The 57,671-nt window shown below is 35.3% G+C and carries 52 protein-coding genes (1 of these 52 running past the window's edge); 26 read left to right on the top strand and 26 right to left on the bottom strand.

Going from position 1 to position 57,671, the window contains the following annotated elements:
* Positions 1-55, bottom strand: partial view of an NYN domain-containing protein gene (locus tag B0A80_RS17505; protein WP_089078127.1) — the beginning only. The gene continues 728 nt to the left of window position 1, outside the view; 55 of the gene's 783 nt are visible here — the first part of the coding sequence; its start codon is at positions 53-55; the stop codon falls past the left edge of the window.
* Positions 56-343: 288 nt separating this feature from the next.
* On the opposite strand from B0A80_RS17505, the gene B0A80_RS17500 reads away from it, so the two are divergent.
* Both B0A80_RS17500 and B0A80_RS17495 read left to right on the top strand, forming a co-directional pair.
* A complete protein-coding gene (locus B0A80_RS17500) occupies positions 344-1,603 on the top strand; it encodes an aminotransferase class I/II-fold pyridoxal phosphate-dependent enzyme (RefSeq protein ID WP_070906804.1) in 1,260 nt (419 codons plus the stop codon).
* Positions 1,604-1,720: 117 nt separating this feature from the next.
* Positions 1,721-2,203 carry a hypothetical protein gene (locus B0A80_RS17495; protein ID WP_165769278.1) on the top strand — a complete coding sequence of 161 codons (483 nt, stop codon included), beginning with the start codon at positions 1,721-1,723 and terminating at the stop codon, positions 2,201-2,203.
* A 97-nt stretch (positions 2,204-2,300) separates the two neighbouring features.
* On the opposite strand, the gene B0A80_RS17490 is transcribed toward B0A80_RS17495, so the two are convergent.
* The 3 genes from B0A80_RS17490 to B0A80_RS17480 all read right to left on the bottom strand — a co-directional run bounded on the left by B0A80_RS17490 (position 2,301) and on the right by B0A80_RS17480 (position 5,160).
* Positions 2,301-3,419, bottom strand: coding sequence for a GTP cyclohydrolase (locus B0A80_RS17490; RefSeq protein WP_070906802.1), 1,119 nt, complete (start codon positions 3,417-3,419; stop codon positions 2,301-2,303).
* 126 nt (positions 3,420-3,545) lie between these two features.
* Entirely contained in the window at positions 3,546-4,094 is a 549-nt protein-coding gene (locus B0A80_RS17485) for a hypothetical protein (RefSeq protein ID WP_089078126.1), read from the bottom strand.
* An 88-nt stretch (positions 4,095-4,182) separates the two neighbouring features.
* The gene (locus B0A80_RS17480) at positions 4,183-5,160 is read right to left on the bottom strand and encodes a transporter (protein ID WP_070906800.1); all 978 of its coding nucleotides are present in this window, start codon (positions 5,158-5,160) and stop codon (positions 4,183-4,185) included.
* 89 nt (positions 5,161-5,249) lie between these two features.
* Here B0A80_RS17480 and B0A80_RS17475 point away from each other — a divergent pair, with 89 nt between their 5' ends.
* The 6 genes from B0A80_RS17475 to B0A80_RS17450 all read left to right on the top strand — a co-directional run bounded on the left by B0A80_RS17475 (position 5,250) and on the right by B0A80_RS17450 (position 13,224).
* Positions 5,250-5,570: a DUF4834 family protein gene (locus tag B0A80_RS17475; protein WP_017498738.1), complete on the top strand. Its 321-nt coding sequence runs from the start codon at positions 5,250-5,252 to the stop codon at positions 5,568-5,570.
* A 50-nt stretch (positions 5,571-5,620) separates the two neighbouring features.
* Positions 5,621-8,080 (top strand): YfhO family protein, encoded by a 2,460-nt coding sequence (locus tag B0A80_RS17470; RefSeq protein WP_089078125.1) that lies wholly within the window; start codon positions 5,621-5,623, stop codon positions 8,078-8,080.
* A 63-nt stretch (positions 8,081-8,143) separates the two neighbouring features.
* Positions 8,144-9,427: a glycosyltransferase family 4 protein gene (locus B0A80_RS17465; RefSeq protein ID WP_089078124.1), complete on the top strand. Its 1,284-nt coding sequence runs from the start codon at positions 8,144-8,146 to the stop codon at positions 9,425-9,427.
* A gap of 40 nt (positions 9,428-9,467) precedes the next feature.
* Positions 9,468-10,937, top strand: a complete 1,470-nt coding sequence (locus B0A80_RS17460; protein ID WP_089078123.1) for a lipopolysaccharide biosynthesis protein — start codon at positions 9,468-9,470, stop codon at positions 10,935-10,937.
* Positions 10,938-11,031: 94 nt separating this feature from the next.
* The gene (locus tag B0A80_RS17455; protein WP_089078122.1) at positions 11,032-12,684 is read left to right on the top strand and encodes a mechanosensitive ion channel family protein; all 1,653 of its coding nucleotides are present in this window, start codon (positions 11,032-11,034) and stop codon (positions 12,682-12,684) included.
* A 240-nt stretch (positions 12,685-12,924) separates the two neighbouring features.
* Positions 12,925-13,224, top strand: coding sequence for a hypothetical protein (locus tag B0A80_RS17450; RefSeq protein WP_017498743.1), 300 nt, complete (start codon positions 12,925-12,927; stop codon positions 13,222-13,224).
* A gap of 80 nt (positions 13,225-13,304) precedes the next feature.
* On the opposite strand, the gene uvrA is transcribed toward B0A80_RS17450, so the two are convergent.
* Complete coding sequence (gene uvrA, locus B0A80_RS17445; RefSeq protein WP_089078121.1) at positions 13,305-16,100, bottom strand: excinuclease ABC subunit UvrA; 2,796 nt, start codon at positions 16,098-16,100, stop codon at positions 13,305-13,307.
* A gap of 503 nt (positions 16,101-16,603) precedes the next feature.
* Between uvrA and B0A80_RS17440 the strand changes: the two genes are divergently transcribed.
* The 3 genes from B0A80_RS17440 (at position 16,604) to B0A80_RS17435 (ending at position 19,119) form a co-directional block, all read left to right on the top strand.
* A complete protein-coding gene (locus B0A80_RS17440; protein WP_017498745.1) occupies positions 16,604-17,188 on the top strand; it encodes an RNA polymerase sigma factor in 585 nt (194 codons plus the stop codon).
* A 50-nt stretch (positions 17,189-17,238) separates the two neighbouring features.
* Positions 17,239-17,382 (top strand): hypothetical protein, encoded by a 144-nt coding sequence (locus tag B0A80_RS20840; RefSeq protein ID WP_017498746.1) that lies wholly within the window; start codon positions 17,239-17,241, stop codon positions 17,380-17,382.
* A gap of 672 nt (positions 17,383-18,054) precedes the next feature.
* Positions 18,055-19,119 carry a tetratricopeptide repeat protein gene (locus B0A80_RS17435; protein WP_017498747.1) on the top strand — a complete coding sequence of 355 codons (1,065 nt, stop codon included), beginning with the start codon at positions 18,055-18,057 and terminating at the stop codon, positions 19,117-19,119.
* A 17-nt stretch (positions 19,120-19,136) separates the two neighbouring features.
* On the opposite strand, the gene B0A80_RS17430 is transcribed toward B0A80_RS17435, so the two are convergent.
* Positions 19,137-19,793, bottom strand: a complete 657-nt coding sequence (locus B0A80_RS17430) for an endonuclease III domain-containing protein (RefSeq protein WP_070906791.1) — start codon at positions 19,791-19,793, stop codon at positions 19,137-19,139.
* 170 nt (positions 19,794-19,963) lie between these two features.
* On the opposite strand from B0A80_RS17430, the gene bcp reads away from it, so the two are divergent.
* A complete protein-coding gene (gene bcp / locus B0A80_RS17425) occupies positions 19,964-20,416 on the top strand; it encodes a thioredoxin-dependent thiol peroxidase (protein ID WP_070906789.1) in 453 nt (150 codons plus the stop codon).
* A gap of 282 nt (positions 20,417-20,698) precedes the next feature.
* Here bcp and B0A80_RS17420 read toward each other — a convergent pair whose 3' ends face one another.
* Positions 20,699-22,159, bottom strand: coding sequence for a TonB-dependent receptor (locus tag B0A80_RS17420; protein WP_017498819.1), 1,461 nt, complete (start codon positions 22,157-22,159; stop codon positions 20,699-20,701).
* 90 nt (positions 22,160-22,249) lie between these two features.
* Here B0A80_RS17420 and B0A80_RS17415 point away from each other — a divergent pair, with 90 nt between their 5' ends.
* From B0A80_RS17415 to B0A80_RS17405, 3 genes are read left to right on the top strand one after another with little or no spacing between them, the layout of a single operon-like run.
* Positions 22,250-23,014 (top strand): MBL fold metallo-hydrolase, encoded by a 765-nt coding sequence (locus B0A80_RS17415; RefSeq protein WP_089078120.1) that lies wholly within the window; start codon positions 22,250-22,252, stop codon positions 23,012-23,014.
* Between the two features lie 13 nt (positions 23,015-23,027).
* On the top strand, positions 23,028-23,531 hold the full coding sequence (locus tag B0A80_RS17410; RefSeq protein ID WP_035747178.1) for a hypothetical protein: 504 nt from the start codon (positions 23,028-23,030) through the stop codon (positions 23,529-23,531).
* Between the two features lie 47 nt (positions 23,532-23,578).
* Positions 23,579-24,010, top strand: a complete 432-nt coding sequence (locus B0A80_RS17405) for a hypothetical protein (RefSeq protein ID WP_089078119.1) — start codon at positions 23,579-23,581, stop codon at positions 24,008-24,010.
* A 94-nt stretch (positions 24,011-24,104) separates the two neighbouring features.
* Here B0A80_RS17405 and B0A80_RS17400 read toward each other — a convergent pair whose 3' ends face one another.
* The 4 genes from B0A80_RS17400 to B0A80_RS17385 all read right to left on the bottom strand — a co-directional run bounded on the left by B0A80_RS17400 (position 24,105) and on the right by B0A80_RS17385 (position 28,600).
* A complete protein-coding gene (locus B0A80_RS17400) occupies positions 24,105-24,749 on the bottom strand; it encodes an alpha/beta hydrolase (protein WP_089078118.1) in 645 nt (214 codons plus the stop codon).
* A gap of 190 nt (positions 24,750-24,939) precedes the next feature.
* On the bottom strand, positions 24,940-25,266 hold the full coding sequence (locus B0A80_RS17395) for a membrane protein (RefSeq protein ID WP_017498824.1): 327 nt from the start codon (positions 25,264-25,266) through the stop codon (positions 24,940-24,942).
* 5 nt (positions 25,267-25,271) lie between these two features.
* A complete protein-coding gene (locus B0A80_RS17390) occupies positions 25,272-26,528 on the bottom strand; it encodes a dihydroorotase (RefSeq protein ID WP_089078117.1) in 1,257 nt (418 codons plus the stop codon).
* Positions 26,529-26,671: 143 nt separating this feature from the next.
* On the bottom strand, positions 26,672-28,600 hold the full coding sequence (locus B0A80_RS17385) for a BatA domain-containing protein (protein WP_089078116.1): 1,929 nt from the start codon (positions 28,598-28,600) through the stop codon (positions 26,672-26,674).
* 269 nt (positions 28,601-28,869) lie between these two features.
* Between B0A80_RS17385 and B0A80_RS17380 the strand changes: the two genes are divergently transcribed.
* Positions 28,870-29,982: a lactonase family protein gene (locus tag B0A80_RS17380; protein WP_089078115.1), complete on the top strand. Its 1,113-nt coding sequence runs from the start codon at positions 28,870-28,872 to the stop codon at positions 29,980-29,982.
* Between the two features lie 155 nt (positions 29,983-30,137).
* On the opposite strand, the gene B0A80_RS17375 is transcribed toward B0A80_RS17380, so the two are convergent.
* From B0A80_RS17375 to B0A80_RS17340, 8 genes are all read right to left on the bottom strand, one after another.
* The gene (locus tag B0A80_RS17375; RefSeq protein ID WP_017498426.1) at positions 30,138-31,490 is read right to left on the bottom strand and encodes a DEAD/DEAH box helicase; all 1,353 of its coding nucleotides are present in this window, start codon (positions 31,488-31,490) and stop codon (positions 30,138-30,140) included.
* 109 nt (positions 31,491-31,599) lie between these two features.
* The gene (locus tag B0A80_RS17370) at positions 31,600-31,968 is read right to left on the bottom strand and encodes a response regulator transcription factor (RefSeq protein WP_070906771.1); all 369 of its coding nucleotides are present in this window, start codon (positions 31,966-31,968) and stop codon (positions 31,600-31,602) included.
* 8 nt (positions 31,969-31,976) lie between these two features.
* Positions 31,977-34,190 (bottom strand): DUF4838 domain-containing protein, encoded by a 2,214-nt coding sequence (locus B0A80_RS17365; RefSeq protein ID WP_233430766.1) that lies wholly within the window; start codon positions 34,188-34,190, stop codon positions 31,977-31,979.
* A 5-nt stretch (positions 34,191-34,195) separates the two neighbouring features.
* A complete protein-coding gene (locus B0A80_RS17360; RefSeq protein ID WP_165769277.1) occupies positions 34,196-35,461 on the bottom strand; it encodes a YaiO family outer membrane beta-barrel protein in 1,266 nt (421 codons plus the stop codon).
* A gap of 7 nt (positions 35,462-35,468) precedes the next feature.
* Positions 35,469-36,905 carry a glycosyltransferase family 2 protein gene (locus tag B0A80_RS17355; RefSeq protein ID WP_089078112.1) on the bottom strand — a complete coding sequence of 479 codons (1,437 nt, stop codon included), beginning with the start codon at positions 36,903-36,905 and terminating at the stop codon, positions 35,469-35,471.
* Positions 36,902-37,963 carry a HEAT repeat domain-containing protein gene (locus B0A80_RS17350; RefSeq protein WP_089078111.1) on the bottom strand — a complete coding sequence of 354 codons (1,062 nt, stop codon included), beginning with the start codon at positions 37,961-37,963 and terminating at the stop codon, positions 36,902-36,904. The genes B0A80_RS17355 and B0A80_RS17350 overlap by 4 nt, the downstream gene beginning before the upstream one ends.
* A 71-nt stretch (positions 37,964-38,034) precedes the next feature.
* Complete coding sequence (locus B0A80_RS17345) at positions 38,035-38,799, bottom strand: TIGR02757 family protein (RefSeq protein WP_089078110.1); 765 nt, start codon at positions 38,797-38,799, stop codon at positions 38,035-38,037.
* Positions 38,800-38,837: 38 nt separating this feature from the next.
* Positions 38,838-39,503, bottom strand: coding sequence for an ABC transporter ATP-binding protein (locus tag B0A80_RS17340; protein ID WP_089078109.1), 666 nt, complete (start codon positions 39,501-39,503; stop codon positions 38,838-38,840).
* A gap of 327 nt (positions 39,504-39,830) precedes the next feature.
* Here B0A80_RS17340 and B0A80_RS17335 point away from each other — a divergent pair, with 327 nt between their 5' ends.
* Positions 39,831-40,124: a hypothetical protein gene (locus B0A80_RS17335; RefSeq protein WP_017498418.1), complete on the top strand. Its 294-nt coding sequence runs from the start codon at positions 39,831-39,833 to the stop codon at positions 40,122-40,124.
* A gap of 90 nt (positions 40,125-40,214) precedes the next feature.
* On the opposite strand, the gene B0A80_RS17330 is transcribed toward B0A80_RS17335, so the two are convergent.
* The 6 genes from B0A80_RS17330 to B0A80_RS17305 form a co-directional block, all read right to left on the bottom strand.
* Positions 40,215-40,532, bottom strand: coding sequence for a DUF6787 family protein (locus B0A80_RS17330; protein WP_089078108.1), 318 nt, complete (start codon positions 40,530-40,532; stop codon positions 40,215-40,217).
* Positions 40,533-40,565: 33 nt separating this feature from the next.
* Entirely contained in the window at positions 40,566-41,006 is a 441-nt protein-coding gene (locus B0A80_RS17325; protein ID WP_089078107.1) for a DUF6146 family protein, read from the bottom strand.
* 271 nt (positions 41,007-41,277) lie between these two features.
* Positions 41,278-41,835, bottom strand: coding sequence for a hypothetical protein (locus B0A80_RS17320; RefSeq protein WP_089078106.1), 558 nt, complete (start codon positions 41,833-41,835; stop codon positions 41,278-41,280).
* A 108-nt stretch (positions 41,836-41,943) separates the two neighbouring features.
* Positions 41,944-42,894, bottom strand: a complete 951-nt coding sequence (locus B0A80_RS17315) for a D-2-hydroxyacid dehydrogenase (protein ID WP_017498414.1) — start codon at positions 42,892-42,894, stop codon at positions 41,944-41,946.
* 226 nt (positions 42,895-43,120) lie between these two features.
* Positions 43,121-44,191 (bottom strand): 3-phosphoserine/phosphohydroxythreonine transaminase, encoded by a 1,071-nt coding sequence (gene serC, locus B0A80_RS17310; protein WP_089078105.1) that lies wholly within the window; start codon positions 44,189-44,191, stop codon positions 43,121-43,123.
* A 93-nt stretch (positions 44,192-44,284) separates the two neighbouring features.
* Entirely contained in the window at positions 44,285-45,358 is a 1,074-nt protein-coding gene (locus B0A80_RS17305; protein ID WP_089078147.1) for an acyl-CoA reductase, read from the bottom strand.
* Positions 45,359-45,510: 152 nt separating this feature from the next.
* On the opposite strand from B0A80_RS17305, the gene B0A80_RS17300 reads away from it, so the two are divergent.
* A complete protein-coding gene (locus tag B0A80_RS17300) occupies positions 45,511-45,861 on the top strand; it encodes a 4Fe-4S dicluster domain-containing protein (RefSeq protein WP_089078104.1) in 351 nt (116 codons plus the stop codon).
* Positions 45,862-45,984: 123 nt separating this feature from the next.
* On the opposite strand, the gene B0A80_RS17295 is transcribed toward B0A80_RS17300, so the two are convergent.
* A complete protein-coding gene (locus B0A80_RS17295; RefSeq protein WP_089078103.1) occupies positions 45,985-48,651 on the bottom strand; it encodes a TonB-dependent receptor in 2,667 nt (888 codons plus the stop codon).
* Between the two features lie 317 nt (positions 48,652-48,968).
* Between B0A80_RS17295 and ychF the strand changes: the two genes are divergently transcribed.
* From ychF to B0A80_RS17255, 8 genes are all read left to right on the top strand, one after another.
* Complete coding sequence (gene ychF / locus B0A80_RS17290; RefSeq protein ID WP_017498408.1) at positions 48,969-50,063, top strand: redox-regulated ATPase YchF; 1,095 nt, start codon at positions 48,969-48,971, stop codon at positions 50,061-50,063.
* 435 nt (positions 50,064-50,498) lie between these two features.
* Positions 50,499-51,176 (top strand): TIGR02117 family protein, encoded by a 678-nt coding sequence (locus B0A80_RS17285; protein WP_017498407.1) that lies wholly within the window; start codon positions 50,499-50,501, stop codon positions 51,174-51,176.
* A gap of 387 nt (positions 51,177-51,563) precedes the next feature.
* Positions 51,564-52,493 carry a YihY/virulence factor BrkB family protein gene (locus tag B0A80_RS17280; protein ID WP_070907135.1) on the top strand — a complete coding sequence of 310 codons (930 nt, stop codon included), beginning with the start codon at positions 51,564-51,566 and terminating at the stop codon, positions 52,491-52,493.
* 96 nt (positions 52,494-52,589) lie between these two features.
* Positions 52,590-53,114 (top strand): NADPH-dependent FMN reductase, encoded by a 525-nt coding sequence (locus tag B0A80_RS17275; RefSeq protein WP_017498405.1) that lies wholly within the window; start codon positions 52,590-52,592, stop codon positions 53,112-53,114.
* A gap of 3 nt (positions 53,115-53,117) precedes the next feature.
* Positions 53,118-54,095: a transglutaminase domain-containing protein gene (locus tag B0A80_RS17270; RefSeq protein ID WP_089078102.1), complete on the top strand. Its 978-nt coding sequence runs from the start codon at positions 53,118-53,120 to the stop codon at positions 54,093-54,095.
* Positions 54,096-54,190: 95 nt separating this feature from the next.
* Positions 54,191-55,366, top strand: coding sequence for a nicotinate phosphoribosyltransferase (gene pncB / locus B0A80_RS17265; protein ID WP_070906753.1), 1,176 nt, complete (start codon positions 54,191-54,193; stop codon positions 55,364-55,366).
* A gap of 161 nt (positions 55,367-55,527) precedes the next feature.
* Positions 55,528-57,399 (top strand): DNA topoisomerase IV subunit B, encoded by a 1,872-nt coding sequence (locus B0A80_RS17260; protein ID WP_070906752.1) that lies wholly within the window; start codon positions 55,528-55,530, stop codon positions 57,397-57,399.
* Positions 57,400-57,433: 34 nt separating this feature from the next.
* On the top strand, positions 57,434-57,671 hold a 238-nt coding region (locus B0A80_RS17255), incomplete at its 3' end, for a hypothetical protein (RefSeq protein ID WP_133063721.1).

Here is a 57,671-nt window from a genome sequence, read left to right as displayed (position 1 = left end):
TGTCGGCATCAATAAGAACAGCGAGTTTTAGATCTTTTGAAGTGCTTAAAGCCATCATTTTGGTTTTAGTATTTGTAATTCATTTTTTTAAATGCCCTTTAAAATTAATAAAAATAAAATGATTGAGGTATTTTTGGTTATATTTATAACTGGTATAAATTGCAGTTTTTTGAAGATGTACTATTTTTTGTTAAGAAAAGTAGTGTTTAATTAATGGTTTTGTGGTGAAATTTTATCAAAGAACAATTTTGGTCAGAATCATTTTTAAATTATTATGATAGCACAGAATAAATATTTATTTTTGCACCCTGTATAAAATAAAAATATTACTACACAATATATTATGGTAAAAGATTTATTCGAAAGAATTCAGGACAATAAAGGACCATTAGGAAAATGGGCTTCTCAGGCAGAAGGTTATTATGTTTTCCCAAAGTTAGAAGGAGAGTTGGGTCCTAGAATGACATTTCACGGAAAAAATATTCTAAACTGGAGTTTAAATGATTATTTAGGTTTGGCTAATCATCCTGAGGTTCGTAAGGCAGATACTGATGCAGCAGCTCAATATGGAGCAGCATATCCTATGGGAGCTCGTATGATGTCAGGACACACTACTTATCATGAGCAATTAGAAAATGAATTGGCTTCTTTTGTAATGAAAGAATCGGCTTACTTATTGAACTTCGGATATCAGGGGATGGTTTCGATCATAGATGCTTTAGTTACTAAAAATGATATTATTGTATACGATGTAGATTCGCACGCTTGTATTATTGATGGTGTTCGTTTACACATGGGAAAACGTTTTACTTACAAGCACAATGATCTTGAAAGTATGGAGAAAAATCTTCAGCGTGCTACAAAAATGGCTCAGGAAACGGGTGGAGGTATTTTATTCATTACCGAAGGTGTTTTTGGAATGCGTGGACAACAAGGAAAATTGAAAGAAATTGTTGCTATGAAACAAAAATACAATTTCCGTTTGTTAGTGGATGATGCGCATGGTTTTGGTACACTTGGTAAAACAGGAGCCGGAGCGGGTGAGGAGCAGGGAGTTCAGGATGAAATTGATGTTTATTTCTCTACTTTTGCAAAATCTATGGCTAATATCGGAGCTTTTGTAGCAGCAGATAAAACCGTAATTGATTACTTAAAATATAACTTACGTTCACAAATGTTTGCTAAAGCATTGCCAATGATCCAGACAATTGGTTCATTAAAACGTTTGGAGTTGTTGCGTAATTCATCTGAAATTAAAGACAAACTTTGGGAGAATGTAAATGCATTACAAAATGGTTTAAGAGAAAAAGGATTTAATATTGGAGATACGAATACTTGTATTACTCCGGTTTATCTGGAAGGAAGTATTCCTGAAGCAATGGTAATGGTAAACGATTTAAGAGAAAATTATGGTATTTTCCTTTCTATCGTGGTATATCCGGTAATTCCAAAAGGGATTATTTTGTTAAGAATGATTCCAACAGCTTCTCATACATTGGCTGATATTGATGAAACGTTAACTGCTTTTGAAGCCATTCGTGAAAAATTAGTAAACGGAACTTATAAAGAAATCGCTGAACGTACTACTGTTGACGTTTCGTAAAATTTTAAAGAAATAAATTCCTGATATGGGAATTATATAAAAGAATCCATTCGTTATACGAGTGGATTTTTTTTATTTGGGGTACTTTTATCATTCAAAATCAGTAAAATGTCAATTATGAAAAAAGTAATAGTAATATCCATGATAATGCTCACTGTTTTTATTTCCTGTAAAAAAACGACTGATACCGATCCGGTGCAGATAGCGCCAAGTCCACCAAAAGAAGCTGAGATCGTTGAACCGGCAGGAGATCAATGTTATGCATCAAGAACTCGTAATAGCGTGACTGAGATGAGTCTTAATGTCAATTTTCATCAGGAAGTAAACGGGAAACTAAGTTATAACATATCAGGAAAGGATAAAAACGAAGGAACTTTGATTGGTAATATGAAAGGTGATACGTTAATTGCCGATTATACTTTCATGTCTGAAGGCGTTTCCTCTGTCAGAGAAGTTGTGTTTTTGAAAAAAGACGGAGCTTTTATTGAAGGCTATGGCGATGTAGTAGAAGCAAACGGGAAGTTCTCTTTTAAAGATAAAAAGCAGTTGAAATTTGACCAGAAAAATGTTCTGACTAAAGTAGATTGCAAAGTAGAGTAAGCTCTGATTGTATTAAAAAGTAAAAAAATCCATTCGTGTAACGAATGGATTTTTTTTATGGGTAAAATTGTTAACTGCGACTGATGCTGAAAACTATTTACAAGTATTTTAAATACGTTTTTCTCTGGCAATGCACTTTTGGATCGAAATTTTTCCAAAGTAAATGAATGGCTGTATTGTCAGCTAATTCAGGAGTTCTGATACAATTCTGAATTCCTTTTTCGGAAAAAGTTTTATAGTATTCATCAAAAATAATAGCGGTAACTCCTTTGTTTTGATACTCGGGGTGTACCCCAATCAGGTAAAAAACAACATCTTTACTCTTTTTACGGGCTCTTAGTAAATGAATAAACCCAAACGGGAATAATTTTCCTTTTGCTTTCTGTAAAGCTTCAGAAAAGCTAGGCATTACAATGCTAAAGGCCACCAGATTATCGTCTTTGTCAACCACAAACTTGATGTATTCCGGATTGATAAAGCTGATGTATTTCTTTTTGAAGTATTCTTTCTGAACATCCGAAATGGCAACAAACGAAGCTAATTTAGCGTATGAATCATTAAACAAATCAAACATTTTGTCTACGTGAGGCATGATGTCTTTTGTTTTGGTAAAAGTCAATGAGCGTAAGCCATACCTTTTTTTGATGAGTTCTTGTGCTTTAAGGAAAAATTCAGGTTTGACGTTTGAAAAAGGGAAGATGCTTTCGAGGTACTCTTTTTCAACCTGAAAACCCAATTGCTCAAAATGTGTGACATAATAGGGGTGGTTGTACCATGTAATCATAGTTCCCAATTGATCGTAACCATCTGTAAGAACGCCAACTTTGTCCAGATTCGAGAATCCCATCGGGCCTTCAACGTGCTCCAGATTGTGTTTTTTTCCCAATTCGTAAACTTTATCCAGCAAGGCCTTTGTGACTTCGATGTCGTCTATTGCATCAAACCATCCAAATCGAACTTTTCTTTTATGTTGGTCATTTACCTCAGACCAGTTGATGATAGCCGTAATTCGTCCTACTATTTCATTATTTCTGTAAGCCAGATAAAAATAGGCTTCGGCATTGTCAAAAGCAGGATTTTTAGTTTTGTCAAATGACTCTAATTCATCTGCCACAATAGGGGGGACCCAGTAGGCATTGTCTTTGTAGATTGAAAACGGAAATTTGATATAGTCAGTTAATTCCTTTTTGGTTATGGCTTCTTTAATTGTAATCATTAAGATTTTCTTTGTTAAGAATGTTGCTTTAAATTAGGTGCTACGATTTAAGAAACGAATATAGCTATCTTTGATTTAACAAAAAAGAATTGTGTAAAAAAAGCCCTGATTAATAAGGTTAGTGAATCATTTGAAAGTGTAGCCGATTCGAAGATGAAGGTCTGCGGTAGTATCTGAAAATTTTTTATCCAGATAAAATCTACGCCCAATTCCAATACCGGCTTCATAATTGAAATTGGTATTTCCAATATTTCGTCTTATTCCCCATTTAGGAATTAGCGCAATTTGATTAGTAATGTAGGCATTTCCAAGATTTGAAATAACAAACCAGTTGGGATAATAGTTGATTCCTAAAGTTATAAAATTGGCACTATTCTTTGTTGTTCTGTTGTTTAGATTCCGTTTATTGATGTTGTAATACCACCTTGGTTCCAGGTTAACTACAGGAGCTATTGCATATGTAGTAGTACAGCCAGAACATCCACGAAAACCACCATCAAAACCAATTTCGGTTCGTAAACTTATTTGATTGAGTAGTCGATGCTCGTTATTGATCCATATTCCCAAAAAGCCGGTTTGTAGGTTGTAAATGTCTTTTTCTACTCCGGTATTTTGGGATTTGGCTGATAAACAGATTAACAGTGATAATAGAAAGGCGTAATTTATCTTTCTCATATTTGAAAATTGGCGTATAATTTTTCAAATATAATTATTTTCCTACATTATAAGAAAAAATAAAGTACTTTTTTTCTTACAATTTTAACTATTCGTATTTCGATTTACGTTTTCGTTCTTTTGCCTGATAATCGATTTCTTTTTGTTCCAGCTCGTTATCTTTATTCTTTTTGGCTCTGTCTTCACGTTTAGTTTGCAGTTGATTTTCTTTGTAACGCCCGTCATAGCGCCAGGAAACCCCAACTCCTCCGTACAATATAGAAGGCGTGTTTTTGAAGTTTGTACTTATAGATGCATCTACCTGAAGGTTCGGATTAATAAGGTAAGCTGCTCCACCACGAACAATGGCATCGCTGTAAAAGTCACTTTTATAGCCTTGATTTTCAACAAAACCTGACCATTTATCGTTAAATCCGCGTGTAAGAGTAAGCACATAGCCGTAGCTCGGGTAGTCTGTTGAAATATAATCGGCAATAATATTAGTTACGAAAACCCATTTTCCACCGCCAAATAGATTCTGAGTGATCAACATCACTTTTGGAGAAATACTCGATTGCGGGGAAAAAGAATAAGGATTGTCTTTACCTACAAAATTAGCACCGGCAAATAACGAAACGGCAGGGATTAGCTCGTGCCAATTAAAGCTGCGATTGGCTTTGTAGCTGTAAATATTGGCTTCTTTTTTGTAGTTTTTATAGGGATCATAAATCAGATATTTGGCTCCTAAAACCGTTTGTCTGAAATTATTTTTTTTATAACTCGTGTATGGCGTGTCAAAATTTTCCATTTGGTACTGTATGTCCGCAATAAGTTCCAGTTTTTCTAAAAAAGCACCATAACGAATAGTCAGATCTGTACCAAAACCATTGGCGTCATAATCCAGCAGATTGTGTTTTTCTTTGATGCCATATACACCAAGTTCTGCCTGTATAACTGATTTTCCAACAGCATAGGCTGACATCGTTTCGCCGGGACGGTTTGAATTGATGACATCAGTGTACTGTGCAAAAAATAATTGAGGTAATAAACAAAGAGCTGCAGTAAAAAAGTTTTTATTTTTTAACATAAACGTGTTTTTGGATTAAAAAGTAATAACGCATTTCAAATGTACTATATTTTATTATTTATTTAAGATTGATATTTTAATTTTAAACGATGGATTTATTAATTTTGAAAAAAAATTATATGATCATGCAAGAAGCATCTTTTGTAAATCTGATTAAAACGATAATGTGGATCGTTGCGTTTTATTATATTTTTAAATTTTTAGCACGAATCTTTTTGCCGGTATTGGTAAAAAAAGCAGTAGAAAAAGCTGGAGAGAATTTTCAAAGACAACAACAATATAGTCAGGGTAATACATGGCAAAAAACACGTACGAATAATGATGAAATTATTATCGATACATCCAATGCAAAAAAAACTCGTGAAACCAAAAAGGTTGGCGATTATGTTGATTACGAAGAAATAGATTAAATTTGTGACCTAATTTATAGGATTCATCATTTAACCCAAACCAGCCTAAATTGAAAATAGTAAATAAGTTCTATCCGCATGCCCTTGTTATCCTGGGCTTTATTCTCGTTTCTTTAATTTATTTTTACCCGGTTTTACAAGGAAAACAAATTTTCCAGTCGGATATTGCTCAATATACCGGAATGGCTAAAGAGCAAAACGATTTTAGAGCTGCAGAACATTCTGAACCTTATTGGACAAATTCTGCGTTTGGAGGTATGCCAACTTATCAGCTGGGAGCTAATTATCCTAATGATTTTGTGGGTAAATTAGACGATGCTTTGCGTTTTCTTCCTCGTCCTGCCGATTATTTATTTTTATATTTCTTAGGTTTTTACGGACTGTTGCTGGTTTTAAAAACCGATCCTTTAAAAGCATTTATCGGGGCAATTGCCTTTGGTTTTTCGACCTACCTGATTATCATTCTAGGTGTTGGACATAATGCAAAAGCACATGCTATTGCCTACATGCCGCTTGTTATCGCCGGATTCATACTCGTTTTTCAAAAAAAGTATATTTGGGGAGGTCTGCTCACCATGTTTGCGGTTGCATTAGAAGTTAATGCCAACCACTTTCAAATGACGTATTATTTATTGATTTTCTTATTGATACTTTCAGCTTATTTTGCTTTTAGTTTTATCAAAGAAAAAGAATATAAATCGCTTTTAACGGCTATTGGTGTTTTGGCTGTAGCTGGAATTTTTGCTATTGGAGCCAATGCTACTAATTTGTTAGCAACCAGTGAATATGCTAAATTTAGTACCCGTAGTAACAGTGAATTAACTTTTAATCCCGATGGTTCTAAAAAAACTAATGAAAATGCACTAAGCCGTGAATATATAACAGAATACAGTTACGGAATTGCTGAAAGTTTTAACTTGATTGCTCCAAGACTTTTTGGTGGTTCAAATCATGAAAATGTAGGAACAGACAGTCGTATGTATTCTTTCATGATTGAACAGGGAGTACCCTCAGAGCAGGCACAGGATTTTGTGTCGGGAATGCCAACGTATTGGGGAGATCAGCCTATAGTAGCAGCTCCGGCTTATATTGGAGTTGTGGTTTTCTTTTTAGCCGTTTTAGCTTTATTTATTGACGATCGAAAAATAAAATATGTGTTTTTTACAGGAGCATTAGTTTCGCTAATACTTTCCTGGGGGAAAAACTTCGCGTTACTGACAGACTTTTTTATCGATTACATTCCAATGTATGATAAGTTTAGAGCGGTGTCATCGATTCAGGTTATTCTTGAATTGTGTTTTCCTGTTCTGGCTGTTATGGGATTACAATCGTTTTTTAAAGCTAAAGAAGAACCTAAATTGCAGCAGAAAGCGCTTGTGCAGACAGGAGTTTTTGGATTGGGTGTTATTTTGATTTTTGTATTCGCTAAAAGCATGTTTCATTTTACAGGCAGCAGTGATAATTATTTCTTAGAAAGTTACGGACCTGCTTTTGTAGATGCCTTGAAAGAAGATAGAAAGAGTTTGTATTCCGCTGATTTATTGCGATCAGGCTTTTTTATCGTGATTACTTTTGGAATCCTTTGGTTATTCATTAAAAATAAACTGGCTCAGAATACTACTTTGATTATCGTTGGTCTTTTGATGATTTTTGATTTATTTTTTGTTGATAAAAAATATGTATCAGCCAAGGATTTTGTGAGCCCGGTACAAATTGCGGCGCCATTTCAGGAAACACCTTCTGATGCTCAGATTTTAAAAGATACTACACATTACAGAGTTTTTGAAGTAAGCGGAAACATGTCAAGTGCACGTGCTTCTTATTTTCACCATTCTTTAGGCGGATACCATGCCGCAAAACCAAGAAGAATACAACAGCTTTTTGACTATCAGATTGCAAAAAACAATGTCGAAGTCTTAGACATGTTGAATGTAAAATACATCATCCAAACGGATAAAGAAGGAAAAGAATTTCCAACAGTAAATCCAAATGCTAATGGAAATGCATGGTTTGTAAGTACTGTAAAATTGGTAAATAAACCGGATGATGTAATGAAAGCATTGGATCATATCGATACTAAGACGGTAGCGGTTTTCAACGTTCGTGAGCATGAGGGTAAATTTAGAAATGCCCGTATGAAAAAACAGTGGGACACTACAGGGACTATTCAGGTAGTACAGTACAAGCCTAACTACATTAAATACAAATCAAACAACGAAAAAGATGCTTTGGCTGTTTTTTCTGAGATCTATTATAAGAATGGATGGAATGCCTATATTGATGGTAAACTTACGGATCATTTCCCTGTAGATTATGTTTTAAGAGCTATGGAAATTCCGGGTGGCGAACATACTATCGAATTTAAATTTGAACCGCAGGTTGTTAAAACAGGAAGTGTAATTACATTGGCAAGCTGCATTGGAATGTTTCTGCTTTTGATTGGCGGAGTTTATTTCGAAAAGTTCTTCCGCAAAGATTCACAAAGAAATCACGGAGATACGCTAAAATAAATTAAAGATCTTTGTGAGGCTTGGTGAAAACTTGGTGGATCTCTGTGAAATGAATGAAATCTGATGGAACAAAAAAAACTCTTAATCATTACCTATTATTTTCCACCGGCTGGAGGACCAGGTGTACAGCGTTGGTTAAAATTTGTAAAATATTTACCCGAATTTGGCATACAGCCAATAGTTTATGTTCCTGAAAACCCAACCTACCCAATTGTTGATGAAGGTCTGGTTAATGAGATTTCCGATAAAGTAATTGTTCTTAAAAATAAAATCTGGGAGCCGTATCAGCTGGCTTCTGTTTTTTCGAAGAATAAAACTAAGAAAATTAGTTCGGGAATTTTTCCGCACAAGAAGAAACAAACCTTTTTAGACAAAACTTTTCTTTGGGTTCGTGGTAATTTATTTATTCCGGATGCCCGTGTTTTTTGGGTAAAACCTTCAGTGGCTTATTTAGAAAAGTATATCAAAGAAAATAATATTGACACTATTGTTACTTCGGGGCCGCCGCACAGTTTGCATTTGATTGGTTTAGAACTAAAAGAGAAACTGAATGTAAAATGGTTTGCCGACTTCCGTGATCCATGGACTACAATTGGATATCACAAAGCATTGCGTTTATCGGGTTATGCCGCCAAAAAACATAAAAACCTCGAACATAAAGTGCTTAATAGTGCCGACACTATTATTGTCACAAGTAAAACTACGAAAGTGGAGTTTGAGGCCATTACCAACAAACCAATTTCGGTGATTACTAATGGTTATGACATCGAAAATGTAGAGAAACAAACCTTAGATGCAAAATTTACTTTGGCGCATATCGGATCTTTTTTATCCGATCGAAATCCTCAATTTTTATGGGAATGTCTGGTAGAACTGCTTCAGGAAGTTCCGGAGTTCAAGTCACATTTAGAAATCAAATTAATTGGAGCAGTAAGTCAGGAGGTATTGGATGCTATCACTGAATTTGATTTGAAAAATTATTTGAATCTTTTAGGATATGTTTCGCATCATGAAGCGATAGCACACCAAAAGAAATCGCAGGTTTTGCTTTTAATCGAAATTAATTCCGAGGATACCAAAAGTATAATTCCGGGTAAATTATTCGAATATATGGTGTCCAATCGTCCAATAATAGCCATAGGACCTCAGGGTTCTGATTTTGCCGATATCATAAAAGAAACCAATACAGGAGTATTTTTTGATTATTCTGAAAAAGCGAAGTTAAAAAGTGTAATTTTGGACTTTTATAATCAATTTTTAGAAGGGAAACTACAGGCCAATGGTGTTGGTTTACAACAATATTCCAGAAAGAATCTAACCAAGCAATTAGCACAGTTGATTAACTAAGCTAGTCTGCAATCTAAAATCTAAATTCAGAAATCCAAAAATGGGTATTGTTTTAAATCAGTCTTTCAAAAATACAATTATCACCTACATAGGTTTCGGTATTGGAGCCATTAATACACTTTATTTGTATCCTGTTTTTTTGGGTGCCACTTTTTATGGCTTAACTAATTATGTGACTTCTTGTGCCAATGTGATTATGCCATTATTTGCGATTGGTATGCAAAATACCTTGGTTAAATTTTATTCGCAATATCAAACTGAGGAAGAAAAATCCCGTTTTCTATCTTTTACGGTTTTGTTTCCTTTGCTATTAATAATCCCGCTTTTACTGATAGGTCTTGTTTTTTATGATGAGATTCTGTTCTTTTTGTCAAAAAAGAATGCGATTGTTAGAAGCTATATATGGTTAATACCTTTCATTGGATTGTGCATGGCGTATTTTGAGATTTTTTATGCCTGGTTGCGGGTAAATATGCATTCCGTTTTTGGAAATTTCGTAAAGGAAGTGGGTTTACGATTATTTTCATTATTTCTATTAATAGGTGTTTATTATAATTGGCTTAGCGTTGAAGGTTTTGTGTATGCAACAGCAATTTTATATTTTTTAGCATTCCTGATAACCATGTTATATGCATTTAGTATTCAGAAGCCAACTTTTCAGTTCACAATACCAGCAAATACAAAAGATATACTGGTATATACTTTTTATATTATTTTATCCGGAAGTGTTGCCAATTTGCTTTTGGATGGAGATAAAATGATATTAAATCAATATATGCAGATTGAAAATATTGCTTTTTATTCTGTTGCTACCTATATTGCCTTGGTTATTTCGGTTCCAAGCCGTGCTATGCATCAGATTGTATATCCAATTACGGCAAAATTAATGCACGATAATAAACATGATGAGTTGAATCAGCTTTACAAAAAAACGTCAATAAACCTACAGATTGTGGGTGGTTTTGTAATGCTTTGCATATTTGTAAATATCGGTCAGTTGTACGAGTTGGTTCCAAAAGAATACAGTGGTGGAATTGCAGTTGTATTTATGATTGGCTTGTCTAAATACTTTGATTTAATTTTAGGAAACAATAATGCGATCATTTTTAATACTAAATATTACCGTATGGTATTGTATTTAGGATTAATGCTGGTTGCGTTGACCGTAATTTTAAACATGATCTTTATTCCAATTTTTGGAATCTTCGGATCTGCTTTTGCTACTTTACTATCGATTACCTTATATAGTTTGGCAAAATTACTTTTTGTGGTTAAAAGGCTTCATTTGTATCCTTTTACTATTCAGACAATATACTCGATGTTAATTACATTTGCATTATTTTTATTGTTTTACTTTTGGGAATTCCCTTTTTATCAATTGGTTAGTATTGCTTTAAAGTCAGTTTTAGTAACCATTTTATATGTTTATTTAAATTATAAATTTGCGATTTCTCCTGATATCAATAAAGTAATCGATACTGTTTTAAAAAAGATAGGAATTAAAATTTAGTACATTTCAAAAAAGTAGCAAAAGTAATTTACAATTGAAGCTGTTTTGTCTTTATATTTGTTAGAAAGGTTAACTAACTTATGGCTGACAGTATATGAGAAATAAAATTGTTTGTTTTTTAGCGCTTTTTATTACTTTGTTTTCTTCCGTGACTTTTGCTCAGAAAGACAGTTCTCAAACATCGAAAACGACTGTTAAAGAAGTAAAAACAAAGGGATATCCCGTAAAACCGTTTAAAGACACACTTTTTTATGTGTACCATAAAGTAGGTTCTTTTTCGCCCGAAAACAGAGCAAATGCAATTACAGAAAAGATCAGAAAATTATACGAGGATTCATTCTTTATAGCTGATTCGATTTCGGTTGTATCTTCAGATATTTCTCAGGACATTGTTTATAAGAATGATTTTGTCATCATGTCTGTTTTAGATGTAGATGCAAAAGCAGAGAATCAAACCGCAGATTTCATCGCAAAGCGAAATTTAAACCTGATTAAAAGAGCGATTGTGTATCAGAATGATAATTACTCTATGCTTCCAAAAAGATTAGGATATACAGCATTACTGGTTTTAATTATTGGATTTGTTTTGTACTTTGTTGGTAAATTATTCAACAGGGTAAAGTTGTACATTCTAAAAAATAGCGACCGACATTTTAAAGGATTCAAGTATAATAATATCAATATCCTCTCACCTCAAAAACAGCAGTTTTTGCTCATGCGATTGTATAGTGCTATTAAGGTAATAACACTTATTTTAATAGTATATCTTTCATTACCATTATTATTCAGTATTTTTCCTGCTACCGAAGCGTATACAACTACTTTGCTGCGTTGGATTCTTTCGCCTGCAAAACTTGCGGTAATGGGATTTGTGGGTTTTTTGCCAAGTTTAGTCACTATAGTGGTTATCATTGTTATTTTTAAATATTCCATAAGAGTGATCAAATTCTTTTTTGATGAGATAAAAAAAGAGAATATTAAAATTGATGGCTTTTATAGCGATTGGGCAATGCCCACTTTTAATATCATTCGTTTTCTGATGCTTGCTTTCATGTTGGTGGTTATATTTCCGTATTTGCCAGGATCGGATTCTCCAATATTTAAAGGTGTTTCGGTATTTGTTGGGGTTTTATTTTCTTTGGGTTCTTCTAATGCGATTGCTAATATGGTGGCGGGTTTGGTGATTACCTATATGCGTCCGTTTAAGATTGGTGATTTTATAAAAATTGGCGATGTTAGCGGAGAGGTGATTGAAAAAACGGCTTTAGTTACTCGTGTCAGAACACCTAAATTTGAGGATATCACGATTCCTAATGCGACTGTTTTATCAAGTACTTCAACCAATTATTCAGCGAATACAAAACATGCTAATAATGGTTTATTGATTCATACTACCGTTACGATTGGCTATGATGTTCCTTATAAAGATATTTATAAAGCATTGATTGAAGCTGCTCTAAAAACGGAAATGGTCGAGCAGACACCATCTCCTTTTGTTCTGCAAACCAGTCTGGATGACTTTTATGTTTCTTATCAAATCAACGTTTACACCAAAGAGCCAACGAAACAACCCAGAATTTATTCGTCTTTGCATCAAAACATTCAGGATTCGTTTAATGCTGCCGGAATAGAAATCATGTCTCCTCATTACGGAGCACTTCGTGATGGTAACGCCACTACAATTCCTGCGAATTATCTGAATAATGACTATCAGGCACCTCCTTTTAATGTTAAGAATAAAGAGTAAAGTGTTGAAATTCTGCACGTAATCTTAAAATTTTAACAGTCTTTTGTTTTGTGGTTTATTTTATAAAAATTAACTTTAGCTAAGAATATGGCAATACTTTTTGTTTTAGGGTAAAAATATCTTATGAAAAGCAGACAATAAAAGTACATGCTATAGTGTTTATTTAAATTAGAATGTTTTTAGAATTTAAAATTGTGAAGTAATTGTAGTAGTATTTGGATTAATTTTTAAGGAATTATTATGAAGAACGGCCAACTCAGTCAGGAACAAAGCTTGCAAGTATTTTCTAATATGATATCAAATAAAGTGCAAAATGGATTTACGCTGGAGGAAAGGAACGATGAATTGCTTTTTGCGGTTTTGAGTAAAGGAGGAAAAGTAGTAAACCACAGTTTAAATTTTATGATTTTTTGCCTTACCCTGGGATTGTGGTCGTTTGCATGGCTTTATCTGACCATAGAAGCCACAAAGCAAAAGAAAATATTAGTTGCCATTGATGAAGATGGCTTTCCTTTTGAAGAAAAATGCTTAGTGGCATAGCAGCTTAAAAATGAAGAAAAAAAATCCAAATTTCAATTATAGTATTGAATTTGGATTTTTTATTGAAATTTTTGCTAAGGTTAAAGTTTGTCTTTCAGGTACACTCCGGTAACCGACTCTTTTACTTTTACAATATCTTCGGGAGTTCCTGCAGCTAGTAGATGACCGCCATTTTCACCACCTTCCGGCCCCAGATCAATAATCCAGTCAGCACATTTTATAAGATCAAGATTATGTTCGATGACAATTATAGAATGACCTTTTTCAATTAAGGCATCAAAGGAAGTCATTAATTTTTTAATGTCGTGAAAATGCAAGCCGGTTGTTGGCTCATCAAAAACAAATAAGGCTTTGTCTTTCGTAGCTCCTTTGACTAAAAAGGAAGCCAGCTTAATACGCTGTGCTTCACCACCGGAAAGAGTAGAAGAGGATTGCCCTAACTGTACATATCCTAACCCTACATCCTGCAAAGGCTGTAATTTTTGAGTAATTTTGGATTGTTTATTCTTGTCGAAAAAGGCAATCGCATCATCGATAGTCATGGTCAGAATATCGTTGATGTTTTTTTCATCAAAATTAATTTCTAAAATCTCTTTTTTGAAACGTTTTCCTCCACAGGTTTCACATGGTAGCGAAACATCGGCCATAAAGACCATCTCGACGTTTATAGCCCCTTCTCCTTTGCAAGTTTCACAACGGCCGCCATCGACGTTAAAAGAGAAGTGCTTGGCCTGATATCCTCTTACTTTAGAGAGTTTTTCTTTAGCATACAAGTCCCGAATATCATCGTAGGCTTTGATATAAGTGACCGGATTGGATCTGGAACTTCTTCCAATTGGGTTCTGATCGACATATTCGATATGTTTGATTTGTGAAAACGAACCTTTTAGTTCACTAAACTGACCTGCTTTTTCAGCAGCACTGTCCAGTTTTTTCTGCATGGCCGGGAACAATATCTTTTTAATCAAGGTACTTTTTCCACTTCCGGAAACTCCGGTAATGACGGTTAAAACGTCTAAAGGAAAAGTGACATTAATATTCTTTAAGTTGTTCTCTCTTGCTCCTACAATATCAATATGGTTTTTGAATTTACGTCTTCTTTTCGGAACAGAAATTTCTAAATCACCGTTCAGGTATTGGGCGGTTAGTGAATCTGATTTCAGGATTTCTTTATACGTACCCTGAGCGACCAGTTTTCCGCCAAATGTACCCGCTTCGGGACCAATATCAATAATCATATCGGCGGCTTTCATAATATCTTCGTCGTGCTCAACTACAATTACTGTATTACCAAGATCACGAAGTGATAGTAACACTTTAATTAATCTTTCAGAATCTTTTGGGTGCAGACCAATACTGGGTTCATCCAGAATGTACATTGATCCAACTAAGCTGCTTCCCAAAGAAGTAGCAAGATTGATACGTTGTGACTCACCACCCGAAAGTGTTGCCGAATTTCGATTTAAAGTCAGGTAATCTAAACCAACTTCAGTTAAAAAAGACAAACGATTGTTGATTTCGACCATTAATCGTTTTGCAATTTGCTGTTCGTAAACATTCAGATCGATGTTTTTGAAAAAAGTAACTAAATGTTTGATGGGCAAATCGACTAAATCTGAGACCGTTTTGCCGTTTATTTTTACATAAGATGCTTCTTCGCGCAAGCGTTTACCACGACAGGCATGACATTTTGTTTTTCCACGGTAACGGGATAACATTACACGGTTCTGGATTTTATAGTTTTTCTCTTCAAGTTCTTTGAAAAAATCATTTAGACCTTGAAAATATTGGTTTCCTTTCCAGATTAAATCTTTCTGTTCTTCTGAAAGTTCGAAGAAAGGTTTGTGAATAGGAAAATCAAATTTATAAGCGTGTTTTACAAGTTCGTCTTTGTACCAGCTCATACTTTCCCCTCTCCAGGGGTAAATGGCGCTTTCGAAAACGGACAGAGAAGTGTTTGGAATCACTAAATCAGCATCGATACCAATAATATTTCCGTAGCCTTCACAAACCGGACAGGCTCCGTATGGGTTATTGAAACTGAACAAATGTACGTTAGGCTCTAAAAAAGTAATTCCGTCAAGCTCAAAATTATTCGAGTAAGAGAATTTTTTATCGGAGTTCAGTTCTTGTAAATAACAAATGCCTTTTCCTTCAAAAAAAGCGGTCTGTACTGCATCGGCCAGACGATTGTAGAATTCTTCTTCTTCCTTAACCACAATTCGGTCGATAATCAATAGAATGTCTTTATTGTCTAATTGATGAAGATCTGTTGGTGAAAAATCATCCAGACGAACCATCTCGTTATGAACCAAAATACGAGCAAAACCTTGTTGAAGCAGTACTTTCAGTTTGTCTTCCAGCTGTCTGCCTTCTTCAAGATGAATAGGGGCTAGGAGGAGCCATTTACTGTCTAATTCTAACGTTTTTACATCTGTAGTTACATCGGTAACGGTATTTTTTTTGACTTCCTGACCGGAAACTGGTGAATAGGTACGGCCAATTCGGGCATAAAGCAATTTCATATAATCGTAAATCTCCGTTGAAGTCCCCACAGTAGATCGCGCATTGGTAGTGTTTACCTTTTGCTCAATTGCAATGGCAGGCGCAATACCTTTTATGTATTCTACTTTTGGCTTGTCCAGACGTCCCAAAAACTGACGCGCATACGAAGATAAGCTTTCTACATAACGACGCTGTCCTTCGGCATACAAGGTATCGAATGCAAGACTCGACTTACCTGATCCTGAAAGGCCTGTAATAACAACTAATTTATTTCGGGGTATCGCTACATCTACATTTTTTAAATTATGTACCTGTGCGCCTTTAATGATAATATTATGTTTTGGGTCGAGAGTCGAAAGATCAATTTGCATAAAAAAAGTCAATTTCTACAAAAGTAATCAATTTTGATTTCAATTTTGTTAATCAGATTGTTCCAAATTCTAACAGAATTGTGATTTAGTGATTGGATAGATTAAGAGTTAAAAGCGATCAGATTAGTGTGAGAAAAATAATGAATATAAGTTGGAGAAAAGATAGCAGATCAAATTCTTATTCTAAATTAAAAAACAGACAAACCGTTTTAAGGTTGCACAAGTGCTCGCTTTTCTGTTTTTTAATTGTGCTTTTTCATGTTAAAAGAGTGTCGAATTGGGTTTGGCTTGATCTGAAAGGAGACAAAAATGAAATGTGTCCTGCAATAATTAACAATTTATTGTTAATTATTCGTCTTTTTGTTTGCTTTTTAAAATATTAATTTGTTAAATTTGATCAAAATATTAACACTAGTCCATAACTCAAAAGCCACGCCTATAAAATAAAACTACTTTTTATAAAATTACTCCAAATTTTAAATAGAAACTAAAAAAGTAGTATTATGGCTGATGTGCATATTCCTGACGCTCTATTGGTAAAAAATTATGTTGAAGGCAACGAAAATGCCCTTGCAACATTAATTAAAAGGCACGAGTCTAAGATATATGGATTTATATATTCAAAGATTGCGGATAGAGATATTTCAAATGATATTTTTCAAGACACTTTCATTAAGGTAATCAAAACCTTAAAAAGTAATTCCTATAATGAAGAAGGTAAATTTCTGCCTTGGGTGATGCGTATTTCCCATAATCTGATTGTGGATCACTTTCGTAAAACCAAAAAGATGCCAATGTACAGAGAAACAGAAGAGTTTTCGATATTCTCTGTCATGTCTGATGATTCTTTGACTATTGAGAATAAAATGATTTTTGATCAGGTCGAGGTTGATTTAAAAAGAATCATCGAAGAGTTGCCTGAAGATCAGAAAGAGGTATTGGTGATGCGTATGTATCAGGACATGAGTTTTAAGGAAATTTCAGAGCTTACAGATGTGAGTATCAATACAGCATTAGGAAGAATGCGATATGCTTTGATGAATTTGAGAAAAATAATTGATAAACATCAAATTATTTTAACCAACTAATACTAATTAAGGTATTGCTTCGTTGTACTAGTATAAAACGTTTTGATGGTATGGCGAAAATTTACTCTAAAAAAGCATTAGCTTCTAAAGATTTAAAACCCAAAAAAGAAGTTATTTCTTTTTTACTTAGTTATTCACAAGCCTTGAAAGTTGTGAAAATTGAAGATAAGAGTTTTGAAATTATAGCTAATTAAACAGCCCACTACATTTGTCGGATGTTTGTTTCGAAAGAAAAACCAGATGGTCGTTCTGGTTGAAAGCTCACTATTTGCATGTAAAGGCAGGTAGTGAGTTTTTTTTTTGCTTCAGTTGGTCCGCGGCAAAGAATTGGAAGAATTCTTTTGCGTTTAAAATCAGTAATTTTTTACAAAACCTAACTTATGCTAAGAGTCAGATATTCAGGTTGGAAAGCTTTGTATTTTGGCTAGTGTCTTCTGATTGATGTAAAAAGAAGTCTTCAGATTTTGGATAGGCAATTTGTTAAATTTCTATGTTTTGTTTGATTTTCATTTATTTATTTTATATTTAGCTTTATTATAGTTAAAAAGCGGATTTTTATTCAATAAATTTGCTCTATATAGATGATTTGTGTATTAAAAACCTTTCAATATATAGAAAAGTTTATTTAAGAGGATTCTTTTATAAGTCTAACCAAAAACCAAAAAATTGATGAAGAAAAACTACCCACACTTTGTTTCGTTTGTTGTTTCTCCTGGTATTTTGTAAAGAATAGCAAGAATGATGAGTTCTTGTCAGGTATTTAAACGGATGTTGTAATAATCTTTACTGCTTTCGTTTGGATGTTCTTGATAGTGCCTCATTTTGGATTACCCTAAAATCTTTTAAACAACTAAACCAAACCGAAAATGAAAAAGAACCTAAAAATAGTATCATTATTCCTGATGATAAGTATTGGAGCGTTTGCTCAAAAAGAAGAATTAAAAGTGGCACAATCTTATTATGCTAAAGGGAAAAACCAGGAAGCATTAGCCGTTTTAAAAAAAATAGAATATCAGATATTAAATGCACCGGACGAGGTAAAGACGGATTATTTTTTTACAAAAGGTAATGTTTATAAGGATCTTGCAACTAAAAATGTCGATGCTGCAAGTAATTTTGCATTGGCATCAGCAGCTTATCAGGATGTATTATTGTATGAAAATGAATCCCGAAATTATAAGTATGCTTTTAAAGCGAGTTCTGCTTTGAAAGAAATGAAGTCAAAATTGGTCGATGGTGCGTACAATGATTATAAAATTGGAAAATTTAAAGAAAGTGCCGATAAGAGTTATGAAGTGTATTTGTTTGATAAAAAAGACACCCTAAACTTGTTCAATGCGGCCTCTTCTTCGTTAGCAGGTAAGGATTACAACGCTGCCATAAAATATTTTGAGGAGCTAAAAAAAATAAACTATTCCGGAAAAGGGATGGTTTTTTATGCTACAAATAAAAAAACAAAGCAAGAAGAAGTATTTATTTCGATGAGTGCAAGAGAATCTAGTATTAATGAAGGTTTATATGAAAAACCAAGAAATTTTAATCCGCCTTCTAAGAAAGAAGAGATTCTGGTTTCTTTAGGCTTTTCTTACCTGGAGAGAAATGATTTTCGAAATGCGGAGAAATACTATGAAGATGGATTAAAAGTGAATCAGGATTGCCTTACCTGTTGCTTAAATCTGGCTTATGTTAAAGTGCAGTTTAGAAAAGAAATTCAGGATCAGATGTCATCATTGGGTACCAGTGCTAATGAAATGAAACAATTTGATAAATTGGATGCTCAGAAGGACGAGGTGGTAAAAAGTGCTATTCCGTATCTTAAAAAAGCACTTGTGATTGAGCCTAAAAATGAAAATGCTGTAAAATCACTCTTAGGTATTTACAGATCGTTGAATATGACAAAAGAATACAATGCTCTTAAAGGAAGCATGTAAAAATAAAAAAGAAGCTGCTAAACTTTCTTTTTAGCAGCTTCTTCTAATATCGATTTTTTACCAACAGTTCTGGTGATAATATCTTTTTCTAAATCCCATCCTCTTGCCGGGGAATATTCACGTCCGTACCAGATAATCTGTAGGTGCAGGTCATTCCATAATTCTTTAGGAAATAATCTTTTAGCATCTTTTTCCGTTTGCACTACATTTTTTCCGTTCGAAAGATTCCATCGGTACATTAATCGGTGAATGTGAGTGTCAACCGGAAAGGCAGGAACACCAAAAGCCTGTGACATTACGACACTTGCTGTTTTATGTCCAACTGCCGGCAAAGCTTCCAAAGCTTCAAAATCTTGAGGGACTTCACCATTGTGTTTGTCGATCAGAATATGTGATAATCCATGAATTCCTTTAGATTTCATTGGGGATAAACCGCAAGGACGAATAATTTCTTTAATTTCGTCAACCGACATTTTAATCATGTCATAAGGATTATCTGCTTTTGCGAAAAGTATAGGAGTAATTTGGTTTACACGAACGTCAGTGCATTGTGCCGAAAGTAAAACTGCAATTAATAACGTGTAGGGATCTTTGTGGTCTAATGGTACAGGTATAGTAGGGTAGAGTTCTTTTAACGTATTTATAACAAATGTTACTCGAGCTTCTTTATTCATTTCCGTAAATTTAATCCCGTAAAAATAGTATTATTTTAATTGTGAATTGTAAAATGTACATTGTAAAATGTTATAGGTGAATGGTTGATTATGGGGAATGAATTATTTTTAAGTTGCAATCTAATTAATCGAATAATCTAAGAAGTCTAACAATCTAATAATCTAAATAAATGGTAACATTACAAAAAGGCGATAAGGCACCAAATTTCTCAGGAGTAGATCAGGATGGGAAGGCGCATAAACTGGCAGATTATGCCGGAAAGAAATTGGTCGTTTTCTTTTATCCAAAGGCAAGTACTCCGGGATGTACAGCTGAGGCTTGTGATTTAAGGGATAATTTTGAGCGTTTTAAAGCGAATAATTACGAACTTCTGGGTGTTAGTGCTGACAGCCAGAAAGCACAGTTAAAATTTAAAGATAAGTACGAGTTTCCTTTTCCGTTATTGGCAGACGAAGATAAATCTGTAATTAATGCGTTTGGGGTTTGGGGGCCTAAGAAGTTTATGGGAAAAGAGTATGACGGAATCCACAGAACCACTTTTGTTATAGATGAAAACGGAATTATCGACGAGGTAATCGAAAAAGTAAAAACGAAAGAACACGCTGCACAGATTTTGAAGTAAGTTTTTTTGTTTTAGGTTTAAAGTTTCAGGTTTAAAGTTTCAAGTTTCAAGTTTGAGTTTGAAATCTTAGTTTAGAATTCTTTACCGCAAAGCACGTTAAGTCTTTATACGCAAAGTTCCAAAGCTTCATATTGAATAAACTTTGCGAACTTTGTTTTTTTATTTTATACGCAACACTTATGTTATTTTTAGCGTGCTTTGCGGTAAAATTTTGTTCGGACCAAAACCTGAAACAAAGAAAACTTGAAACAAAAAAAAGTCCCTTTATCGGGACTTTTTTTATTAAGTATTTTGCTCCAGTTCTTTCTGCGGATGGTACCCAAAAAGATGATGTTCTTTTATGATTTCGGCAATACCAGTTGGAAGCATGTGTTCCCATCCCGTTTTTCCCTGATTGATCATTTTTAGTACCTCACGAGAGAAAACTTCTAAGTTATGCGGATCATAATCTGCGATATCAATTACTTTTCCGTTGAATTTAAAGAATTTGTACAATTCTTTCATTCTTGGATGTACTTTTAAGTTGTTTGAGTTCATTAGAACGCCATTTTCGTCTAACATCGGATACAAGAAAACTTTCATGTCTCTGTAGAATAGTTTTCCAAAAGCTTCTAATATTCCACCGCTTAAATGACGGTAATATTTCTCATCAAAAATATCTACTAAATTGTTTACACCCATTGCCAATCCCATACGGGCTTTGGTATAATTGGCAAAATATTCTACTACCTTATAATATTCCTGGAAATTTGAAATCATTACAGTTTGACCCAAAGAGCAAAGTAATTCGGCTCTGTCCATAAAGTCACGCTCGTCAATTTCACCATCAGAACGTAAGTTAGAAAGTGTAATTTCGAAAATAACCAATGTATTGTCTTTTTCTACTTTGTTTTCTTCCAAAAACATTTTAAGTGACTTCTCATACATGTCCATGTTTACTTTTGTAACCGGACGGAAACTTCCTCTTAAAGCAAGAAGATTTTTTTTGTATAAAATAGCAGCCGGTAATATGTTTTTTCCTTCCGGATTGAACATTACGGCATCAGTCATTCCGTTTTTAACCAACTGTAAACTCATTAAACGATTGTCAACATGAGCAAAACGAGGCCCTGAGAAGTTAATGGTGTCGATTTCGAGCTGGTCTTTGTCTAAGTGATCGTATAAATAACGAAGTAATCGTTTTGGATCGTTGTATTTGTAAAAAGCACCATAAATTAGGTTAACTCCTAAGATTCCAAGTGTTTCCTGTTGTAGTCTGGCATCAGTTTCTTTAAAACGAATGTGTAGAATAATTTCGTTATATGCTTCATCCGGTTCAATTTGATAGCGGATTCCTACCCAGCCATGACCTTTAAATTGTTTAGCGAAATCTATGGTAGCAACAGTGTTGGCATAACTAAAGAAAAGCTTTGTTGGATGTTTTTCTCTGCTTAGTCGTTCTTCGATGATTTGCCCTTCATGGGTAAGCATTTTTTTTAACCGTTCCTCAGTTACATAACGTCCATCGTTTTCAGCTCCATAAACGGCATCACTAAAATCTTTGTCATAGGCAGACATTGCTTTTGCAATTGTTCCCGATGAACCTCCGGATCTGAAAAAATGCCTTACTGTTTCTTGCCCGGCGCCTATTTCAGCAAATGTTCCGTAAATATTCTCGTTTAAATTAATGCGTAATGCTTTGTCTTTTATAGAAGGAATCTGTTCGATGACCCTGTCACCTTTGAGTTTTATTTCTGTACCCATTTTATTTTAAATAGATTTGTTACAAAGTTAGTAAATTAGCCTTCTAATGAAAGAGAAATAATCCTATTTTTGTAAAAAAATTAAGTTCAATTGAAGGTATATTTTTTAGGTACTGGTACTTCTCAAGGCATTCCGATAATCGGAGTGGATCATCCTGTTTGTAAAAGCACTGATGCTAAGGATAAAAGACTTCGTGTTTCTATTTGGATTACATGGGACGATCATTCGTATGTGATCGATTGTGGTCCTGATTTCAGACAACAGATGCTTTCCTGTGGCTGCCGAAAGCTCGATGCTATTTTATTTACACACGAACATGCTGATCATACGGCCGGTTTAGATGATATTCGCCCTTATAATTTCAGACAGGGCGAGATTCCTGTGTACGCACATCAGCGTGTAATCGACAATTTAAAACGTCGTTTTGATTATGTTTTTGAAACTGTAAACAAGTACCCGGGTGCACCCAGCGTTAAAACGATTGAGGTAGTGAATGACGTGCCTTTTGCCGTTGGCGATAAAACGGCAATTCCAATTAATGTCATGCACGGTGACTTGCAGGTTTTTGGATATCGTATTGATGATTTTGCTTATTTGACGGATGTGAAAACGGTTGATGCAGCGGAGGTTGAAAAACTTAAAAATTTGAAGGTGCTGGTTGTAAATGCTTTGCGTGTAGAACCACACGATACGCACTTTAATTTACAGGAAGCATTGGATTTTATCGATTTAGTGAAACCTGAAGTTGCTTATTTAACGCATATTAGTCACGTTTTAGGCTTTCATGAAGAAGTGCAAAAACAATTGCCCGAAAATGTTTTTCTGGCTTATGATAATTTAGAAATTACAATTTAATTATATTACAAAAATGAAAAAATCCTTAATGCTTTACCTTTTTATCCTTGCGATATTAATGAATGTTTTTACCTATATGTTTTACAGCAGCGAAGTAAAATTTGAGCAGGACAGATATGTAAAAACGACCAAAAAGCTGAGAGACAGTATTAATTTGGTGTCAACAAAATTGGCGGAAGCAGATTATTTTTCTTTGGAGCACAATGAAAATGCACAGAATTATTTTGACAATAGTGCAACCGGAGGAAAAGTTATTTTATATGAAAAACTAATTCCGTTGGTAACAGAGAAACTATTGGATTTAAATGCAAACCCCAACGGGAATCCTTATACCGGACAAGACAAAATTGGTCCGAATAAATTTATCATCAATAAGGTGAAAATTTTAAATCACAGATGGATTATTGCAGATTACAGCAATGGTGAAATGTGGGGAGAAGTATTGTTGAAGTACTTTGTTAATGATGACGAAAGTATTACTTTTGAGGTAAACCAAACCTGGCTGTATCAAAAGTAAGAAGCTCTTTTCTTACTTTCAGACCAGTTTAACTAAATATTCGACTTATGAAAAAGGTGTTTTTGCTTGCTATTATTGCGGGACTTTCATTTTCTTGCGGAAAGAAAGTCGCTGAAGAGAATAAAAATTCTGAAAAGAAAGAAGAAGTTAAACCAGCTGTTGTTGGAGGAGATTCGGATGCTCATGGATGTAAACCTTCTGCGGGTTACACCTGGTCGGCTCTTAAGAAAGAATGTGTTCGTCTTTTTGAAGTCGGTACAAAATTAGCTCATGCCGAAGATGGAAAAACATATTCCACTGTAGCTTATGTTATTTTTGACGGAAATAAAGCAGAGCTTTTTCTGGATACTCAAGATGAAGTAATCCTTTTAGAAAGAAAATCAGAAGGAGAGCCTTGGGTAAAGGATGATTATCAATTAATTGCCTGGAAAGGTTATGTGCTGAAAAAGAATGGTAAAATTATCTATACAGGCGAATAGATTATAACGTTTCGACTTTTATAGCTTTTGATGTGAGATGTAAAACTGATAAACCAATCATTTTTACATCTCACATTTTACTTTTTACTGAAAACTATTCCGTCAGCCAATTCTTAAAGTCAAAGAAATTTTGCGGAGCAACACCATGTCCAACCGGATATTCTTTGTAGGTGATTGGAATATTCAAATGTTCTAAAATTGCAGACGTTTTTCTGGCCCATTCGATTGGGATTACCTGATCGACAGTTCCGTGTGAGGCAAAGAATTTTAGGTTTTTAAAGTCATTTTTATCATAATCGTCTTTGATGATATCTTCATTAAAATAACCACTCATCGCCACTACACGCTGTACTTTTTCGGGATATGAAAGTGCAACGGAATAACTCAAAATGGATCCCTGGCTGAAACCAACCAAAGTTACGTTATTAGGATCAATAGGGTAGTTAGTCGTTAATTCATCAATAAAGCCGGCAATTACATCACGGGAGGTTTTTGCTTGTTCATTGTCAGAAAATTTATTCTGATCTGCATCAAAGTTAATCGCATACCAGGCGTAAGCGCCATATTGTAAATCATAAGGTGCCCTGGCTGAAATAATGTAATAGTGATCAGGAAGTTCGGTTGCAAATGAGAACAAATCGGCTTCGTTGCTGCCGTATCCGTGTAATAAAATTAAAACAGGATTTTTGTCTAAGATAACTTTTGGTTCTTGTATTTTATATTCTAGAGATAGATTCATTTTTAATTGTAAGATGTGAGTTGTAAAATGTAAGTTGTATTAAGATAAAACTTGTCGGGCTTCGACTTCGCTCAGCCTGACAAGCTTTATACTTGTACAGTTTGATAAAAGAAGCGATTAAAATCTTAAAACCATTGTTGTTGGAATTTGGAATTTAAAATTTGGATTTTTTCTAATTGTAATTTAAAATTTACCCTATTTTTTGAAACCATTTTTGGAAAAGCTCTCCCACTAATGGAATTGGTTTTGTTTGTCCCTGAATGGCGGTAAAAATGCCGTAAGTCCATAAAATCGAAATACAAATCCACATTGGGAAAGTAATAAAGAAGCTGTCAAAATTGCTGATGATGGCTCCGAATGAAATAAAGGTCAGGGAAAGTCCTAATGCCTGACGAATGTGAAATGAAGCAAAGCTGTTTTTGTCTTCAGAGTTCATCGACATTGCAATTAGTACCCCAATAATCAAAATATAACTGGTGATAGCGATTGGTTTTCCCTTTTCAATTGAATTGTTCATTGTAATTATTTAGAGGTAACAAGTTGATTTTGATTGAATATTCCATAAACAGAACCTTTGATTTCTGCTCCTAAAAAAGCAGAGTTTTTAGATTTGGATAGAATCTTTTCTTTTGTGAAAGTTGATTTTCCTTCCGGAGTAAAGAAAGTGAAGTTGGCTTTTGAACCTTCGGCTATGACACTGTTTTCAATTCCGAAAACCGTTTTGCCCAACGTTAATTTTTCAATTACAGTTTCTAAAGGCAGTACCGTTAATAAAGCACCAAAAGCACTTTCCAGACCAATTGTTCCGTTTTTAGCGGTGTCGAATTCCATTTTTTTGAATTCAATATCAATTGGATTATGATCGGAAGTAATTATATCAATAGTTCCGTCCAAAACTGCGTTTAAAAGAGCTTTTCTGTCTGTTTCGCTTCGTAGTGGTGGCGTTACTTTAAAACGGGTGTCAAATTCTTCCAGTTTTTCATCGGTTAGTACCAGATGATGTACAGCGACACTGCAAGTAACTTGCAAGCCTTTTGCTTTTGCTTCTTGAATCAATGCGACAGTTTTTGCAGTAGAGACGGTCGGGATGTGTAATTTTCCACCGGTATATTCTAATAGAAATAAGTTTCTTGCAACTTGTAGTTCTTCTGCCAAAGCAGGAATTCCTTTAAGTCCTAATCTTGTTGAAACGATTCCTTCATTAGCAACACCATTTCCTTTTAAATTAGGGTCTTGTGCATAAGTAATCACTAAACCATCAAAATCCTGTACATATTGTAAAGCAATTTTAAGTACATTGGCATTGTCGATACTTTTGTTGTAGTCTCCAAAAGCAACAGCTCCGGCATTTTTCATATCGTAAAGCTCAGCCATATCTTTTCCTTCGCTGGCTTTAGTTAAAGCTCCAATTGGGAAAAGTTCAGTAGCAAAACCGTTTGCTTTATTTTTTACAAAATTTACCTGTGATTGGTTGTCAATTACAGGGAAGGAGTTGGGTTGAAGAGCAACGGCTGTAAAACCGCTTTTTGCAGCAACATTCAAGCCGTTGGCGATCGTTTCTCTGTCTTCGTAACCCGGCTCTCCAAAAGAAACGCTGCTGTCAAACCAACCTTGAGAAAGATGTAAGTGATCAAATTTTACCTCTTTTGCATTATCAATTTCAGGAAGTGAAGTTCCTATTTTTTCAATTAAACCATCTGCAATTAAAAGATCAACGGTCTGATTGTGAAACGGACTCTCTGAATCGATTATTTTGGCGCTTCGGATGATTATTTTCATATGTAGAGAAATTTATTTATTATTTTACAGATTCTCGTTTGTCATTTCGACGTAAGGAGAAATCGCATTTCAATATTCTGTGCAGTGCGTTCTCAGCAAGTGTGATTTCTCCTTACGTCGAAATGACATACAAGCTAAAAGAACTACTTTACAAATTTTATTATTGCCATTTCTAATGCTAAAAATAACAGTGCAAAGATAACAAACCATTTCCAAATTTGGCTGTCTGTTCGCTCCGTTTGTAAGGTGTTAAAAATGGTTGAAATCGTATCTGCTGTTTTAAAATCTGAAACCACATTGGTGTTTACCTGACTCAGGTCACTTTCGCTTCTTTTGTAATTAAAACTTAGATTTTCGACCCATTCTTTTCGGTCAAAAACACTATAATTTCCAGCTGTTTCTGGGAAATCATTAAAGGTGAGTTTAACTTTGTTGTTTAGTATTTGCTGAATGGGGATAAAGGAATCATCATTTCCTTTTACTTCCAAAATAGCGTCTTTCGTTAATAATACATCGACAAAATAGGGCTGATTACTGCCGATAATCAAAGCGTTAACTCCGGTTTTTTGATTGTTTTGCCCCATTTTGTAAAATAAAGGAACAATCAAAGGAGATTGCTGAAAGTTTGAATTTGTTGCATTAATAGGTGCTGTAAAGACCGTAATTCCCGAAACCGGATTTTGAATGGCTGTTACAAATACGCTTTGGTCTTCGTAGGATAAAACGGCTGGGTACGGACTTGAAATACCAAAAGAACTGTTTGTTTTTGGGTATTGAAAGTTCGTGATTTTGTTCTCAAACACACCAGAGAATAGGGGATGATCAAAATTGATTTTGGTGATTAATTTCGCTTTGTTTTCAAGAGTAGTAAACTGAATTTTTCCGAAATTACCCAAGAAAGAATTCAGATTAGAAATAACAGTTTTTTCGGATGGAATCACTACTAAATTACCTCCTTTAGCGACAAATGCTTTTAAGGTAGTTTGTAAGGCCTGAGGAACTTCTGTCAGTTCGTTTAGAATAATGGTATTTTGTTTATCTAAACTGTTGTAATCCAGGTTGCTGATCGAATAGTTGTTGTAGTTGAATTCTGCCGATGTATAAATTCGGGATAAGAAATTACTTTTTTCAGGTTCACCAATACTGATGATGTTTGTTTTCTTTGTTTTCAGGATGCTGAAATAAAGCTTGTTGTCGTATGCCAATCCATTGTCTTCAATAACAACGTAACCATGAAAAGCTTCTTTTGGAATGGTAAAGTCTATTTTCTTTTTCTTTGCATCAAAATGGATAATGGTTTTGGCAATCAGTTTATTTTGATTGTACAAGGCCATCGAAACAGGTTTGAAATCTTCTCCGTAAGCAGAGAGATTAACACTTATCTCGTAGAAATTCTCCAGCGTCTGATTGATAAAAACACTGTCAATGGCAATATTATTTTTCTGTTCCGCTTCCGGAATAATAAAATAAGGTTTCTCTTCGGTGTCAAGGTTTTTTATATCCTTCCCGGTAAGACCTACCGCATCGGTAATAATCACAATATCTTTTTTGTGAGCAGATTTATGCGCTTTGATCTTTGCTATTATTGACGGAAGTTCAAAAGGTGTGGCGCTGTATTTTAGGTTTTGCAGTGCGCTTTTTGATGATTTGATATCGGTATTCCAATAGTTTTCAGTGTTAGTCAACAGTGAAAAAGAGGCAGTTTCGGGCGTGTTTTCAAGAAGTTCCTGCACGGCACGTTTTAGCAGTTCTCCTTTTTTTCCTTTCGCCTGCATACTAAACGAATTATCAAGAACGATGTACATTTCATTGGCAGCATTTTTACTGTCTTTGGCCTCAAAAAAAGGCTGGGCAAAAGCCAGAATAAAACAAGTTAATAGCAGTAAGCGGGTGGCTAATAACAATCGCTTTTTGATTTTTGAGCTCTTTCGGGTTTGAACAGAGATCTCTTTCAGGAAGCGGACATTAGTAAAAAAAGAGGTTTTAAAACGTCGTAATTGAAATAAGTGAACCAAAATTGGAACAATTAACAAGAACAGAAAGTATAGAATTTCGGGATGTTTAAAATGCATTCGGGCTTCGATTTACTTCACTACGTTTTATTTTTCGCGAAGACACTGGTCAAAAATACAAATTTTTACTCAAACCTTATCAGTTATAGAGCAGATTATAAGCAAACGCCGTTGGCTATTCTTTTTAATGAATTTAGATCGTTTTTTGTTGTAGAAACTGTTTGCATCGTCTGAAAAATCTAACTTTTGCAGGCCTATTTGTAACAAAAAATAGGATTAGAGAAGATATTATTCGTTATTTTAGCGTATCTAAAAACAATTCAAGGATTATGAAAAGATTATATATACTGCTTTTTTCTGCTTTGTCCTGTGCAGGTTTACAGGCTCAGAACAAATTTAATTTGTTGGTAGGAACTTACACGAATACTTGTCAGAGTAACGGAATTTACGTTTATGATTTTAATGCCGATTCCGGTGATTTTAAATTGAAAAGTTCCTCCGAAAATGTAGTAAGCCCGAGTTATTTGTCGGTTTCAGCAGACAATAAGTTTGTGTATGCCGTAAACGAAAACGGGACTCACAGTTCTGTTAGTGCTTTTGGTTATGACGCAGGATCTGGAAAATTAACTTTTCTAAATAAAAATGATGCGTTGGGTGCCGATCCCTGTCATTTGATTAATGATGATAAAAATGTGCTTGTCGCGAATTATTCGGGTGGAAATATTGCTGTTTTTAAGAAAAATACCGATGGAAGTATTTCTGAAGCACAGCAGTTAGTTCAGCATGAAGGGAAAGGAATTAATGCAGCGCGTCAGGAAAAAGCACACGTACATATGGTGGCTTATTCCCCTGATAAAAAGTTTGTTTTGTCTAATGACTTAGGTCTGGATAAAGTTTTTGTGTATAAATACAATCCGAATTCTAAAAATGAAATCTTAACATTGAAGGGGGCTGTAGATGTAAAACCGGGAAGCGGACCAAGGCATTTGACGTTTAGTAAAGACGGTAAATTTGTGTATTTGGTTCAGGAATTAGACGGTACTCTGACGACTTTTAGTTTTGACCCAAACGGAAATCTGAAAGTAATTGCAGAGACCAGCATTTTGCCAAAAGGATTTAAAGGAGGAACCGGAGCAGCAGCCATCAAAATTTCGCCTGACGGAGCATTTTTATACGTTTCAGATCGTGTCGATGCAAATTCTGTTTCCGTTTATAAGATTCAGAAAAATGGAGGGATTGAATTGGTAGAGCAGGTGAGTACGCTGGGAAAAGGCCCAAGAGATTTTGCGATTGATCCTACGGGTAATTTTCTTTTAGTAGGGCATCAATACACGAATGATATTATTATTTTTAAAAGAGATAAAACGACCGGGAAATTAACCGATACAGGCAAGAGAATCGGGTTGTGCTCTCCGGTGGGGTTGGTTTTTACGAGAATATAGTTTATTGAGGTACTAAGTTACTAAGCCGCTAAGATTGTGGTTATGGAAAAGTAAAAAAGCTCAAAAAAATAGAATTAAGCAATTCCGTTTTTTTGAGCTTTTGTTTTTTGTAACTTAGAACCTCAGCAACTTAGAAGCTTAGTATCTAAAAAAATCTATTTATCCTTATCCTTCCTTTTCTTATCTCTCGTTTTTAACATGTTTCGATTGACAGATCCGTGGGTTTTCTTTTTGGTTTTAGACGGACCACCAAGATTGACTTTTTTGTTCTTTTTCGATTTTTCGTGAAACGCACCGTCACCCTCAAGTTTTGGTTTTTTCATTAAGAACTTAATAGGCTGCTTGTCTTTTTCAGGTTCGATTAATTTGGTTGAAATTTCAACTTCTTCAGGGAAATCGGCAATTTCCAGTTCCTGATTCATTAATACTTCAACTTCAATTTTGAATTCTTCTTCACGTGGTGTGATAAAACTAATAGCAGTTCCGGTAGCATCTGCACGACCTGTACGCCCGATTCTGTGCATGTACAATTCAGGGAATTCAGGAAGTTCAAAGTTAATAACGTGGGAAATGTTAGAAATGTCTAAACCTCTGGCCATAATATCGGTGGTGATTAATCCGCGAAGATTGCCTTCCTGAAATTCTGCCATGGTACTCAAACGGTAATTTTGAGATTTATTAGAGTGAATTACTCCAAACTGACCTTCAAAATCCTCTTCGATTCGGGTATGAAGCATGTCCGAAATCTTTTTATTGTTTACGAAAACCAAAACACGTTCCATGCTTTCATTAGTTTCTAGTAAATGTTTCAGCAAATTTACTTTGGTATTGAAATTCGGAACATTATAAGTAATCTGTGTAATTTTTTCCAAAGGAGTTCCCGAAGCAGCAAGTGTTACCTCTTCCGGAAAGTCAAAGAAGTCATTCAGTACAGCATCAACTTCATCGGTCATGGTTGCTGAGAACAGAATGTTTTGACGTTTGGTTTTCATCATCGCCAAAAGAGCGGTCAATTGCGTACGGAAACCTAAATTCAGCATTTCATCAAACTCATCAATAACTAATTTCTGAGTTTCATCAAAACGTACTACGGCATCCAACGCTAAATCCATTGTTCTACCTGGTGTTCCAACTAAAATGTCTACACCTTCATACACCGCTTTTTTCTGTGTATTGATGTTTACTCCACCAAAAATTCCCAATGTTTTAACCGACATGTATTTGGTTAATTTCTCTACTTCTTCTACTACCTGAACGACTAATTCACGGGTTGGAACCAGAATTACAATTTTAGGCGTATTGGTATTGGTGAATTTGTATAACTTTAGAAGGGGTAATAAGTAAGCAAATGTTTTACCGGTACCGGTTTGTGCAATTCCCATCATGTCACGGCCAGACATAATCACTGAAAAAGATTTTTCCTGAATTGGGGTAGGAGTAACAAAACCTAGTTCGTCAATGGCTTTTTGTACTGATTTTGGGAGATTGAATTTTTCGAAAGTGCTCATTTGCATTAAATTTTGTGCAAATATAGCTATAAATAGCTGAAAATCGATGTTTCTTAGAAATTACGACAGTTTGTGGGCTTCGAATTTCTTAAAAATGCAGTTTAAAAAGCTATAAAAATCGTTTTATTCGCAGTAAAAGTTCATTTGGATTAAATGGTTTAGCAATAAAATCGTCTACACCCAATTCAAAAGCTTCTTCAACAGTGTTTTCTTCTTCCCCTAGTGAAGAAAGTGCAATAACACGAATATCCTTGTAATTTTGCTTGATTTCATTGATGATTTCCAGACCGGATTTAAGAGGTACGGTAATCGTGGTAATCACCAAGTCCGGCATAATAACCGGAAGCCGCTCCATGGCATTGATACCATCTTTCGCAATACTTACTTTGAAGCCTTCTTTTTTCAGAATGAATTTTAGAATCTCAACAGTCATATCATCATTATCGATGATCATAATTTTTTTATCGGTAGTATCCATTTTGACTATTATTTTTTATACAACTCTATTTCGTCCAGCATTATCATTGCTTTTTTGTTTTTTCGCTTTCTCCAGACGGGCAATTCCTTCCGGTTTTCTACTACGATTTTGATCTTGGTAAAACTACTGAATATTTGATTTTCGACTTCCCATGATTGTGTTGTAATTTCGTAGTCTTCTGTTAAAATGTTGCAAATTTGTTCTTTAATAAGCTCCCATTTCTGATTCTTAAAACCATAGATTTTTATATTTTTTGGTGTAAAAATCCAATGTCTCTGATCGCTTAGGAAATTTAATTTTAAGATGTTGAAATCAAGATTTTTGGTTTCGACTTCAATTTCCGGATTTGTATCATACCATCCAATCCAGTTGATATTGAAGTTTTTGTACCCCCTGTTTCCATCCACTGAACCATAACTTCCTTTGCCTTTAAACTCATCAGACGGAGGCGTTATAAAGGTAACTTTCAGATCCTCACCTAAATGTGATGTGGTGTTTTTGCAAATTTCAAGCCATTCTTTATAATAATTATCAGGAGAAATTCCGTCTTCGCTCAGTTCATAAACTCCAAATTGATTGCAGGATTGCGAGAATTTTAAAACTCGTTCTGTTAAACCCGGTTTTACTTCTTTTTCACCTTTGGTATTTACGACATACATACCGTGTTGGTTTTTTCCATAAAATTTGGCCTGTTCAAAATAAACAAATTCTAAAGCCAGTCGTAATTTATGAACACGTGCGCTTAAAATAGAATCATTTTCGACAGCATTATTGGCCTGTTCCAGATAATGATCGTATTGATCCATAGCTTCAGGAGTCAGGAACGTATTTCGCGCCTGAACAGGACCGGAATAAATATCTAAATAAGCTCTACTTTTGTTTTGATTGGCTTCTATAAGGTCAAGGTATTTTGCGACAAAGGGTGCTGCTTTTCCATAAAAACCTCTGAGGAAATCAGCAGTAACAGCTTTAATGTCAATATCAGTATTCCACATTAATTTTGCCAGCAGATATTGTCGTAATTCCGAAAGATCGCCCGGAACATCAGCATATCCCTGTACAAATAGTCCTTTCACTTTGTTTTTTTGAAAAAGTTTATAGTTACTTTGAAAAGATTCAAAATTAGGAAAGGGGGACATGAAATTAGAAAATTGAACGGTGTAATCCCATAAAAAGAGCTGTGGTGAAGTCGTGCTCCAGTTTTCAAGGTTTTTGACAAAGGACGGATTATTCTGATTGGTAGTAGGTTTGCCGCGATCCAGTTCAATCGGGCATAAGATCGTATAAACGTTTGGAGCTATTTTCAGATTTACAGGCGGTTTGAAGGTGTGAAGATAGGCAAGGGTAGTAATTTTGGTTTTAGGAAAACGAGCCGCAATTTTATTTAAAAAATAATAAAATGAACCTTGCGGACCGCCATATTTAGTGTTCATGGCTTTGCATTGTGTACATTCGCAATACACGACGTCATCATTCTGGCTTACCGAATAGAATTGCGCATGGGGTGTTTTTGCTATAATTTCAGTCATTTTTTCCTCTACCAGACTCACAACGGTGTCATTGGTCATACACAAAGATTCTGTATTTCGTTCCCCTTCGTACAAAGCAAAAAGTTTAGGATTACTTTTAAAATATTCTTTTGGCGGAACAAGCATGCTAAAAGAATGTCCCCAAAGGCCAAAATCGTCAATATGCCAATCGAGTTTGTGCCAGTCTCTGAAATCTTCGTCATAACAATCAGGGTAAAACAAAGCTCTGTAATCAAAAGAGGGCTGATAGGTTTTACTTGTGTTTTTAGAAAAAGTAAACTGAGTTACTTTTGGAATGTAAGTTTCTGTTGCGGTAAATTTTCTAAATTCCCAGATTTCGAGTAAAGTATAAACGGCATAACGCAGGTATTTCTGATTTGGAGCCGTGATATAAATTGATTTTGAATCGCTTTTGATACTGAATTCATTTGCTTTGAGTTTTTTATCATTGGAAATTTCCAGTAGGATTTCGGAAGCGTCACTCTCTTTTTGACTTTTTGTAGTAATTTCAAATGGTTTCGACACGGATTTCTCCAGATATAATTTTAGTATTCTTGCCGCAGCCTGAGTACTTTCGGACGTAGCAATAATTTTGGTTTTATCGGTTATTGTAATTTCAGATTGTGCCATCATCTTAAAACTAAGCAGGGTGAGAATAAGTATTTGCAAATAGTGAAGGCGCTTTTTTTTCATACGATTTAAAATTTATATTGCAGTAAAAAAGCGAAATCAAGTTCGTTTTGAAACTTTTTGGGGGTATATTCCTGTTGATTGTTGGTGATTAATATTCCAAAAATATAATGGGTTTTGATTAACTTGTAAAAGCCGGCACTCAGTCTGTACGAACTTAAAGAAGCTCTGTTTTCATATTCCGCTGCTCTCGTCTGATCGTCCGGCGAAGTCCCATAACCAGCAATTAGGGTAAGATAATCAAACTTAGTGCCGTAATAGTAGCGGGAGGTAAGGGTAAAGGACGGTGCGTCTTTTTGAATGTAAGATCTTAAATTGACCCAGTATGCCCCGAAGTATTTTCCTAATCCTACATTTAAAGTTTTTAAATTGCTGTTGTCCTGCATTTCGATGTAGCGGAAGCCTAAATCTGCCTCCCAGCCTTTGGCGAAATTGTAGAAATAGGAATATCCTAATCTCCATTCAGGAAAAGCGATATCATTGCTGTAGGCGACATCAATGTAGGAATAGTTGTTTTTCTTTCCCGACAGGTAAGATTCGACTTCAAATTGAAGTCCGCTGGCCATGACCTGATTGGAAGATCGTCTTTCGGCATAGCTGACTCTTCCAATTAAACTTCCCCACGTACGTTGATGTGTATAATCGGCACTTGTCAGATGCCACGGGCCAACTCCGTCACGATCAATTGTGGTGAAGTTGTAGTAAACGCCCGCCCGATCCATATTAGTTCTGGAGTACAAGGCAAAAAGATGCTGTTCGATGTCGGCATCATTAGGATATTTTGTTCTTATCGATTGGAGGTATTTTTCTTCATTTTTAGTGTCATTCTGCAGAGAATAAATCGCAATTCTTTTCAGTCTGAAAGTTTTGTTGTCAGGAAACTGTTCAATTGCTTTATTGGTTAAGACGAGAGCTTCTTCGTAATTTTTTGCCTCTAAATCCATGTTGATCAGATAGAGATAGGCATCCTCATAAGCCGGATTTTTATCAATTACATAATTATAGTAAAATCGGGCACTGTCTTTTGTCTTTGTCAGGTCATAATTTCGCCCCAATACCAGATAGAAATCCAGGTAATCCGGAGCCAGTTTTTTTCCTAACTGAGCTCTTTGGATATTTGATTTGTAGTCCGGACGGGTATTTCTCATGTCGTGGAGCACAACAGTCAAAAGGCTGTCAGTGTCTATTTTCTTTTGACCTTTTGTGGTTTGGCAAGTCACTAGAAATAAACAAAAAAGCAGTCTTATTAGAGCTATAGTTCTGTTATGTTTCATAATCAGCTTATTTTTTAGTTGGACCTTCATATCCTTTACGGACCATTACGCCCCAGTTTTGTTCTTTTCTTCGAAAGAAGAGCCAATAGCCTTTCAGTGAGGCATAAATCGTTATCGGATGGTACGCAAAAGGCTCAAGTGCGGCCATCCCGATAAGAATCATTAATTCTTTATAATTGGCATAACTTTTATACAGTATTTCATCTATCAATATGGATATTATGGTTATGGAGAGATAGAATAGATAGACTAATAGGCTTATAATCAGTAAATGTTGGTAGTCGATCATTCCAAATATAAAACTGAAAATGAGAGTCAGAATACCAATAAATTCAATAATAGGAACTAAAAACTCAAAACTGAAAAAGAAAGGTAATACCAGAAATGCTGTTCGTCCGTATTTTGGATTTAAAAACATTTTCCGATGTAAATATAAGGTTTGAACCAGTCCACGAGCCCATCGAATGCGCTGTCTTAAGAATATTTTTCGCGTACTCGGGACTTCTGTCCAGCAAAGCGATTCCGGAATGTATTTGATTAAGTATTTTTCTTTAGTATCGTGCATGTATTTTCGCATGCGCGTCACCAGTTCCATATCTTCGCCTAAGGACTGATGCCAGTATCCACCTGCTTTAATCACAATGTCTTTATCAAACATACCGAGACCTCCGGAAACCAAAAGCAGACCGTTTAGCTGACTCCACGCCATTCTTCCAAATAAAAAAGAGCGTACGTATTCTAATTCCTGAAAACGCGGATACCATTCTTTAGGATAATGAACTTTAAACAAAAAGCCTTCCTTGATATCGCAGGAGTTTGAAATCCTGATTCCGGCTCCGCAGGCAATGACACGAGTTTCATTTTCCATAAACGGTTTGGCCAGTTTCAAAATAGTATCTCTTTTTAAAATACAATCTACATCAGTGCATAAAAACAGGGGATATTGCGAAGAGTTTATCCCGGCATTTGCGGCATCAGCTTTACTTTTTCCATTTATTTTGTCGACAATCAGTAATTTGGAGTAAACGGGATTCTTTGATTTATAATGTCCGCGAACGGGCTGTGTGACAATTTTCTCCTGATAATAAAAGTCAATTTTAACCAGATCAAATTCGGCAATTAGTTTTTCCAGCGTATCGTCAGAACTTCCGTCATTGACAATAATGATTTCGTATTTCGGATAGGTCAGAGAGAGCAGGGATTTAACATTGTAAACGATATTTACTCCCTCGTTAAAAGCAGGAGCCACAATGGAAACGCCCAGTATATGGTTCGAACGAATTAAAACCTCTTCTTCCAGGTATTTTTGATATTTTAAATGTTTTACAATCGCCCAATACGAAAGAACAGACAGAAAGATGTAGAACAGAATATATCCGATTGAAAAATGGATTACAAAGACATTGTAACAGTGAATAATATAATGTAGAAAATCAGTCGTCATAGTTGTAATTCTCTAATGTGATTAATCATTTTTTGGGTATCGGAATCCTGTCTTCCCAATACATCTATACGTACAGAATCGAGATCGTTTAAAGTGGCTACCATTTTTAATTTAAGATCTTTGATTTCTTCGTTCGGAATTTGGTGGTTTAAAAATGAAATTGTTTTTTCTGAGCCTATAATGGCGAGGGCATCCAGAATTTCCAATTGAAGTTCGATACTCTCCTGCTTAAATTGCAGTAATAAATCCTCTTCGGCTTCATACAGGTACAAGTCGCGAATGGCAATAATTACATCGGTTCTAAGGTTTTTATTTTCGTGGGTGAGCAATTTGATAATATCCTGTGATCTGTTCCTGTAATTGTAAAATACCATAGTCATTACGGCTAATTTCAGAATGGTAGGATTATCAGATTCTATCCAGAGCTCGATATCAGGTGGAATCGGTATGTTTTGCGAATGCAACACATCCATTATTTTTATGGTAGTACTGATGGATACTTTTACCGGAATCTTATTAACGGCCTGCCAGTCTCCTTTGGTTAAAATCAGATAAGCAATATTGGCGTTTGACCGGATAACTTTATTGGGATGGAACAAATATTTTTGGATTTGAGCAATTCCCGGTTTGTATCCCAAGGCTTGAAAATGATAAATGCCATCACATTTTTTATATTTTCTAAAATCCCGAAGTAAACTTGCCGAATAATGGTTTAAACCCAGTTGTTTGTATATAATAAGAATGTTCTTGGCGGTTTTACCTTTTAAATTGCTTTTCATCCGAATCATATCGTCGATAAGCATTTCTTTACACCAGGTTTTATGGATTGGAATTTCGGATCTGAATTTGGCGATTTTGTATTTCAGAATGCTTTCCTCCGGTTTTGAGAGTGTAATCTCTGTAAGGAAAATTTCAGATTTTCTAACAATATGATGCCGGTAAGGAAGAGTGTATTGATAATGAATTCTTTTGAGTATTAATGCAAGTGCTAAAGCTAAACTTGTAAATACAAATAATGGGATGGCGTAGTGTTTTATATAACCTATAAAATGCTCCATAAATATTGCTTTATAGAGTGAAATTACGAAAAAAAACGCAATAAAACTAATGAAAGGTCACTCCCTGGTGGCTAAAACCCTTCAAAAACACCCAATCCGAAAAGGGCAAAGTCATATTTTACCGGATCGTGAGGATCCATTTTTCTGAGTTTAAGATCGAGTTCTGTTAAGGCCTTTCCATCATTTTGTTTTCGGGTTAGGATCCCTAATTTTCGGGCTACATTACCGGAGTGTACATCAAGCGGACATGACAATAATGAAGGTGAAATGGTTTTCCAAATACCTAAATCGACACCTTTGGTATCCTGGCGTACCATCCAGCGAAGGTACATGTTGATTCTTTTTGCTGCCGAATTGTTTAACGGATCCGAAATGTGCTTTTGGGTTCGGGGCAAGTGATCAATTTCAAAAAATATTTTTTTGAACTCACTTATACTTTTCTGTAAGCCATCAGCTTCTTGATTTTTGGCAAAAACAGCTTCAAGCCCCTTGTGATTTTTATAAATGTGCTGTAATCCTTTTATAAAGCCGCTAAAGTCTTTTCCGTTAAAAGTACGGTGTACAAAGTTTTCAAGACGCTCCAGATCTTCATCAGTATGTGACATCACAAAATCGTAAGGAGTATTGCCCATTAATTCCATCATTTGATGCGAATTTTTGATAATCATCTTGCGATTTCCCCAGGCAATTGTGGCACTCAAAAAACCGGCAATCTCAATGTCTTCTTTCTGAGAAAACAAATGTGGAATTTGCACAGGATCGCTTTCGATAAAATCGAGATTGTTGTATTGGATGACTTTTTCGTCAAGAAATTCTTTGAGTTCTTTTTGTGTCATAATGTAAAGGAAGGAGGTAATCGAATTGTTGAACGTTTTTAATTGCTGATTAATCCGTCAACCATTACTAACTTTCTATCCGCCATATTGGCTAATTCTTCGTTGTGCGTTACAATTACAAAAGTCTGTCCAAATTCATCACGTAGCTGAAAGAATAACTGATGTAAATTTTCGGCAGAATGGGTGTCCAGATTTCCGGAAGGTTCATCTGCAAAAATAACATCGGGTTTGTTGATTAGTGCCCTTGCTACAGCAACTCTTTGCTGTTCTCCTCCTGAAAGTTCGTTAGGTTTATGATGAATTCTATGGGAAAGCCCTAAATAATCTAAAAGTTTTTTGGCCTCTGTTTCTACTTCATTATTTTTTTTTCCGGCAATGAAAGCAGGAATACATACATTTTCTAATGCTGTAAATTCTGGTAAAAGTTGATGAAACTGAAAAATAAACCCTAAATTTAGATTTCTGAATTTTGATAATGCTTTATCACTCAACTCTAAAATATTCTGACCGTTTATGGTTAAAGAAGTTTCAGTTTCTAATCCTGAAGGCTTGTCAAGTGTTCCCAGAATTTGCAAAAGAGTTGTTTTTCCAGCGCCGGATGCACCAACAATCGAAACAATTTCACCTTTTTTAATGTGTAGATCGACTCCTTTTAAAACTTCTAATTTGTCGTAGAACTTATGTATATTTTTTGCGTGGATCATTTTGAAACTGTTTCTACAAAGAAACAAAGATTCTTCCGATATCAAAATGCCATCTAACAGAATTTTAAGAACAAGTTTTCAATGACAATGACAATGTCAATAACAATAGCAGTTTAAATGCAGGTCTTGATTTTTGGAGGGTGAAAAGAGGAGAGGGTGAAAAAAACGGACTGTTGAATAAATCGGTCTGGTTTTTGACAGAAGATGGAGTAGAAATGCTTTTTGGGTGAAGAAAAGTATTGATCAGGTGGGAATTAAGAAATAAATTGCCATTAGAAAATAAGTTTGTTTTAAAGAATTCTTTTTAAATTCGAATATCTAAATACAATGAAAATGCAGGAAGCCAAAGTAATGAACGACGACAGAACAAAGAAACTCCTTTTGGGTTTGGCATTGGATGCAATTGGAATGCTGACTTATAGTATACCGGGTTTTGCCGAGCCTGCCGATTTGATTTGGGCACCAATAGCAGCTTTTATAATGACCAAAATGTATCAGGGAAGAGTAGGGAAAGTAGCGAGTGTTTTAACTTTTATAGAAGAAATACTTCCGGGAACCGATATTATCCCATCCTTTACCATAACCTGGATTTATACTTACTTTTTTTCAAAAAGGGAGTAAGGAGCAGTTCTGATAAATGATTAACCGCAAAGTTCGCAAAGTTTAATAATTAAGGCTTTGCGAACTTTGCGGTTGTTTTTTATTGATTTGTTAAGGTTGAGGTTTTGAATCTTTAAATAAAAATCCCAGTCCCATATTTTTAAGCATTTTCTTTTCAAAATTCCAAAAAAAACGGAATTGTCCGAATATGGTACCAATAGCAACCAGTAAAACCTGATAGATCGGAAAAATAACTAGTAGTCGTATTAGAGTAAACCAGCCTCCGAAATCCTCTCTGGTAATGCCAAGCAAGACGCAAAAAGGTTTAGACAGCCATGCAGATGCCGATCCTGTTATGGCAAAAACAATTAGTATGATTATGGCTTGTACATTTGAGGTGATACCCCAACGTTTTTTTAGTCTGTTCATTCTTTATTTATAACGATTACAAATATAAGAACATTATCTTATAGGAACATAGCCTGCGAGCTTTTGTTTGTAAGTATTTTGAAAATAAATCATATAGTTATAAATAAGGTAATTTACTTCGTAACCGTAATGAATCGTTGGCTGATAATCAATTCTCATTTCATACAAATTCGGACTATAGCGCTGTGGCTGTAAAACACGATTGTTCCATTCGGTTACATACAGATTATTTTTGTTTTCGAGATAACTTAAAGAGTGATAATTTCGGGGAAGTGCCCTTGAAGCCAGCCAGGTACTAAAGCCGTTATCGATAATGATTACTTCGTACTCTAAAGAATCGTTGGCAATTCGTACCGTATCGTTTAATGCAGCAGTAGACTTACCGTCTGTATTTGCAGCCATCGTATTTTTTGAAGCTGTTGAACAGGCAATTATGGTAAACAGTAGGCCTAATATAAAGAGGGATTTTTTCATAAATTTTGTTTCAGACTTAAATTTACGAATAAATGAGGAGAGGTTTGAGGTATTTAACAGTTTGTATAGAAAGGTTCTGAGGTACTAAGGTTCTGAGATGCTAAGATTTTTGATTTTGGTGAACAAAAAAAGCTGTTTGAGTTCAACAAACAGCCTTTATATTTTTGGTAAAAGTTTTAATGCTTAAATTTAAGGTTACCAAGGGGGTAGCTTAACGCCTCAGAACCTTAGTTTCTTAGCATCTTAGAATCTCAGCACCTTTAAAAAAAAACTATTTCCCGAACAATTTCCCCAATAACCCACCTAATCCTCCACTTTTGGTAAGACTCATAGCATCGGCTACATCTACTTTTCCATCATTGTTTTGGTCCAGACCGAATTGCATTCCGTATTTGTTAATAGTTTCCATAATACCGGAAGCCTGTCCGCTATTTCCTGAAATGGAGCTTATAATATCTGAAATATTGAAACTACTGTCGTTGGGATCTTTTGCTTTGTTGACTAAAGAATTCAAAACCTGCGGAATCATACTTGAAGCGACACCGGCAGAATCAGTGCTGCTTAATCCGAATTTTTCACCAAGGCTTCCGCTCAATTGTTGTGTTATTTGCTGTACAACGGGATTAGAACTGTCCAGTTTAGAAGTTCCGTTAAATAAGCCGGCCAATTGTTCCGCACCTCCTTCTGAAGCAATTTTTTGCAATCCTGAAAATATCGAAGAGCTAGTTTCTTGTATAACCGCTTCATTGTGTTCATTTGGGACAGCAGTGTTGTTTACAACCGCATCGCCTCCGTATTGTTGTACTAATTGTGTTAATTGTTCGAACATGATTTAAAGAATTTAGGTTAGAATTTAAACTCAAATTTAATCAAAAAAAGAAAGGGATTTATTAAACGATGTTAATAAATCCCTTCTAATTAATTTATTTTTAGTTTATTAGCTCAGTAAAGAAATAATTTGTGAAGCTAATTCTGTACCAATTCTGTCTTGTGCTTCTCCTGTGGCAGCCCCAATGTGAGGAGTCAATGAGATTTTAGTATGCATTAAAATAGCCATTTCCGGTTTTGGTTCGCTTTCAAAAACGTCCAATCCTGCAAATGCAACTTTTCCTGAATCTAAAGCTTTTAATAAGGCTACTTCGTCAATAACACCACCGCGAGCACAGTTTACTATTCCAACACCATCTTTCATAATAGCCAGTTCTTTTTCGCCAATGATGTAACCGTCCTGAGCTGGAACATGTAAGGTAATGAAATCAGCTTCTTTGAACAATGATTCTAAAGATTGAGAAACGATAGTTGTAGTGATTGATTGACCGTCAAAAAACTCAACTTTAACGTCAACAGAAGGAATAAAGCTATCAGCAGCGATTACTCTCATTCCTAAACCTAAAGCCATTTTTGCAGTAGCCTGACCAATACGCCCAATACCAACAATACCAAGAGTTTTACCTCTTAGTTCAGTACCATTAGCATACGCTTTTTTCAAACCGTCAAAGTTTGAATCCCCTTCAAGAGGCATATTTCTGTTAGAATCATGTAAAAAACGAACACCTGAAAATAAGTGTCCAAATACCAATTCGGCAACAGATTCTGATGAAGAAGCCGGAGTATTAATCACATGAATTCCTTTGCTTTTTGCGTAATCAACATCGATGTTGTCCATACCAACACCACCTCGGCCAATAATTTTCAATCCCGGGCAGGCATCAATAATGTCTTTACGAACTTTAGTAGCGCTTCGTACTAAAACGACATCTACATTATTTTCGTTTACAAAATTAGCTACTTGTTCCTGAGCTACTTTTGTTGTAATAACTTCAAAACCACCTTTTTCTAAAGCAAGAATTCCACTTTTTGAAATTCCGTCGTTTGCTAATACTTTCATCTTAGTTTATGTGTTTATTTGTTTATTTGTTTAATCGTACAGATTAGAAGATAAACATAATATTATAATTTTTCTTTTTTGTTTAGGAGCTAATCCCGCTATCCGTTGTGATCTTTTTTGTTTTTAAAGAAAAAACAAAAAAGGATCTCCACTTCTATCGGGGCTAGGAATTCTGTGTTCAATTCCTGTTTTTGGCAAACTGCAAACTAAAAACTGCGATTGTAAACTAAACTTTAGTTTCCAAAGCTTTCATTACATCTACTAAAACCTGAACACTTTCGATAGACATTGCATTGTAGATTGAAGCTCTGTAACCACCAACTGAACGGTGACCCGGTAATCCTGAAATTCCGGCTTCTTTCCATAAAGCGTCAAAAGTAGCAGTATGATCAGCATTGTTTAATAAGAAAGTAACGTTCATTTTAGAACGGTCTTCAACTGCTGCTGTACCTTTAAACAATGGGTTTCTGTCAATTTCAGCATAAAGTAAGTCAGCTTTTGCATTGTTTAGTTTTTCAACTGCAGCAATTCCTCCTTTTTCTTTAATCCATTGTAAAGTTAGTAACGAAACATATACAGCAAAAACAGGAGGGGTGTTGTACATACTCTCTGCTTTAATATGTTTAGCGTAATCTAGCATACTTGGAATTGTTCTTCCGTTTTTCCCGAGTATCTCTTCTTTAATCACAACCAAAGTAGTTCCGGCAGGTCCCATATTTTTTTGAGCGCCGGCGTAGATGATGTCAAATTTAGAGAAATCCAATTCACGTGAAAAAATATCAGAACTCATGTCGCAAACCACAGGAACATTAGTTGCCGGGAATTCTTTCATTTGAGTTCCAAAAATGGTGTTGTTGCTGGTACAGTGAAAGTAATCAGCATCAGTTGGTATTTCGTATCCTTTCGGAATATGATTGTAATTTGCTTCTTTTGAAGAACCTACGATAACAGTTTCTCCAAAATACTTTGCTTCTTTTATAGCGGCAGTTGCCCACGTTCCGGAATCCAGATAAGCAGCTTTTCCGTTTTCTTTCATTAAATTATAAGGGGCCATCAAGAAGGCTGTGCTTGCACCACCTTGCAAAAATAGAGCCTGATACCCTTTTCCCTGAAGTCCCAATAATTCTAAAGCAAGGGATCGAGCTTCCTCCATAACGGCAACGAAATCTTTACTTCGGTGCGAAATTTCAAGAATAGATAGTCCTGAATCATTAAAATCTAAAATGGCTTTTGATGCTTTCTCAAAAACTTCCTGAGGTAAAATACTAGGTCCTGCGCTGTAGTTGTGTTTTTTCATGGTTTTTGTTAATAGTCGAAAAATTTAAAAACGCAAATTTCGGCAATAGGAGCTGAAAAAGCGATAAATAATTCGAAATAATTGAACATATTTTTATTTTGTTGTTAACAAAAACGTTATAGTATCTACATTATCTGCATAATCCCACAAACGTGGTTTTTGGGTTTGCCCAAAAGAAATACTGTTTTGAGCTAAATCATTGCTAACGATGCACTGAATTTGTTCAGCATCAGCTTCTAAACGAGCCTGTAAGTCTTCGATATTTTCATAAGATTCGTAAAAGACACTCGAAATAGGAGAGGCGTAACTTGGATCTTCTTTTAGAGTTAAAAAACCATTGTCAAGTAGTTTAAAATTACTCATCAAAAACACCGCTTTGTTGTAGTCGTAATTGTTAGCGTATTTTTCGTAATGAATAACGTCCTGATATTTGAAAATAGCCTGGAAAAAAGCATCAAAAGAATAATCTTTTGGAACAAAAAGTTTAGATACATTGCGGCATCCCAGTCCAAAATATCTGAAAATATCTTCGCCCAAAGCTTCTAATTCTTCGTGAGTTTCTTTTCCGTTTAAAATTGCAACCGAATTTCTGTTTTTGCGAATGATAGACGGCTTATTTTTAAAGTAATATTCAAAATAACGTGCCGTATTGTTGCTTCCGGTTGCTATAACGATATCAAAATTTTCGAGTTTACCTTCCACGAAAGTGATCTTATCTTTTAGATTTTCATCGACAAAAATGAGGTATTTGGCTAAAAACGGCAATAAATGCTGATCGTTTGAAGAAGTTTTTATTAAGGCCTTATTTCCAGTGATTAAAACCGATAAAAAGTCATGAAATCCAACTAGCGGAATATTTCCGGCAAGGATTAGGGCAACAGTTTTTTCAGTTTTATCCGCTTTCTCAAATTCTGAGCTGTAAGCTGAAAGCCATTTTTTAATGTTTTCTTCCGTTAAAGCTTCTGCCCATGAATGTATTGCAAAATGCACCTGTTCAGGAGTGTACCATCCATTGTGTGATTGAGAAAGAGCAATCAGTTTTATGAAATCATCAAAAAACAGGTCGTTACCTAAAACCGATTCATTTCGTACGTTTTCTGTTTCAGAGAACTGACTTAAAAATCGACCTAGTGCTATAAAAGACTGTTTTTTTTCGTTTTGTAACATAAGTAATTTGTTTATGAAAGGTTTTGATTGTAATTTTGCACAAAAATAAGGATAAATAAGTCGAAAGTCAAAAGTCATCAAGTCAAAAGCGAAGGATGTCTTTTTTTTGGCTTTGCAACTTTAAGACTTTTAACTTTAAGACTAATAAAACAATGGCAATAATTATAACTGACGAATGCATAAACTGTGGGGCCTGCGAACCGGAATGCCCAAATACAGCAATTTATGAAGGAGCTGATGATTGGAGATACAAAGACGGAACCAGTCTTTCCGGAAAGATAATTTTACCTGACGGAACTGAGATTGATGCAGAAGATGCACAAACACCAATTTCTGATGAGGTGTATTATATCGTTCCAGGAAAATGTACCGAGTGTAAAGGTTTTCACGATGAACCTCAATGTGCTGCCGTATGTCCGGTTGATTGTTGTGTGCCGGATGATAATCACGTTGAAGACGAAGAAACCTTGTTGAACAGACAAGCGTTTTTACATGGTGAATAATGAAATAATGATGTAATTAGATATAAACAAAAAATCCTGAGTTAATGCTCAGGATTTTTTGTTTTTGTTCAGTCAGATAAAAGCTTCTTTTGACCTGTTTAATTGTATAAAGTTTCTAATTGCTTAAAAATTAAATCCAAGTCTTGCATAGTAGTATGCTCCGCTGAATCCCATCTGAACAGCGTCCCAGTAACCTCCTGCTTCAGTGTTGCCTGTCTCGTCTTGTTTCGTTGGGTAAACATTGAATAAGTTGTTGCTTCCAATGCTTAATTTCAGGTTTTTAGTCAATTGATATCCAACAGTTAAGTCAGTGATCAGTCTTGGATTGTATACATCGTTTTCATCAGTGTAATCTACTAAAACTACTTTACTGAATCTGGTGAATGCGATACCGGCATCAAATTTATTTTTAGCATAGTTAAGGTTTAAACCAAATTTGTTATCTGGAGCTGATGATAGCAGGAATGCTTTTTCACGTTTCCCAAAGAAAGTACCCTCATCTAAAGTTCCGTTTTTTACATTGTCAATTTTCATGTCATTAATGTTTCCAACCAAAGTTGCACTAAACAATGATTCTCCGAATTTTTTCTTCCAGGCCAAAACGATATCCAAACCGTGAGTACTGGTGTCTACACCATTCACAAAAAACTGGGCTTTATCGACACCAAGGTTTAAAGGTTTAGCATCAAAATATCCGGTAAGAACAATACGGTCTTTTACTTTGATGTAGTAACCGTCAACTGTTGCGGTGAAATCTCCAAATGTAGCCGTGAATCCCAGAGAGGCATTTACCGCTTTTTCTTCGTTTAGTTTCTGAATTCCAAAAGCTTTGGTAACCGGGCTGTTGTTTGGAGCAAGTAAAACTTCGGTAGCCCCTCCGGCATTAAAATTCGTAAAACGCAGGTTGTAATAAATTTGTGCCAGTGAAGGAGCACGGAAGCCTGTACTTACAGATCCTCTGAAGTTAATATGTTGTCCGGCTTTTACTCTTGCGGCTAATTTCCCGTTTAAAGTACTTCCAAAATCACTATAATTTTCAAAACGAACCGCACCGCTCAGTAAAAAAGACTCTGTGATGTCAAGTTCAGCATCGGTGTATAAAGATAAATTCGTACGGCTTTTGTCTACCGTATTTGAAGGGCTGTATCCTGGAAAACCTTGCGAACCTCCAGGTCTTGAAATTGTTGGAGACGAAGTTGGATCTGTAGGATCGTAATCCGGATTTGGAATAGTTGGTGCACTTTGGGTTGTAGGATCGGTTATTGGTCTTCCGTTAGTGTCGTAAGTCGCATAAGAACCTTCTTCTCCTGAGAAAATAGTGAATTTTTCTGTTCTGTATTCCGCTCCAAAAGCAAGGTTTAAACCGCTTAAGACCGAATCGTAGTTTTTAGAAAAATCAAAATTGGTTGTATTTTGAGTCAGACTGTGTCCTCCTGCATCAAATTCTGTTGGAGATTTCCCTTCTAAGGAAGCATTTATAGTTCCTTTGATGTAGTAATGAAAAAGGTTTTTTCCGTAAGTATTGCTTAGATCAATGTTCCATCCGCTGGCTGTTTTAGTTCTAAATCCCGCCGCAAGAGAATTGTCTATTATATTAGAAGTAATTCTGGGAGTGTAGCCACCAGGATAAACAGATTCCACAACTCTTTCTCCTCCGTTTCTGGTAAATGCATAGGCATCTGTATCTCTGTAATTTCGGCCTCCAAAAGCATAAAACTGCGTTTTCTCAGATACCGGAAGTGATAAGTTTCCAAATAAGTTAAAACCCTGAATAGAAGCATCTCCAAAACCTTTTCTAAAATCATAAGCAGGTCTAAGGGTTTTGTTTTTGTTGATGTATTCTGTTGTAAAATTGGCTGAACCTCCTTTGTCACCAATCGCAACTCCATAGTTAGCGGCTACTTTTACAGATCCACCGTCAAAAGATTGGTTTTTACCATAAGTATTTCCGTTTCCGTTTTGGTCCAGTCTGAAGTTTTTGGTATTTGGAGTTCCATCCAGAAAATCACCTTTTGCATTGGCATTAAACGCTCCGTAGGTTACAGATCCCGTTAATTCGTCGACATTGTCATTTAGTACAATATTAATAACTCCGGCAATAGCGTCCGAACCGTATTGGGCAGCAGCACCATCTCTCAGAATCTCAATTCTTTTGATTGCAGTAGCGGGTATGGCATTTAAATCAGTTCCCGTATTTCCACGTCCGCGGGTACCAAATAAATTGATTAAGGATGATTGATGTCTTCTTTTTCCGTTAATCAAAACCAAAGTCTGATCCGGTCCCAGACCTCTCAGCGAAGCGGGATCAACGTGATCAGCACCATCAGATCCGGATTGTTTATTGGCATTAAATGAAGGAGCAACATATTGTAACAATTGATTGATCTCTATTTTACCGCTTTGTGTCGTGACATCTTTTACACTAATAACATCAATCGGAACGGCCGAATTGACCACGGTTCTTTTGGTGTTTCTTGATCCTACGATTACGACATCATTTAGGACCTGACCTCCGTTTTCGTCTAAAGTAACGTCGGTTTTACTATTTGAAGAGGATTTCTCTACATTGGTATAGCCAACATAGCTAAAAATTAAAATGGCACCTTCTTTTACTTTTATAAGGTAACCTCCTTCAAAATTGGTAGATACACCGTTTGTAGTTCCTTTTTCGAGGATATTAACTCCAGGCAGCGGATTACCTGATTTATCTCTTACAACTCCTGATATTTCTTTTTGGGCGAATAGAAATGCTGTGTTAAACAGTATTAGTAATAATGCAATCTTTTTCATAGTTGATTAAATTTGGTTTGGTTGTTCTTAGTTGGTATTCTATAAAAGTAATTATTTTTAACAAAAAATTAATAAGAAGTGTAATTTTTTTATTGTCCAATCCATAAAAAACATTAATCGTCATTTTTACTTCAATTGCGAGCTATTAAATCTTATATTTGCAAAATTTTAAAGCCAAAAAATAATATTTTGGCACATAATACAAAAGGAATACGAAAATTATAACCTGTTAAAAACGACTTTGGTATACTGAAAAACCGGTATAAAGAAGACTCGAAAGAAAAAGGTTTACATAAAAAAACAAATAGAATCAACAGATGAAAGCAGGAATTGTAGGATTACCAAATGTTGGAAAATCAACATTATTTAATTGTTTGTCTAATGCAAAAGCGCAAAGTGCCAACTTTCCGTTTTGTACAATCGAACCAAATATTGGAGTTGTAAACGTTCCGGATCCAAGAATTAACAAACTGGAAGAACTAGTTAAACCAGAGCGTGTACAAATGGCAACGGTTGATATTGTCGATATCGCAGGTTTGGTAAAAGGTGCAAGTAAAGGAGAAGGTCTTGGAAACCAGTTTTTAGGAAACATTAGAGAGTGTAATGCTATTATTCACGTTTTACGTTGTTTTGATAACGATAACATCGTTCACGTTGACGGTAATGTAAATCCAATTCGTGATAAAGAAACGATTGATATCGAACTTCAGTTGAAAGATTTGGAAACAATCGAGAAACGTTTGGAGAAAGTAAAACGTGCCGCTAAAACCGGAAACAAAGAAGCTCAGACTGAAGAAGCTTTGTTGAACCGTATCAGAGAAGCGTTATTGCAGGCAAAATCAGCAAGAACCATTATTCCTCAAAGCAACGACGAAGAAGTTTTGATGGAAGGTTTTCAATTGATTACCGCTAAACCGGTATTGTACGTTTGTAATGTTGACGAAGGTTCAGCTGTAAACGGAAATAAATATGTAGATCAGGTTCGTGAATTGGTAAAAGACGAAGAAGCTGAAGTTATCATTCTTTCAGTAGGAGCAGAAGCGGATATTACAGAATTAGAAAGCTACGAAGAGCGTCAGGTTTTCCTTGAAGATATGGGATTGACTGAGCCGGGAGCTTCTGTACTAATTCGTGCAGCATACAAATTATTAAAACAACAAACTTATTTTACAGCCGGTGTAAAAGAAGTTCGTGCCTGGACCATTAATATTGGAGCTACAGCACCGCAAGCTGCCGGAGTTATTCATACTGATTTTGAAAAAGGATTCATTCGTGCCGAGGTAATTTCATACGAAGATTACGTTCAGTATGGTTCTGAGGCAAAAGCAAAAGAAGCAGGGAAGTTCAAAGTTGAAGGAAAAGAATATGTTGTAAAAGATGGTGATGTAATGCATTTCCGTTTCAACGTTTAATCTTTTTTTAGAGAAAATAGAATAGAGAACAAAGAAGATAGACTAAAAACTGCTGGAGCAATTCAGCAGTTTTTTTATGCACAAAAGTTATTGTTATCTGTATTTTGAGGTTAAAGAAAGCCATCGTCAGGCTGAGCGAAGTCGAAGCCTCGCATAGTTTGCCATTTCGAGGAACGAGACTCGAGAGATAGCGAACAGGCGAAGCAAATCACACCCGTATATCGACAAAGATTGATAACATTTGGAATAGAGTTTCTAGTGTAATTTCTCGTTCCTCGAAATAAAAAAAATGAACTTAAAAATCCGTTTAAATCCGAGCTTTCGCATGCGCGAATCTGTATAATCAGTGTGTAATTTGTAAGAAGCAAAAAAAATGGCTCAAAAATTGGTTACAAAAAAATCAACCAATTATCAATCTAAAAACAACCAATCAAAATGCTAAAAAAATCTTTCAAATTTCTGGGCTGGACACTTTTCGGAATCTTTACTTTCCTTGCTTTATATGTGACAGCTGTCTTATTGATTTCCAGAATTACAGTTAACTCCACTATTGACAAAATTGACGAACAAAACGCGATTCCGATTTATATTCTTTCCAACGGAGTGCACACAGATATAGTGGTTCCGATCGTTAGTGAAGTCAAAGATTGGAGAAAGGAAATTCAGTTTGATCAGACAGAATCCAATGATACACTGGCAAAATTTGTAGCTTTTGGCTGGGGTGATAAAGGTTTTTATCTCGATACGCCTGAATGGTCAGATTTAAAAGCGAGTACGGCTTTAAAAGCAATATTTGGTGTGAGTTCGTCAGCCATGCACACCACATTTTTTAAGCAATTACGAGAAGGCGAAGATTGCAAACGCATTCTGGTTTCTAAAGAAAACTATCAAAAATTAGTAAACTATATTTCAGAGAGTTTTAATAATCCGGAGAATCCTGAATGGATTGAAGGTCATAGTTATGGGAAAAAGGATGCTTTTTATGAGGCTAAAGGAAGTTATAGTCTTTTTTATACGTGTAACACCTGGGCAAACTGCGCGTTAAAAGCAGCGAATCAAAAAGCGAGTTTATGGACGATTTATGACAAAGGGATTTTTTACCATTATCAGTAAAAAGAAAAAGACGGCCTTAAGAGTGTTCGGTCGCTAGGGGACAAAAAGCTTTGGATGATTGTGGATGTTACGGATATTGAATCTTTACGAGATAATTTTTTTGAGGTTAGATGATGGTAATTTGTAGTTTAAGGAGACAATAACTATAGTTGATTACAAGTGGCAATACCATTTAGGCGCAATAAAATAAACTCCGCTAGGAGTAAAATATCGGTAGAAAGAATAAGGCCCCCATTGAAAAAATGTCCCGTAGGGATTATATGTGTTTCCATATGAGATTTTATAGAAAAAATATGGCATGGTAAAAATGTAAAAATTGTCTGTAATACAGGAATTTAATCTTTTAATTATTCTTTAAATTTGAAAGAATATCAAAAAACGAATCTTGTGGAAAGTCAAAATATTTTGTCTAAAACCTGGTATTTGTTACGAACCACTATTTTAGAGTTCAACGACGATAATGCCATTAAGCTAAGCGCTGCTTTGTCGTACTATACCATATTTGCATTACCGCCTTTATTGATCATTATTATAACCATCTGTGGTTTCTTTTTTGGGGAAGAGGCGGTAACAGGGGAGTTGTATGGGCAAATCAACCGCTTAGTAGGTAACGATGCTGCAATTCAAATTCAGGACGCAATCAAAAATGTGCAATTGTCTGATAGTAATGTTTTTGTCACAATTTTTGGAGTTGTGATGCTTTTAATAGGAGCTTCGGGAGTTTTTGCCGAAATACAAAGTTCAATTAATTTTATCTGGGGGCTGCGTGCGAAACCGAACAAAGGACTTAAAAAATTCATTCAGAATCGGATTATGTCTTTCTCTATGATTGTTTCTGTGGGATTTCTAATGCTCGTAAGTTTAATGTTAAATGCGGTTTTAGATGTCTTAAATGCGAGATTAAAACTATATTTAGCCGACAGTACAGTGTATTTGTTTTACGTCATAAATTTGATCATTGTTTTAGGTAGTATCACCTTGCTTTTTGCAATTATATTCCGAACTTTACCAGACGGGCTTATAAAGTGGAAAGACGCTTTCATTGGCGCCGGATGTACCGCAATCCTTTTTATGATAGGTAAATTTGCAATTGGATTTTATTTAGGAAACTCAACAATTGCAAGTGTTTATGGTGCAGCAGGATCCGTAATAATCATTTTGGTTTGGGTGTATTATTCCGCAATTATTTTATATTTTGGAGCCGAGTTCACTAAAGTATATGCTAAAACGTACGGAGGGAAGATTGCTCCGAACGGCTATTCGGTCGAAATTAAAAAAGAGATATTTGAAATTAAAGAACAAACAGAAATTTCATAAGTTTTGATGATTCAAAAATGTAGTTTATGGTTTTATGGAAATACTTAAAACAGGTGAAACGGGTAACAAAAAACAGCAAATTTTAAAATAAAGTATATGAAAATTGTAGCCTTTGGAGGAAGTAATAGTCAGCACTCGATAAACAAACAACTGGCGACTTATGCGGCAAGTTTATTCGACAATGGAACGGTTGAGGTTTTAGATCTTAATGATTTTGCCATGCCTTTGTTTAGTGTCGATTTAGAAAAAGAAATTGGTCAGCATGAGTTGGCAAAAACATTTTTGCAAAAGATTGAAAATGCAGATCTTTTGGTAATTTCTTTGGCAGAAAACAACGGAAATTACTCGGCAGCTTTCAAGAATTTGTTTGATTGGAGTTCGAGGATCATGAAAGAAATTTTTCAGCAAAAACCAATGCTTTTAATGGCTACTTCGCCGGGAGCAAGAGGAGGAGCTTCAGTTTTAGAAATCGCCAATAACGCTTTGCCAAGATATGGAGCACAGATTAAGGCTACTTTTTCATTGCCTGCATTTAACGCGAATTTTGATTTGGAGGAAAATAAAATTTCAAATGAAGAGTTAAATAAAGAATTAAAAGACATTATTAAGTCTAGTTTCTAATTTATGATTCCAAAAAAGATTGTCCTTACTGTTTTCTTACTGAGTTTTATCTTTCTGTTTCGTGTAAACGCGCAAAAGTACAATACGATTGATAATACGGTGCTAAAGTATCCCACTAATTTTAATTCAGTAGAAAGTCTGGCAGAAAGAATACAAAAAGATTTTACTTCAGATTATGATAAAGCGAGGGCTATTTACAGCTGGATTGCTTTAAACATAAAATACGATTACAAAGCCTATCTGAATCCGCCAAAACCGCTCCGATTTACCTATATTAATGAATCGGACAAACAAGCAAAAATTGCAGTTTTAAAGGAAAAAACATGGCAGAACACTTTCGAATCCCGAAAAGCGGTTTGTGAAGGTTTTACACTTTTATATCAGGAATTGGCCTATTTAACGGGGTTGAAATGTGAGGTGATCCGAGGAGATTCTAAACGATCGTTGAGTGATATCGGACGTGAAAATTCGTTTTCCAATCATTCCTGGAATATGGTCCAGGTAGATGGAAAATGGATTTTGATTGATGTAACCTGGGGGCAGGGATATTATGACAGTGGCAAAAAAGTGGCTGTGAATCATTTTTCGCCCGTTTATTTTGACACTGATCCCAAGTACTTTTTTGCCAAGCATTTTCCGGATTCCGGAACTTATCTGGGAAAAAAATTAAACAAGGAGGATTTTCTGAACGGACCCTTGCTTTTTGACGCTGCAATTGAAGGCGGTCATGAGATTTTGGCGCCGGCTTCGGGAATTATTAAGGCTAATGAAGGAGACAAAATCCGTTTTAAAATAAAGAATATTGCAAAGACAGATCTGTTTTATTTTTTGAAAAATGGAAAACCTGTCAGAATTGAAGACTCTAAAGCAGTAAATGGAGTTTTAGAATTTGAGATAATTTATGATAAAAAAATAGGCTCTTACATTACTTTTTTTCTTGATCGTGACGGTATAATGTCATTTAAGATACTTTCCAAGTAAAACGTAGCAGGATCTTTGCTTAAAGAGCTTCCTTCTTTGGTTAAATTGGCGTATCTTAGCCATTACAGTTATAAAATTAATTTAACTGCCGGATTATGGAGACAACTTATTTGAAATCAATTTTAGACAATGATTTCTATAAATTTACTATGCAGCATGCTGTGATCAAACTTTTTCCAAAGGCTCAGGTTCGTTACGGCTTTATCAACAGAGGAAATCATTTTTTTCCGCCCGGATTTGGAGATTTACTTCGAAAATCGGTTGATGCAATGGCAGACTTGCGGTTGACAAAAGAAGAAAAACAATATTTGTGGCAGCACTGTTCTTATTTGGATCCCACTTATTTTGATTTTTTGCAAGGCTATAACTTTGACCCGTCCGAGGTTCAGATTACTCAGACAGGTTCAGAGTTAAAAGTAACTGTTGAGGGGTACTGGTATCGTACCATTTTATGGGAAGTGCCCCTGATGGGATTGATTTCTGAGCTGTTTTATAAGACTGGTCAATCCATTCGACTGGACGATGAAGCTTTAAAAAGAGTAACCAAAGACAAGATTGACAATTACAATAAAATTGGAGTTTCGATTTTAGAGTTTGGAACCCGACGACGCCATTCGTATGAGGTACATGCCTTGGTGAATGAGACACTTCGAAAATTTGGTTCGAATAGTTTTATAGGAACCAGTAATGTTCATTTTGCAATGACTAACAATATGCGGCCATTGGGTACTCATGCGCACGAATGGTTTATGTTTCATGCTGCCCAATACGGTTTTAAAATGGCTAATATGATGGGTTTGGGACATTGGACGCAGGTGTACGATGGCGATCTCGGAATTGCACTGACAGATACCTATACTACAGCGGTGTTTTTTGAACAATTTGATAAAAAGTACTCGAAACTTTTTGACGGAGTACGTCACGATAGCGGAGATCCTATTGAATTTGCAGAAAAAGTAATTTCGCATTATACCCAAATGGGAATTGATCCAAAATCGAAAGTGATCGTTTTTTCGGATTCATTGAATTACGAGAAGGTGAAAAGGATAGCAGATTTTTGTAAAGATAAAATCAAAATGTCATTTGGTGTCGGAACCAATTTTACCAATGATGCCGGTTTGCCTTCGATGAATATGGTGATAAAACTGACAGAAGTAAAATTGAATAATGACCAGTGGCAAGGTGTTGTAAAACTTTCTGACGAAAAAAATAAAAATACCGGAACGCCCGAAATGATTGCTTTAGCAAAAGAAGTACTGGGAATCAAATAGTATTTTTTACCAAAAAGCTGATTTTTTATATTTTTGGTTTACGGATTATTTTAAAATCAATGTAAATAGGGTTTAAAGCTGTTATTATTCGTAACAAAAATAAAATACGCTTTCATTTTTTGACTATAAATGGTACATTAGCCAAAAATCCAATTCACTTTATGCTAGAGCAAAATCAATATACCGAAGATAACATTCGATCACTCGATTGGAAAGAACATATCCGTATGCGTCCCGGAATGTATATCGGGAAATTGGGAGACGGATCTTCGCCTGATGATGGTATTTATATTCTTCTAAAAGAGGTACTGGACAACTGTATTGATGAGTTTGTAATGGGCTCAGGAAAAACTATTGAAGTGACTATCAGAGATAAAACGGTCTCGGTTCGTGATTACGGACGTGGAATTCCGTTAGGGAAAGTAGTAGATGTCGTTTCAAAAATGAATACGGGAGGAAAGTATGATTCAAAAGCTTTCCAGAAATCGGTTGGTTTGAATGGTGTCGGAACAAAAGCGGTGAACGCATTGTCGAATTATTTTCGTGTAGAATCGGTTCGTGATGATAAACAAAAAGCAGCAGAGTTTTCCGCAGGAAATCTGGTTCTTGAAGAAGATGTGATTGATACTACCAAGCGAAAAGGAACAAAAGTAACTTTTACGCCGGATGAATCGATTTTTAAAAATTATAAATTCCGTTTAGAATATGTGATCAAAATGGTCAAGAACTATTGTTATCTGAACAATGGTTTGACGATTATTTTCAACGGAGAAAAATATTATTCAGAGAATGGACTTCGTGATTTATTAGAAGAAACCATCAATGAAGAAGATTTAGAATACCCTATTATCCATTTAAAAGAGCATGATATTGAAGTAGCGTTAACGCACAGTAAAACGCAATACAGTGAAGAATATCACTCTTTTGTCAACGGACAAAACACGACACAAGGAGGAACGCACTTAGCGGCTTACAGAGAAGCAATTGTAAAAACCATTCGAGAGTTTTACAATAAAAACTTTGAAGCATCTGACGTTCGTAAATCGATTGTGAGTGCGATTAGTATTAAGGTTATGGAGCCGGTTTTTGAGTCTCAGACTAAAACCAAATTAGGTTCTACTGATATGGGTTCTGATGACGGGACACCCCCGGTTTCGGTTCGTACCTTTGTAAACGATTTTATCAAAACCAAGTTAGACAATTACCTGCATAAAAATCCAACGACCGCAGAAGCCTTATTGCGAAAAATTTTGCAGGCCGAACGCGAGCGAAAAGAATTGTCCGGAATTAGAAAGCTGGCTACAGATCGTGCTAAAAAGGCCAATCTTCACAATAAGAAATTAAGAGATTGCCGTGCACATCTTCCGGATACAAAGAATCCAAGAAACCTGGAGAGTACCCTTTTTATTACCGAGGGAGATTCGGCTTCCGGATCGATCACCAAATCGCGTGATGTGAATACACAGGCGGTTTTCAGTTTGCGTGGTAAGCCTTTGAATTCCTATGGAATGAGTAAGAAAATTGTTTATGAAAATGAAGAGTTTAACTTGCTTCAGGCAGCGCTTGATATCGAAGACGGACTGGAGAAATTGCGTTACAACAATATCGTAATCGCAACCGATGCCGATGTCGACGGTATGCACATTCGTTTGCTGTTGATTACATTTTTCCTTCAGTTTTTCCCTGAGTTAATTAAAGAAGGTCATTTGTACATTTTACAGACACCGCTTTTCAGGGTTCGTAATAAAAAAGAAACCATCTATTGTTATTCTGAAGAAGAACGAAAAGACGCGATCGAAAAACTAAAACCAAAACCGGAAATCACCCGATTTAAAGGTTTAGGAGAGATTTCTCCGGATGAGTTTAAAAATTTCATCGGAGACACCATTCGCCTTGACCCAATTATGATGGATAAAAATACCTCAATCGAGCAATTATTATCTTTTTACATGGGTAAAAATACCCCGGACAGGCAAGAGTTTATTATCAAGAATTTGAAGGTAGAGCTGGATGCAGTTGAGGCTGAGGTTTAAATAAATTTTAATGATTAGTAATTAAATTTCATTCATGAAAAAACATCTTTTTGTTTTATCGATTTTATTACTTCTTTCGTGCCAGTCTAATAAAAAGGAAGATAAGAAAGAACTTGTTGTTGCAAATAAAGTTAATGAAGTTGAAATTGAAGAAAGTAATGACAGTTTAATTTATAAAATCGCAGAAGATTCAATAGTAATTGGAGGTGATACTTTAAAAATTGAAGCTCCTTTTATTTATTCTTTTGAAGGAATACTTGATAGTAATAAAA

This window comes from Flavobacterium tructae (assembly GCF_002217475.1).
GTDB classification, from domain to species: Bacteria; Bacteroidota; Bacteroidia; order Flavobacteriales; family Flavobacteriaceae; genus Flavobacterium; species Flavobacterium tructae.
The sequence above is the reverse complement of the archived record's forward strand: the minus strand, read 5'-3'. Positions and strand labels throughout refer to the sequence as shown.

Excerpts from the sequence above, each read along its gene's own strand:
- B0A80_RS17500 (WP_070906804.1), top strand. The coding sequence starts at position 344 with ATGGTAAAAGATTTATTCGAAAGAATTCAGGACAATAAAGGACCATTA.
- B0A80_RS17495 (WP_165769278.1), top strand. The coding sequence starts at position 1,721 with ATGAAAAAAGTAATAGTAATATCCATGATAATGCTCACTGTTTTTATT.
- B0A80_RS17490 (WP_070906802.1), bottom strand. The coding sequence starts at position 3,419 with ATGATTACAATTAAAGAAGCCATAACCAAAAAGGAATTAACTGACTAT.
- B0A80_RS17485 (WP_089078126.1), bottom strand. The coding sequence starts at position 4,094 with ATGAGAAAGATAAATTACGCCTTTCTATTATCACTGTTAATCTGTTTA.
- B0A80_RS17480 (WP_070906800.1), bottom strand. The coding sequence starts at position 5,160 with ATGTTAAAAAATAAAAACTTTTTTACTGCAGCTCTTTGTTTATTACCT.
- B0A80_RS17475 (WP_017498738.1), top strand. The coding sequence starts at position 5,250 with ATGGATTTATTAATTTTGAAAAAAAATTATATGATCATGCAAGAAGCA.
- B0A80_RS17465 (WP_089078124.1), top strand. The coding sequence starts at position 8,144 with ATGGAACAAAAAAAACTCTTAATCATTACCTATTATTTTCCACCGGCT.
- B0A80_RS17460 (WP_089078123.1), top strand. The coding sequence starts at position 9,468 with ATGGGTATTGTTTTAAATCAGTCTTTCAAAAATACAATTATCACCTAC.
- B0A80_RS17455 (WP_089078122.1), top strand. The coding sequence starts at position 11,032 with ATGAGAAATAAAATTGTTTGTTTTTTAGCGCTTTTTATTACTTTGTTT.
- B0A80_RS17450 (WP_017498743.1), top strand. The coding sequence starts at position 12,925 with ATGAAGAACGGCCAACTCAGTCAGGAACAAAGCTTGCAAGTATTTTCT.
- uvrA (WP_089078121.1), bottom strand. The coding sequence starts at position 16,100 with ATGCAAATTGATCTTTCGACTCTCGACCCAAAACATAATATTATCATT.
- B0A80_RS17440 (WP_017498745.1), top strand. The coding sequence starts at position 16,604 with ATGGCTGATGTGCATATTCCTGACGCTCTATTGGTAAAAAATTATGTT.
- B0A80_RS20840 (WP_017498746.1), top strand. The coding sequence starts at position 17,239 with ATGGCGAAAATTTACTCTAAAAAAGCATTAGCTTCTAAAGATTTAAAA.
- B0A80_RS17435 (WP_017498747.1), top strand. The coding sequence starts at position 18,055 with ATGAAAAAGAACCTAAAAATAGTATCATTATTCCTGATGATAAGTATT.
- B0A80_RS17430 (WP_070906791.1), bottom strand. The coding sequence starts at position 19,793 with ATGAATAAAGAAGCTCGAGTAACATTTGTTATAAATACGTTAAAAGAA.
- bcp (WP_070906789.1), top strand. The coding sequence starts at position 19,964 with ATGGTAACATTACAAAAAGGCGATAAGGCACCAAATTTCTCAGGAGTA.
- B0A80_RS17420 (WP_017498819.1), bottom strand. The coding sequence starts at position 22,159 with ATGGGTACAGAAATAAAACTCAAAGGTGACAGGGTCATCGAACAGATT.
- B0A80_RS17410 (WP_035747178.1), top strand. The coding sequence starts at position 23,028 with ATGAAAAAATCCTTAATGCTTTACCTTTTTATCCTTGCGATATTAATG.
- B0A80_RS17405 (WP_089078119.1), top strand. The coding sequence starts at position 23,579 with ATGAAAAAGGTGTTTTTGCTTGCTATTATTGCGGGACTTTCATTTTCT.
- B0A80_RS17400 (WP_089078118.1), bottom strand. The coding sequence starts at position 24,749 with ATGAATCTATCTCTAGAATATAAAATACAAGAACCAAAAGTTATCTTA.
- B0A80_RS17395 (WP_017498824.1), bottom strand. The coding sequence starts at position 25,266 with ATGAACAATTCAATTGAAAAGGGAAAACCAATCGCTATCACCAGTTAT.
- B0A80_RS17390 (WP_089078117.1), bottom strand. The coding sequence starts at position 26,528 with ATGAAAATAATCATCCGAAGCGCCAAAATAATCGATTCAGAGAGTCCG.
- B0A80_RS17385 (WP_089078116.1), bottom strand. The coding sequence starts at position 28,600 with ATGCATTTTAAACATCCCGAAATTCTATACTTTCTGTTCTTGTTAATT.
- B0A80_RS17380 (WP_089078115.1), top strand. The coding sequence starts at position 28,870 with ATGAAAAGATTATATATACTGCTTTTTTCTGCTTTGTCCTGTGCAGGT.
- B0A80_RS17375 (WP_017498426.1), bottom strand. The coding sequence starts at position 31,490 with ATGAGCACTTTCGAAAAATTCAATCTCCCAAAATCAGTACAAAAAGCC.
- B0A80_RS17370 (WP_070906771.1), bottom strand. The coding sequence starts at position 31,968 with ATGGATACTACCGATAAAAAAATTATGATCATCGATAATGATGATATG.
- B0A80_RS17365 (WP_233430766.1), bottom strand. The coding sequence starts at position 34,190 with ATGAAAAAAAAGCGCCTTCACTATTTGCAAATACTTATTCTCACCCTG.
- B0A80_RS17360 (WP_165769277.1), bottom strand. The coding sequence starts at position 35,461 with ATGAAACATAACAGAACTATAGCTCTAATAAGACTGCTTTTTTGTTTA.
- B0A80_RS17355 (WP_089078112.1), bottom strand. The coding sequence starts at position 36,905 with ATGACGACTGATTTTCTACATTATATTATTCACTGTTACAATGTCTTT.
- B0A80_RS17350 (WP_089078111.1), bottom strand. The coding sequence starts at position 37,963 with ATGGAGCATTTTATAGGTTATATAAAACACTACGCCATCCCATTATTT.
- B0A80_RS17345 (WP_089078110.1), bottom strand. The coding sequence starts at position 38,799 with ATGACACAAAAAGAACTCAAAGAATTTCTTGACGAAAAAGTCATCCAA.
- B0A80_RS17340 (WP_089078109.1), bottom strand. The coding sequence starts at position 39,503 with ATGATCCACGCAAAAAATATACATAAGTTCTACGACAAATTAGAAGTT.
- B0A80_RS17335 (WP_017498418.1), top strand. The coding sequence starts at position 39,831 with ATGAAAATGCAGGAAGCCAAAGTAATGAACGACGACAGAACAAAGAAA.
- B0A80_RS17330 (WP_089078108.1), bottom strand. The coding sequence starts at position 40,532 with ATGAACAGACTAAAAAAACGTTGGGGTATCACCTCAAATGTACAAGCC.
- B0A80_RS17325 (WP_089078107.1), bottom strand. The coding sequence starts at position 41,006 with ATGAAAAAATCCCTCTTTATATTAGGCCTACTGTTTACCATAATTGCC.
- B0A80_RS17320 (WP_089078106.1), bottom strand. The coding sequence starts at position 41,835 with ATGTTCGAACAATTAACACAATTAGTACAACAATACGGAGGCGATGCG.
- B0A80_RS17315 (WP_017498414.1), bottom strand. The coding sequence starts at position 42,894 with ATGAAAGTATTAGCAAACGACGGAATTTCAAAAAGTGGAATTCTTGCT.
- serC (WP_089078105.1), bottom strand. The coding sequence starts at position 44,191 with ATGAAAAAACACAACTACAGCGCAGGACCTAGTATTTTACCTCAGGAA.
- B0A80_RS17305 (WP_089078147.1), bottom strand. The coding sequence starts at position 45,358 with ATGTTACAAAACGAAAAAAAACAGTCTTTTATAGCACTAGGTCGATTT.
- B0A80_RS17300 (WP_089078104.1), top strand. The coding sequence starts at position 45,511 with ATGGCAATAATTATAACTGACGAATGCATAAACTGTGGGGCCTGCGAA.
- B0A80_RS17295 (WP_089078103.1), bottom strand. The coding sequence starts at position 48,651 with ATGAAAAAGATTGCATTATTACTAATACTGTTTAACACAGCATTTCTA.
- ychF (WP_017498408.1), top strand. The coding sequence starts at position 48,969 with ATGAAAGCAGGAATTGTAGGATTACCAAATGTTGGAAAATCAACATTA.
- B0A80_RS17285 (WP_017498407.1), top strand. The coding sequence starts at position 50,499 with ATGCTAAAAAAATCTTTCAAATTTCTGGGCTGGACACTTTTCGGAATC.
- B0A80_RS17275 (WP_017498405.1), top strand. The coding sequence starts at position 52,590 with ATGAAAATTGTAGCCTTTGGAGGAAGTAATAGTCAGCACTCGATAAAC.
- B0A80_RS17270 (WP_089078102.1), top strand. The coding sequence starts at position 53,118 with ATGATTCCAAAAAAGATTGTCCTTACTGTTTTCTTACTGAGTTTTATC.
- pncB (WP_070906753.1), top strand. The coding sequence starts at position 54,191 with ATGGAGACAACTTATTTGAAATCAATTTTAGACAATGATTTCTATAAA.
- B0A80_RS17260 (WP_070906752.1), top strand. The coding sequence starts at position 55,528 with ATGCTAGAGCAAAATCAATATACCGAAGATAACATTCGATCACTCGAT.